Source organism: Microbacterium sp. 1.5R (assembly GCF_001889265.1).
Lineage (GTDB): Bacteria > Actinomycetota > Actinomycetes > Actinomycetales > Microbacteriaceae > Microbacterium.
On record NZ_CP018151.1, the window covers coordinates 3288867 to 3344580 of the forward strand.

Sequence of the window (55714 nt, forward strand, 5' to 3'; positions counted from 1 at the left end):
ACGACGAGTCGGTGCCGGCGACGATTCCGGTCGCCGCCTGGTTCTCGAGCTCGGCGACGCGGTCGGATGCGGCGTCGAGCGCCTTCTTCTCGGGGCCGGTCTCGAGTGCATCCTGGTCGGCCTGCGCCTGGGTGATGTTCGTCGAGGCGACCTCGCGCGCGATGTCGTTGTGGAAGATCTGCAGCACGAGCGGCTCGGCGACGACGAAGCCGATGATCGCGGCCATGATCACACGTGGGATCGCGAGGCCGATGAGCTTCCAGACGTTGCGGGTCGACGTCATGGTCGAGGTGAGGAAGCGATCGAGGTTGAAGATGATGAGCGCCCAGACGACCGCCAGCGGCACGGCCAGCCAGATCGCGGCCTGCACGCCCGTGGTCAGTGCGAACAGCATGGAGATCGCCGAGACCAGTGCGGTTCCGGCCAGCACGAAGAACATCTGCACGAAGCGCGAGGTCTCACCGGGGACGCGGTCGAGGATCTCGCCCTCGGCTCCGCCGAGGATGGCGAGCTTGCGCAGACGCGACCCCGGCACGCGCGGTGCGCGCTCGCGCGGCTGACGCCGGGGCTTGGGCTCACGCACGGGACGGGCGGATGCCGCGGCATCCTGCTCCTGCTCCGGCGCATCGGGCACCTCGGGTGCCTGCTGCGGTTCCGGCAGATCGGCGCCCGTGGGCTCGTACGCGCGCAGGAAGTCGAGGTCGTCCGTGTCAGCGTTCGGGTCGCTGTCGAGGATGATCCGACCCTGCGAATCGAACCGTCCTGGGCGGTGAGCGGAATAGGGCATTCCGACAATCTACGAAATGTCGCCTGTGGAAAACGTGCACGAACCCTGTGTTTCCGCCTCCGCGGGCCTCGTCAGGGTCAGCGCGGCAGCATGCGGACGAGCGCATCGGCGCTCGCGGCGAGCGCGTCCTTGAGCGAGAAATGTCCGGCGGCGCACAGCGTTCCGAGTCCGTGCACGAGGCCCCACACTCCGGTGACGCTCTGCGCGTCGAGGCCCGCCGCCACGGACGCCTCCGACAGCAGCTGCTCGAGCTCATCGATCAGGGGGGCCATGGTCTCGCTCGGCTCACCGGGGATGCACACCGTGGGGTCGTAGATCACGTCGAAGCCGTGCGGATGCTCGACCGCGTAGCGGATGTACGCGGCACCGCCTTCGATCACGGCGGATGCGGAGTCCGGCGCCTCCTCGATCCCGCCGCGCACCGCGGCCACCAGGTCGGCCATGCTGCGCTCGGCGAGGACCTTGAGCAGACCGCGCCGGTCGGAGAAGTGGTGGTACGGGGCGTTATGGCTCACGTCGGCGGCGCGGGCGACCTCGCGCAGGCTGATCTCCCCCGCGGGCTTCTCGGCGAGCAGCTGCATCGCCGCCGCCTCGAGGGCGTGGGCGAGGTCACCGTGGTGATAGCCGGATCGGGAACTTGACACAAGCAACATTGTTGCCTATCTTGACAGTGTCCACCACTGCTTGACACTGTCAACATAGGAGCGCACATGTCATCCGCACTGATCATCGACGGCCACCCCGATGCCGGATCCCTCACCGCAGAACTGGCCCGACGCTATGCCGCAGCGCATGGCGACGCCCGTGTCCTCGCTCTGCGCGATCTCGACTTCGATCCGTCGCTGCGCTTCGGCTACCGCCGGCGCATGCAGCTCGAGCCCGACCTGATCGACGCGAAGCGCGCACTGGCCGAAGCGCGGACGGTCGTGGTGTTCACGCCGCTCTGGTGGGGGTCGGTGCCGGCGTTGCTGAAGGGCTTCTTCGATCGGGCCCTGCTGCCGCAGCAGGAGTACCGGTACTCGAAGCTCGGGATGCCCGAAGGCCTGTTGACGGCTGCGAACGGACGCCTGTTCCTGCTGGCGGACACCCCGTGGTTCCTCACGCCCTTCACCGGGCTCCCGGCGCAGACGCACGTCGCCCGCGGGACGATGAGGTTCTGCGGCATCCGCTCGGTGCGCACCACGCGGATGCTGGGCGTCAAGGACGCGAGCCCCGCGCGCATCGAGTCGTGGCTGTCGCGCGCCGAGACTCTCGGTCGCCGCGACGGCCTTCGCGATCGCGCCAACGGCCCTCAGGCCATGGCGGCGGAGGCAGCCTCGTCTTCGGTCGTCGCGACGAGCTGACCGCAGGCACCGTCGATCTCCTTGCCGCGAGTGTCGCGGAGGGTCGTCGGGATGCCTGCGTCGTTGAGGCGGCGCACGAACTCGTTCTGCACCGAGGGCTCGGACGACGTCCAGATCGAGCCGGGCGTCGGGTTCAGCGGGATCGGGTTGACGTGCACCCAGCCGCGGCCGCGCTCGTTGAGCTTGTCGGCGAGCAGGTCGGCGCGCCAGGCGTGGTCGTTCATGTCCTTGATCAGCGCGTACTCGATCGAGACACGGCGGCCGGTCTTGGCGTAGTAGTCGTAGGCGGCGTCGAGCGCCTCGTCGACCTTCCAGCGCGAGTTCACCGGGATGAGCTCGTCGCGCAGGTGGTCATCCGGTGCGTGCAGCGACAGCGCGAAGGTGACGGGGATGCCCTCGTCGGCGAGCTTCTTGATGGCCGGCACGAGTCCGACCGTCGACACCGTGATGCCGCGAGCGCTCATGCCCAGGCCGTCGGGCTGGGGCGCGACCATCGATCGCACAGCATCCATCACGCGCTTGTAGTTGGCGAGCGGCTCACCCATGCCCATGAAGACGATGTTCGACACGCGCTCCATCGAGTGGTCATCGGCCTTCTTGCCGCCGAGACCGCCCTCGGCGATCAGGCGGTTGGCGCGGACGATCTGCTCGATGATCTCGGCGGTCGACATGTTGCGGGTGAGGCCCGCCTGGCCGGTGGCGCAGAACGGGCAGTTCATGCCGCACCCGGCCTGCGACGAGACGCACAGGGTGATGCGGCCCGGGTAGCGCATGAGCACCGACTCGACCAGCGCGCCGTCGTGCAGACGCCAGAGGAACTTGATCGTGTCGCCGCGGTCGGTCTCCAGGCGGCGCACCTCGGTGAGCAGCGGCGGCAGCATGCCGGCGACGAGCTGCTCCCGGGTGTCGGCCGGAAGATCCGTCATCTCCGCGGCATCCGACGTGTAGTGCCGGAAGTAGTGGGTCGAGAGCTGCTTCGCGCGGAAGCCGGGCAGGCCGAGCTCCTTGACCTTCTCGACGCGCTCGGCGGGCGTGAGGTCGGCGAGATGCACCGGCGGCTTGCCGCGCTTCGGGCTTGCGAACTGCAGCAGCGGCCGCCCCTCGGCATCCTTCTGCTGCGTCCATCCCTCGGTCGCAGGACGCACCTGCGGGGTGCCGGTCGAGCGGACTGCCCCCGAACGGGACGACGCGGGTGCCGTGGCGGGGCGCGTCTCGCGCGTGCGGGGAGTCTCGGTCATACCTCCAGGGTACGCGGTGCCGGGTGGGAAGCGCCTGGGGCGCCGGCCCCGGCGTCCCTAGACTGACCCCATGGACATCATCATCGCTGTCGGCGCGGTCATCGCAGCTGTCGTCGTGGGCGTGGTGATCATCGGCGCCGCCCTGCGCTCGATGCGCCCGAAGGCACCGGAGCCGCACGTGTTCACCCCGTCGCCGACGATGGCCCGATCCGTGGCGACCGCTTCGACGTCGACCGCCTCGGCATCGCAGCTGACACCCGCGGCGATCGCCGAGATCGACCGGCTCGTCGCGGCCGGGCAGAAGATCCACGCGATCAAGCTCTACCGGCAGCACACGGGCGTGCGCCTGCAGGAGGCCAAGGACCGGATCGACCACTGGTCCGTCAGCACCACGGCACCGCACCTCGCGGCCGTCTCGAACGCCTCGGCCGCCCACTCGTCGATCACGGCGACGCCGTCGTCGGTGCGGGGCGCGCTGCCGGCATCCGTCGCCTCCGAGGTCGACCGGCTCATCGCCGCCGAGCAGAAGATCCAGGCGATCAAGCTGGTCAGGGAGCACACCGGGCTCGGCCTCAAGCAGGCGAAGGACGTCGTCGAGGCCTGGCCACACCCGCGCCACTTGTAGTTACAGGCTGCGGTCGGGGAGAATGGAGCCGATCCCCCATCGAAGGAGTCTTCGCCATGCCCGACCGCCTCTCCCGCGCCCGTTCCGCCGGCGTCCTCGCCGTCTTGCGCGCACCCTCGCCCGAGCTCGCACTCGAGGCGTCCGAGGCGATCATCCGCGGTGGCGTGACCGGCATCGAGGTCACCTTCTCGACCCCCGACGCCCCCTCGGTGATCCGCGAACTCATCGCGCGCCACGGCGACGCGGCCTACATCGGCGCGGGCACAGTGACGACTGCCGAGCAGGCCGCCCTCGCCGCCGATGCCGGTGCGGAGTTCCTCGTCAGCCCCGGAACCCTGCCCGCTCTGACCCGAGCGATGCTCGAGACCGGCCGCGTCGTCATGACAGGCGCCATGACCCCGACCGAGGTCATGGGCGCGCTCGAGCTCGGCGTCGACGTGGTCAAGATCTTCCCCGCGTCCCTCGGCGGGCCCTCGTACCTCGGCGCGCTGCGCGGACCGTTCCCGGATGCTCCGCTGATGCCGACGGGAGGCGTCAGCCCCGACAACCTCGCCGACTGGTTCCGCGCCGGAGCCGTGGCGGTCGGAGCGGGCGGCGACCTCGCGAACGGCGCCTCGCTCGCTGCATCCGACTGGGCCGACATCGAACAGCGCTCGGCCCGCTTCGCCGCGGCGCTCGCTGCGACCCGCAGCTGAGTCGGCCGATGACCCGGTGATCGAACTCGCACCCCTCGCCTGGGCGGCGCTCGGCCTCGCCGCCGTCACGATCGGCATCTCGAAGACCGCGCTCCCCGGCGGCAGCATCCTGGCCATCGCACTGTTCGCGACCGTGCTCCCCGCGCGCACGTCGACCGCCGCGATGCTCCTGCTGCTCATCGTCGGCGACGTGTTCGCGTTGATCACCTATCGCCGCCACGCGCACTGGCCGACGCTGCTGCGCCTCGCGCCCGCCGTACTCGCAGGGCTGCTGGCCGGCTTCGCGTTCCTCGCGCTCGCGGGCGACGGCATCGTGCGTCGGGCGATCGGCGTGATCCTGCTGGCGATGATCGCAGTCACCCTGTGGCGGCGATGGCGGCAGGACCGGGCGGATGCCGCGTCGCCCGCACCGGGAGGCATCGTACTCTCGGGCGTCTACGGCACTCTCGGTGGCTTCACGACCATGGTCGCCAATGCGGGCGGACCCGTGATGTCGATGTACTTCCTCGCCACCCGCACGCCCGTGCAGGTGTTCCTCGGCACCTCGGCCTGGTTCTTCGCGATCATCAACCTCGTGAAGATCCCGTTCCTCGCGGGCCTCGGCCTCTTCGAGGGCCACGTGCTGCTCATGGATGCCGTGCTCGCGCCGCTCGTGGTGCTCGGCGCTCTGGGCGGCATCCGCCTCGCGAAGCGCATGAACCAGGTGCTGTTCGACCGCATCGTGATCGTGCTGACGATCGCCGGCGCCGTCTACCTGCTGTTCTGAGCGCCTGCTCCCCGCAGCAGAACCGCCTCAGTCGAGGAAGATGTCGGGGAACAGCCGGTCGTCGGGAGTGCCGGGGACGGCGGCGTAATGCGAGAAGTCGGTCACGCCGTCGGCCTCGAGCACGTCCTCGACGATCAGGGTCTGACCCGTGTACTCGGCCGCGGGCTTGAGCAGCACCGCATAGGCGGCGTCGGCGTAGATGTCGGGCGTGCGGCTCGCCGCCATGACCTTGTCGCCGCCGAGCAGGTTCTGCACCGCGGCGGTGGCGATGGTGGTGCGCGGCCACAGGGTGTTGGCGGCGATGCCGTCGCGGGCGAACTCCGCGGCAAGGCCGAGCGTGACCATCGTCATGCCGAACTTCGCGAGCGTGTATCCGGTGTGCGCACCGAGCCACTTCGGCGTGGGGTTCAGGGGCGGCGACAGCGACAGGATGTGGGGGTTCTCGGCGTCCTTGAGGATCGGCACCGCCGCGCGCGAGAGCATGAACGTGCCGCGGACGTTCACGTCCTGCATCAGGTCATACTTCTTCGCGCCGAGGTCGAGCGAGCGCGAGAGGTCGATGACGCTGGCGTTGTTGATGACGATGTCGATGCCGCCGAACTCGCCCTGCGTCTTGAGCACGGCCTCGGTGATGTCGTCGTCGTCGCGCACGTCCCCGACGATCGGCAGCGCCTGACCGCCCGCCGCCCTGATCTGGTCGGCGGCCGTGTGCACCGTTCCCTCGAGCTTCGGATGCGGGGTGTCGGTCTTCGCCAGCATCGCGATGTTCGCGCCGTCAGCCGCGGCACGCAGTGCGATCGCGAGTCCGATGCCGCGGCTGCCGCCGGACATCAGGATGGTCTTGCCTGCCAGTGACATGGATTCTCCTTGGAGCGTCGGGGCTTCGGGACTTCGGGGTTCGGGCTTACTTCGGTGCCATGCGGATCGCGCCGTCGAGGCGGATCGTCTCGCCGTTGAGGTAGCCGTTCTCGACGATCTGCTGCACGAGAGAGGCGTACTCGTCGGGGCGTCCGAGACGCGAGGGGAACGGCACCTGCTGGCCCAGCGAGTCCTGCGCCGCCTGCGGCAGGCCCATCAGCATCGGGGTCTCCATGATGCCGGGAGCGATCGTGCAGACGCGGATGCCGTAACGAGCGAGCTCGCGAGCGACGGGAAGCGTCATGGCGTGCACGCCGCCCTTCGAGGCCGAGTATGCCGGCTGGCCGATCTGCCCGTCGAAAGCGGCCACGCTCGCGGTGTTCACGATGACGCCACGGTCGCCGGTGTCGGTCGCGTCGTTCTTCGCGATCACGGCGGAGGCCTGGGACAGGACATTGAAGGTGCCGACGAGGTTGATGCGGACGACGCGCTCGAAGTCGGCGAGCACGGCCGGGTTGCCCTCGCGGTCGAGCACCTTCGCCGGCGGGGCGATGCCGGCGCAGTTGACGACGATCCGCAGCGGAGCGGCGGCCTGCGCTGCGGCCACGGCGGCAGCGGCATCCTCGGCGCTCGTGACGTCTCCGCCCGAGAACACCCCGCCGAGGTCTCTGGCGATCTCGGCCCCGGCCGACGAGGGCAGGTCGAGGATGGTGACGACGGCGCCGGCGGCGGCGAGCGTTCGCGCGGTGGCGAGGCCCAGACCGGACGCACCGCCGGTGATGAGAGCACTCGAGCCCTGGATCTGCATGCGGTTCTCCTTCGAAACGTGTGCGACTCAGTGTCAGTTTAGCTGATTCCGAGTTTCAGGCGACACATCGCCAGAGGCCTCGCGACGGTGTCGACCCCGAGCCTACGCCGCGCACGTCGAAGGGGCGGGGCCATGACGGCCCCGCCCCTTCGGAATGACTCGCGAGATCAGACCTGGATCTGCGCGGCGATGCCCTTCAGCTTGTGGCGTGCGAGCGCGAGGTTCGCCGACGCACTGTTGAGCACGAGGTAGATGAAGAGCCCGCTCGCACCGGTCGTGTTGAGCACGTTGATCAGGTGATACTGCGAGCTCAGGGTGATGAGGATGTCGTCGATCTCATCCGTGATGCCGAGGTCGCGCATCGTCGCCAGCTTGGCGCGCACGACGTTCGAGTTGCCCGCGGCGGCGATCCCCAGGTCGAATGAGGGGTTGCCGCCCTGGGCGAGTGCCATTCCGCTGCCGTAGTCGACGATCGCGGCGCCGGTGGCGCCCTCGATGGCCAGCAGCTGCTGCAGGGCGTCGTCAAGTGAACTCATGTTGTACTGCTCCTCTATGGTGATGCGTGTGCGCTCGACGCCGGCGTCAGGTGCCTGTGCGGATGCCGGGGCGTCGCCGCTCCAGATCCACTCGACGAACTGGTCGAGATCCCGTTCGCCGGATTCCTGCGACGAGATCGCCGGAGCCTTCGGCAGCCCGACCGCGGTAGCGTGAGCGGCATCGGAATCGGCACCGGGTGCGACCTCGGAAGCCGCGGATGCGGACGAGGAGGCATCGGCATCGCTGCCCTGCCGCCGCCACCACTGTGACCGGGACGAAACGCGCACGAAGACCTCTGATGTGTCGAGTGGGATGGATGATGCGGCCGCCGACGGCGACCGCGACTGAGACTAACCGCGTCCCGCCGCCCGGAGTCGGAAAAATACACGCATACCGATATACGTTCGAACATGAGATGAGCGCCCCATGAGCATCCCCTCCACGACGACGGAGATCCCGCCGATCGTGCGGTCACTGGCCGCGGGCGCCACGCTCACGCCGGTATGGCTGAACGGCATCGGCGGGCTCACCTTTCGCACCGACGACGGGCGCTACATCAAGTGGGGCCCGCATGACGCCGAGGCGAACATGCGGGACGAAGCGGAGCGGATGCGGTGGGCGCGGCGTTGGATCGCGGTTCCCGAGGTGATCGATCAGGGTGAGGACGCCACGCACGAGTGGCTCGTCACGGCTGCGCTCCCGGGCCGCAGCGCTGTGGCCCCCCGATGGATCGACGACCCCGAGACCGCCGTTCGCGCGGTCGGAACCGCACTGCGCGCGATGCACGACTCGCTGCCCGTCGAGCAGTGCCCCTGGACCTGGAGCCCCGCATGGAGGATCGCGAACGCGGTCGAGCGCGGCGTCACGGTGCCGGCCGACCTGCACGAGCCGCCTCGGCTCGAGTACTACCGCCGACTCTGGAACGAGACCTGAGACTCGACTCAGTCGGTCGGCGAGGCGTCCTCGTGCACGGCCACTCGGATCTCCGAGATCCGGCGACGATCGACGGCCGTCACGCGGATCGTCGCACCGGGCACCTCGACCGAATCACCGACCACCGCGAGGCGGCCGAGCATCTCGGTGACGAAGCCCGCGACCGTGTCCGATGCGCCACGGGGAAGCGCGATCCCGGTGATCTCGGCGAAGTCCTGCAGGTTGAGGCGGCCGTCGAGTGCGCCGCCGGCGTCCGGCATCCGGTCTTCCGTGTCGTATTCGTCGAAGATCTCGCCCACGACCTCTTCGACGAGGTCCTCGAGCGTCACGATGCCGTCGGTGCCGCCGTACTCGTCGACCACGACGGCGATCTGGTGACCGGCCGCCCGCATGCGGGTCAGGGTGGGAAGCACGCCCGCGGTCGAGGGCACGTACTCGACGGGACGCATGAGTCCGAGCACCGCGCGCGTCGCGTCGTCGGCGGCGGCCTCGAAGAGGTCGCGCACGTGCACGAAGCCCACGATGTCGTCGAGCGAGGCGTCGATCACCGGGTACCGCGAGAACGGCAGCTCGCGCACGTCCGCGATGGCCTCGGCGAGCGTCGCGGCGCCGTCGAGCGCGACGACCTCGGGACGGGGCCGCATGACCTCGCTCACCTGACGTCCGCGCAGCGACAGCACGTCGTCGAGGATGCGTCGCTCGTCGTCGGGGAGGCTCTGATGCGTCGCGACGATGTCGCGCAGCTCCTCCTCGCTGAGCTCGTCCGCCGCCTTGTGCGGGTCGCCGCCCAGCAGACGCACGACCGCATTCGTCGACACCGACAGCAGCCAGATGACCGGCCTCATGACCACGGCGAAGCCGTCGAGCACCGGCGCGACGGCATACGCGAACTGGGCGTTGCGCTGGATGGCGAGCCGCTTGGGCACGAGCTCGCCGAGCACGAGCGACAGGTAGGCGATCACGAGCGTCAGCAGCACGGTCGAGAGGGTGAGAGCCAGCGGAGCGGCGACCCCGAGGTTCTCGAGCAGAGGCGCGACCGACGGGGCGATCGAGGTCGCACCGTAGGCGGCCGAGGCGAAGCCGGCGACCGTCACGCCGATCTGCACCGCCGAGAGGAAGGTGTTCGGGTTGCGAGCGAGGCTCGCGACCTTCTCGCCTCGTCTGCCACGAGCAGCGATCGCATTGATCTGACTCTCACGCAACGTGACGAGGGCCATCTCCGTCGCGGCGAACACGCCGCCGACGAGGACGAACACGAACACCAGAGCGATGTTCACCGCGAGGTCGCCCATCAGCGGGCCACCTCACGAGGTGCGGGGGTGCCCGAGGTCATTCGGGCGCCGGGTCTGTCGGGGTCTGCGGACGCGTCGGAGCGGCGCGACTGGTTCACGAGTGTTCCTTCTGGGTGTCGGTGGTGAGCGGTGCAGAGCTGGACGGATCAGGAGTGTCGAGCGCGTCGCGCTTGTCGTCGCGTCGCGTCTTCATGAGGCTCGCGACGGTGGCGACGGCGATCGTCGCGCCGATGAAGACGAGCGAGAACCAGATCGGGATCTCAGGCGCCCACAGCATCGGCTCTCCGCCGTTGATGAACGGAAGCTCGTTGACGTGCATCGCGTGCAGCACGAGCTTGACGCCGATGAACGCGAGGATGACCGCGAGGCCCTGCGCGAGGTACACGAGGCGCTGCAGCAGGCCGCCGATGAGGAAGTACAGCTGGCGCAGGCCCATGAGGGCGAAGGCGTTGGCCGTGAAGACGATGTAGGCCTCTTCGGTCAGACCGTAGATGGCGGGGATCGAGTCGACCGCGAAGATCAGGTCGACGAAGCCGATCGCGATGATCACGAGGAACATCGGCGTGAAGAATCGCTTGCCGTCGCGCTGCACGGTCAGGCGGTCGCCGTTGTACTCGTCGCTCACCGGCAGGATACGGCGCACGAAGCGCATGAATCGGCCGTTAGCCGGGTTGTGGTCGCCCTGTGCGAACGCCTGGCGGTAGGCCAGGAACAGCAGCAGCGCACCGAAGAGGTAGAAGATCCAGGAGAAGTTCTCGATCAGCGTGGCGCCGAGCGCGATGAATCCACCGCGCATGATGAGCGCGATGACGATGCCGATCATCAGCACCTTCTGCTGATAGATGCGCGGCACGGCGAAGCCGGTCATCACGATGAGGAACACGAAGAGGTTGTCGATCGACAGCGCCTTCTCGGTCAGGTACCCGGCGAAGTACTCACCGCCGTACGTCCAGCCCGACACGGTGCCGATGCCGACGCCGAACAGCAGGGCCAGACCGATGTAGAACGCCGACCAGCGGGCGGACTCGCCGATGGTGGGCTCATGGGGCTTTCGCACGTGGGCGAAGAACTCGTACACGAAGAAGGCGATCGTGACGGCGATCGTGATGATCCACACGAGGGGGGTGATGTTCAAGGAGGTCTCCAGAAGACGAGGCGTGACGAGGTCGACGCCAAGGTCTTCTCCATCCTCGAGAACGAGGACCGGGGACCCGGGATGCAGGGACATCCGTAATGACGAGCCGCCCGTGGTGGAGTACTCCCCTTGGGTTCACTCGATGCTAGCGAATACATCGGCATTCCAGCTATGAGAAAGCTGAGTGGATGCTTCCGGTTCCGGTGGTTCGGGCGGCGATGTCAGGTCGTGGGCTCGTCAGGCGGTCGGGCCGAGGATGAAGTTCCACGCACCCGTGAGCACCGCCGCCGCGATCGCCACCGCCGGGATCACCGCCGCGACGATGACCAGCGCCGTGTCGCGTCGGTCCCACCTCGACTCCCGCGCCCACGAACGCGGTGCCGCACCGCCGAAGCCGCGAGCCTCCATGGCCGTCGCCAGCGACGATCCACGACGGATCGCCAGCACGAACAGCGCGAACGCCATGCCGAGCGCACGACGGACCCGCCCCTCGTCGGCCACCCCGCGCGCACGCCGCGCGAGAGAGAGCGCCCGCCAGTCGTCGACGAGCAGGCCCAGCATCCGCATCCCCGCGAGCGCGCCGACGACGAATCGCGCCGGCAGCCTCACCCGCTGCGCCAGGTCGTCGGCGAGGTCGGTGGGGTCGACCGTGATGAAGAGCACCACCGCGGGGAGTCCGATCGCGAGCACGCGCACGGCGGTCGCCGCAGCGAGCGCGAGCGACCCGTCGCTGATGCGCACGACGAGCCACTCGACATGCACGGTGCCGCTGGTCGCGCCGTAGAGAGCGATCGTGACCGCACTGAGCGGCGCCGCGATCCACAGCACCGCGGTGCGGGTCCAGAACTCCTTCGCGCGCAGGCCTGCGAGCACGAGCAGAGGGATCTCGAGCAGCAGGGCGACGGATGCCGACACCACGTCGATCGTCAGCACGAGGGGGAGGGCGATGAGAAGCGCCGCGATGAGTTTCGCGAGGGCCGAGCGCGGGGCGATCGGACCGGATCGTTCGACGCGGGCGGTCAGCGGATCGATCATCGTCCCACCTCGATGCGCCGAGCGTGCAGAGCCTCGAGCACGGTCTCGTCATGACTGATCGCCACGATCGCCGTGCCCTCGTCGCGCAGACGTGCGATCAGGCCGACGAGTTCGGCCCAGGTCGTCGCATCCTGCCCGAAGGTGGGCTCGTCGAGCACCAGCATCCGGGGCCGCGTGGCGAGGGCGGCGGCGACCGTGAGCCGCCGCTTCTCTCCGCCCGACAGGGTGTAGGGATTGGCTGCGGCGAGCGAGGTGAGCCGCAGTCTTTCGAGCAGGTCGTCGACTCGGGAGGCGATCTCGGCGTCCGGCAGCTTCAGCGCCCGCGGTCCGACCGACAGCTCGTCGCGCACGGTCTTGGCGAGCAGCTGGTGCTCGGGCGTCTGCATGACCGACGCGATGCGCGTGAGCAGGGCGCGCGACGACCAGTGAATGGGATCCGGCTTCTCTCCGGCGGCGAGGGGCGGCAGAGCGGCGACCCGACCCTCTTCGGCCGGGATCAATCCCGCGAGCGTGAGCCCGAGCGTCGATTTGCCTGCGCCGTTCGCACCGGTGACCCCGAGCACCTCTCCGGCACGCACATCGACGTCGAACGGACCGGCGACGGCGAGCCCGCGCCTGCGAGACACAGTGAGACCGCGGGCCTCCAGCAGCGTCGCTCCCGGCCGCTGCGCCGGTGCGGGCGGGACGGCGGGCGGGTGCCCGGGAACCCAGACGCCGGATGCCGCGAGCTCCGCGCCCCGAGCGCCGAGGACCGCGTCCGGGCTGCCGTCGGCGAGCACGACCGTTCCATCCGGCTCGGCGCCGAGCACGATCACCCGGGTCACGAGCGGCAGCCAGATGTCGATGCGATGCTCGATGACCACGAGGGTCGCACTCGTCGCATCGAGGGCGGCGGCCACGGCATCCCGTACGTCCCGCACCCCCTCGGGGTCGAGGTTCGCCGTCGGTTCGTCGAGCAGGATGGCACCCGGTCGCATCGCGAGCACGCCGGCGAGGGCGAGGCGCTGCTTCTGACCGCCCGACAGCGCGGCCGTGGATCGATCGAGGGCGACGTCGAGCTCTACGGCGTCCAGCGCCGCGCGCACCCGCTGCCAGATCTCGTCTCGGGGTACGCCGAGGTTCTCGCAGCCGAAGGCGACGTCGTCGCCGACCCTCGCGAGGATCGTCTGCGTATCGGGATCCTGCAGGACCATCCCGACCCGACCCCGGGCGTCGGTGGGCGGCACACCGTCGACGAGCAGCGCACCGTGCGTCTCGCCCTCATCCGCACCGCCGAGCACTCCACCGAACCCCTGGAGCAGCGTCGACTTGCCCGAGCCGGAGGCGCCGAGCAGCAGCACCCGCTCCCCCGGCTCGATGCGCAGGTCGACGTCGCGCACCGCCCAGCGCCGTCGCGTCGCGTACCGCCACCCCCAGCCACGGGCTTCGAGGGTGGCGGGCGTCGTGAGCGAGCTCACACCCGTGCGGTGACCTCGCGGCCGGCGGCGAACCGGCTGAGGGCGCCCGTTGCGGCGAGTCCGCGTGCGATCAGCCACGCCCCGAGTCCGGCGATGACCGCACCCGAGATGGTGGTCGAGACGATGTAGACGCTCGTGAAGAGCGTGTCGGCGCCGGCGTACCAGAGGATGCGGTCGTTGATGCCGCAGGCGAGACCCGCACCGGCACCAGCCAGCATCGCGACAGGCAGCCGCCAGACGCCGTACAGGAAGATCAGGAACACCAGCTCTGCGCCGAGACCCTGTACGAGGCCCGAGACGATCGTGAGCGGGCCCCACGCGTTGCCGACGAGTGCTGAGATGATCGCGGCGACCAGCTCGGTGTACAGAGCGGCACCGGGCTTGCGGATGATCAGGCCGCCGAGCACTCCGGCGATCAGCCAGGGGCCGGCGAGCAGGCCCTGAACACCGGGGAGCAGCGGCGTCAGGATGCTGCTCGGCACCTCGTAGCCGACGTTCCAGAGCAGGAAGATCATCGCGCACGCGACGGCGATGACACTCGCCACGACGATGTCGACGACCCGCCAGCGCCAGAGCTGCGGTCGACCGAGGCCCGTCGACGACTGCGTGGCCGAAGCCGATCCCGTGGTGGATCCGGACGTGGATGTACTCATCTGTGACTCCTCCCTGCGCTGGCATGACCCAGATCAGGTTCGACGGTCGAAGCGCGATTCGCTCCCTCTCAGCCCGGCTCGCCGGACTCCCGTGGTTGTACCCACGATCTTACCCAGAGGCGACACCCCGCGCCCTCTCCCGATGCAGCGACACGGATCCCCGCACGAGTTCGGTACCGTGAGGAGGTGACCGCTCCCGATTCCGCCGAGGCCACCGCCTCCGCCGTTCCTGCGGATGACGACGTGTCTGCGATCTTCACTCCTGAGGCGACTCCCCCCGCGCAGTGGGCGGAGGAAGACAGCGGCGGCACTCCCCTGACGTGGGTCGACCCGGTCGACGTGGCCCAGCACCCGGCGACCGACGCGCTCGATGACGCGCCGGCCGTGGAGAGCGGCGGTGCGCTGCTGACCGGAGCGCACCTGCGCCCGGCGATCGCCCGGCCCGGCGTGCTGGTGCCGCTCGGCGTCCTCGTCGGCTTGCTCGGCACCTACGCCGGATCGGCCATGCTGTGGCCGTTGCACGAGGTCGCGCCGACGGTTCAGGCCGTCGAACTCGCCCCCGTCGCGGCGCCCGCTGCCGCGATCACCTTCCCTGCCCAGGGAAGCGCTGCCGTGGGGATCGGCGGCATCGGCACGACGTCGTCGTCGCTCGACGCTGCGGCGATCGCAAGCGTCACCAAGGTCGTCTCGAGCTTGATGGTGCTCGAGCGGATGCCCCTCGCCGTGGGCGAGCAGGGCCCCGAGTTCTCGTTCACGCGGGCCGACAACCTGGCCTACTGGGACTACCGCCGCTCCGACCAGTCCGCGCTCGACGTGCCCGTGGGGGGCACTCTCACCGAGTTCCAGCTCCTCCAGGGAACGCTGCTCGGATCGGCCAACAACTACATCGACCGGCTCTCCGCGGAGATCTGGGGTTCCCCGTCGTCGTTCACCGCCGCAGCAGCTGTGTGGCTGCGCGACCGTGGTCTCGACGACATCACGATCATCACTCCGTCGGGCTTCGACGACCGCAACCGGGCCACACCCGAGTCGCTCGTCGCGTTGGCCGAGATCGCGATGCAGAACCCCGTCTTCGCCGGCATCGTCGGAACTCCGTCGGTCGATCTTCCGGGTGCGGGCACGGTGGTGAACACGAACGGGATGCTGGCGGACCCCGGCGTCGTCGGCGTCAAGACCGGCACGCTCGGCGACAGCTGGAACCTGTTGACCGCGAAGGTCGTCACCGTCGACGACACGACTGTGCATCTGTACGCGTCGGTTCTCGGTCAGGCCGACGACGCGCAGCGCCTCACGGAGACCCGTTCGCTGTTCACGCAGGTCGAGACGGCGCTGGAGCAGCAGACTCCCGCCGTCGCCGAGGGCACGGTCGTCGGCACCGTCACCACGGCGTGGGGCGCGAGCACCGATGTCGTCACGGATGCGGATGCCGATGTGGTTCTGTGGAACGGCGCCGTCGCCGAGGCCTCGACGGACTTCTCACTCGGCGACAACCGCGAAGCGGGCGACGAGGTCGGCACGATGACGAGCGTCGGGCCGTTGAACACGGTGACGACGTCGCTGTCGCTCGCCGACGATGTCGATGGCCCGAGCCCGTGGTGGCGGCTGACCCACCCCCTCGAACTCCTCGGCATCACGGCCGACCAGCGCTGACGCGTCGTCCCTCCAGCGAAAGCCCGATGGATGCAGAACGCCTCGCCGCCCGGGATTCGGGAGGCGAGGCGTTCTGTCACTTCAGGGGCTCTGTCGCTTCAGGCGCTCTGGCGCTTCAGGCGCTCTGTCGCTTCAGGCGCGTGAGGAGCCTCCGGCATCCGGCCGTTCGACCACTGCCTGCGCGGCCGCTGCCTCGGCGGCGGGAGTCTGCGCCCCCACCGAGACCCCGACCTGTGCCGACGCAGCCGCGTCTTCGGCGTCGCCGCTCATGACGACCGGAGTCGAGCCGGTGAGCGCGTCCTCTGCGTCGATGTCGGTCGCCGCCTGTTCGAACTGCGACTGGTAGAGGCGCCAGTAGGCGCCCTGCGCGGCGATGAGCTCGTCGTGCGTGCCCTTCTCGACGATGTCTCCGTGCTCCATCACGAGGATGAGGTCGGCATCGCGGATGGTCGACAGGCGGTGCGCGATCACAAACGACGTGCGTCCCTGTCGAAGCGCCGCCATCGCGTGCTGCAGCAGCAGCTCGGTGCGGGTGTCGACCGCCGACGTGGCCTCATCGAGGATCAGGATCGACGGCTGGGCCACGAACGCTCGCGCGATCGTGATCAGCTGTCGCTCGCCCGCCGAGACGTTCGACGCGTCTTCGTCGAGCACGGTGTCGTAGCCCTCGGGGAGGGCATGCACGAAGCGATCCACATAGGTCGCCTTCGCCGCTTCGAGAACCTCGTCGTCGGTCGCGGTCGAGCGTCCGTACCGGATGTTCTCGCGGATGCTCCCGGCGAACAGCCACGGGTCCTGCAGGACCATGCCGGTGCGAGAGCGCAGCTGGTCACGCGTGACCTCGGAGATGTCCTGACCGTCGAGCAGGATGCGCCCGCCGTTCAGTTCGTAGAACCGCATGATGAGGTTGACGAGAGTGGTCTTGCCCGCTCCCGTCGGGCCGACGATCGCGACCGTCTGACCGGGCTCGACCCGGAACGAGAGGTCGGTGATCAGCGGACGGTCGGGAGTGTACGAGAACGCGACGTTCTCGAACTCCACGACGCCCTTGCCGTCGGCGAGCTTCGGAGCATCCGCGTCGTCCGCTTCCTGCTCTTCGGTGTCGAGGAGCTCGAACACCCGCTCGGCCGATGCCGTGCCGGACTGCACGACGGCCGCCATTCCACCGAGCTCGGACAGCGGCTGCGTGAACTGCTGCGAGTACTGGATGAACGCCTGCACGTCTCCGAGACGCAGCTGCCCGTTGGCGACCATGAGACCGCCGAGCACCGCGATGCCCACGTAGGTGAGGCTGCCGACGAAGGTCATCGCCGGCATGATGATGCCGGAGAGGAACTGCGCCTTGAAGCTGGCCTGGAACAGCTCCTCGTTCTCGCCCTGGAACTTCTCCAGCGCGTCCTGCTCGCGACCGAAGACCTTGACCAGCGCGTGACCGGAGAAGGCCTCTTCGACGCGAGCGTTCAGACGCCCGACCTTGCGCCACTGGGTGCTGAACGCCTTCTGCGAGCGAGGACCGATGACGCCGAAGATCACACCCATGAGCGGGAGCGCCACGAGCGCGACGAGAGCGAGCTGCCAGGAGATCGAGAACATCAGGACCAGCACGCCCACGACCGTGAGTACGGCCGTGATCGCGCCGGACAGCGACTGCTGCATGGTCTGGGTGATGTTGTCGATGTCGTTGGTCACGCGCGAGATCAGATCACCGCGCTGCACCTTGTCGAAGTACGACAGGGGCAGACGGTTGATCTTCGCCTCGACCTGCTCGCGCAGACGCCACATGGTGCGGACCATGATGACGTTGATGACGTAACCCTGGATCCAACTGAGGAAGGCGGCGGTGACATAGATCGCCAGCACGGCGATGATGATCCACCGCAGCGCGTCGAAGTCGACACCGTCACCGACACGGAAGGCGCCGAGGGCCTCGACCTGGTTGGCGAAGTCGTCCTGCCCTCCCTGGCGGAGTGCCGCGACGACATCCTCCTGCGGAGTGCCGGCGGGGAACCCGGGGAAGTCCCCGTTCGCCTGCGCGAGCTGCACGGAGATGAAGCCCTTGTAGATGAGGTTCGTGGCCTCACCGAGCACCTTCGGCGCCGCGACCGTGAGCACGACGCCGACGGCGCCGGCGATCGACACCAGGATGAACCAGACGGCCGACGGCTTGAGCAGCCCGATCATCCGGCTGAAGCTCTTGCCGAAGTTGTCGGCCTTTCCGGGAGCGACGCTGTCCCAGCCGCCGCCGTCCTGGCGCGCCTTCTCGGCGAGCTCGGCCTCGTACTTCTCTTCGTCTGTCAGCTCCGGCTCGACCGCAGTGGTCGTGTCCGCCGCCTTGGCCGCGCGACCGCGGCGGGTCCGGGGAGCGTCCTGCTCGCTCATGCGTCCACCCCCAGCTGCGATTCGACGATCTCTCGGTAGGTCGTGCTGGTCTCGAGAAGCTCCTCGTGCGTGCCGACGCCGACCATGGTGCCCCCTTCGAGGACGACGATGCGGTCCGCATCGGTGATGGATGAGACGCGCTGTGCGACCACGATCTTGGTCACGTGCGGCAGTTCACGCCACAGCGCCTGCCTCAGTCGGGCGTCGGTGGTGAGGTCGAGCGCGGAGAACGAGTCGTCGAAGACCAGGATCTGCGGCTGACGGACGATCGCGCGGGCGATCGCCAGGCGCTGACGCTGACCGCCCGAGACGTTGGTGCCGCCCTGGGTGATCCTCGAGTCGAGCCCCTGGGGCATCTCCTCGACGAAGTCGCGTCCCTGAGCGATCTCCAGCGCATGCCAGAGCTCTTCGTCGGTCGCGTCCTCGCGGCCGTACCGGAGGTTCGAGGCCACCGTTCCGGTGAAGAGGAACGGACGCTGCGGAACGAGGCCGATGGTCGCCCACAGCGACTCGACGTCGGCATCGCGCACATCGGCGCCGCCGACGAAGACGGCTCCGCCGGAGACGTCGAAGAGTCGTGGGATCAACGACACGAGGGTCGTCTTGCCGGCACCGGTCGATCCGACGATCGCCACCGTCTCGCCGGGCTCGGCCGCGAAGCTGATGCCCTTGAGAACGGGAGAGTCGGCGCCCGGGTAGGTGAACTCGACGCCGTCGAAGGCGACCGAACCGGGTGTCGGGAAGTCGGTCACGCCGTCGGCCGGCCGCACCATGCTCGACTGCGTCTCGAGCACCTCGCCGATGCGCTCGGCCGACACTGCCGCGCGCGGGATCATGATCGCCATGAAGCTGGCCATGATGACGCCGCCCATGATCTGGCCGATGTACTGCATGAAGGCGAAGATCGTGCCGACCTGCACCGTGCCACTGTTGACCTCGATGCCGCCGAACCACACGACCGCCACGATCGTGACGTTGAGGATGAGCATGAACAGCGGGAACAGCAGGACGAACAGCGAGCCGACCTTGCGGCCGACCACCATGATGTCGGTGTTGGCACCGCGGAAGCGCTCTTCTTCGATGCCCTCTCGGACGAAGGCACGGACCACGCGCACGCCGGTGAGCTGCTCGCGCAGCACGCGGTTCACGGTGTCGAGCTTTCCCTGATAGCTGCGGAACAGCGGAACCATGCGGCTGACGACGAGACCGGCGACGATCAGCAGCAGCGGGACGGACACGGCGATGAGCCAGCTCAGGCCGATGTTCGTCTGCACGGCGAAGATGATGCCGCCGATCGCGAGCAGCGGCGCGGTGACGAGCATCGTCGCGCCCATCATCGCGAGCATCTGCACCTGCTGCACGTCGTTCGTGTTGCGCGTGATGAGCGAGCCGGCGCCGAACTGCGACACCTCTCGCTCGGAGAATCCGCTGACCTTGGCGAAGACGTCGGCACGGATGTCGCGCCCCGCACCCATCGACGCGCGAGCCGCGAAGTAGGTCGCGATGACCGACGCGATGATCTGGCCGAGCGAGACGGCGAGCATGAAGAGCCCGGTGCGCCAGATGTAGGCGGTGTCGGACTGGGCCACGCCCTTGTTGATGATGTCTTCGTTCAGGCGCGGGAGGTAGAGGGTGGCCAGAGCGCTGGCGAATTGGAACACCAGCACGGCGACGAGCAGCCACTTATAGCGGGCGAGATAACGGAGGAGGATTTTTCCCAGCACAGGCGGACTTTCTAGGAAGGATGAATCGGCGGATCTCCCGACGGGCGGACGCAGGCCGACGATCGCGCACATGCAAGGGTGGCACGAACTCCGGACATTCGTATCCCCCTGTGGGCGGACCTTCGCTCACAGCGAACCATTTCGGGCGCGGCCAGCGGTTTATGCACCGCGGCGAACAACCGCGGATATATCGAAATGCTCTAGAAGAGGGGGTCTTCGGGCGTGAAGTGTCGAGCGTCGCCGCCGGGGTCTGCAGACAGTTCGGAGATCGTCGCCGGGTTCCACTTCGGATTGCGGTCCTTGTCGATCAGCTGCGCCCGGATCCCCTCCACGAGGTCGGGATGCCGCAGGACGAACCACATGACGCGGCGGTACTCACCCTCCAGGGCGGCACGCAGGTTCGGCAGCGCACGTGCTTCCCGCACGGCGTCGAGCGTGACGGCCAGCCCGGTGGGCGCCAGGCTCTCGAGCAGATCCGCGGTCGCCGCGGCATCCGGGGCCTCGTCCGCGCGCAGCCGCGACACGATCTCCGCGACCGTGTCGGCGGAGAACGCGTGGTCGATCCATCCCCGAGAGGCCGGAAGCGTCGACGGATCGGGAGTCTCGTCGAACAGCAGCACGATCTCGGCCGGTCCTGTCGGATCGGCACGATACGCGAGCGCCTCGCGCAGCGCGTCGAGGCGATCGGAGGGCACGAAATGGTCGGCGAAGCCGAGCAGCACGGCGTCCGCTCCGTTCATCGACGCCCCCGTGAGCCCGAAGTACTCGCCGAACCGCCCAGGGGCGCGTGACAGCAGCCACGTGCCGCCCACGTCGGGCGTGAAGCCGATCCGCGTCTCCGGCATCGCGAGCTTCGATCGCTCGGTCACGATGCGGATGGCCGCGTGGCCCGACAGTCCGACGCCTCCGCCCATCGTGATGCCGTCGGCGACGGTGACCACGGGCTTCGAGTACTCGGCGATCATCGCGTTCAGCGCGTACTCTGCGCGGAAGAACTCCGCCGTCTCATCGGATCGCCCCTCCACGATCTGCGCGTGCAGTCCCCGCACATCGCCGCCGGCGCACATGCCTCGGTCGCCTTCGCCGTCGATCAGCACGATCTGCACATCGGTGTCGTACCGCCACCGCTCCAGCGTGCGCGTGATCTCCTGCACCATGCCGAAGTCGAGCGCGTTGATCGCTTCCGGTCGGTTCAGGGTCAGCCTGCCGAGGGCTCCCTCGGTACGGACGAGGACCCGGGAAGCGGCGCTGGATTCGGTCACGATTGCCAGGCTACCCGGTGGATTGAGCCTTGCATCCGGCCGTGTCTGTACGGTAAATGCACGATCCGGCGGCTTTTCCGGCAGGATAGACAGAACTGCCCACTGCAACGAGAGGTCGCAGATGCCCGACGGACAGGTGCTCGAGTTCACGCACGTCACGAAGCGGTTCAACGACGTGACGGCGGTGTCCGACTTCTCCGCGCGGGTCGAGCCCGGCGTCGTGACCGCTTTCCTCGGCCCGAACGGCGCCGGAAAGACCACCACGCTGCGCATCCTCCTCGGTCAGGTGCGCGCCACGAGCGGCACCGCCACGATCGGCGGAGTCGCACATCCTGAACTGCGTCACCCGCTGCGCACCATCGGCTCCGTCCTCGAGGAGACCGCCTACCGCCCGCGGCGTTCGGCAGCCCGCCAGCTGACCATCGCGGCCAAGGCCAACGGCATCCCGCTCTCGCGTGTCGACGAGGTCCTCTCTCTGGTCGGGCTCGAGCGCGAAGCGGAAGGACGCATCGGCAGCTTCTCGCTCGGGATGCGGCAGCGGCTGAGCGTCGCGCACGCGCTGCTGGGCGACCCTGGCGCGCTCGTCTTCGACGAGCCGGCGAACGGGCTCGACCCCGAGGGCATCCGGTGGATCCGACTCCTCCTGCGCCGCCTCGCCGATGAGGGCCGCACGGTTCTCGTCTCCTCACACGTGCTGAGCGAGATCGAGCAGGTCGCAGACCACGTGCTCGTGCTCTCGAAGGGCCAGCTGGTCCTCTCGAGCGGCATCGAGAAGCTGGCCGACCCATCCGCCGGATCCGTGGTCGTCGACGCCGAAGATCGCGCGGCCTTGAAGGCGGCGCTCTCGGCCGCCGGCCTCGAGGTCGAGGTGCTCCGCTCGGGTCTCACGGTCCGCGGCAGCAATGCCGGCGCCGTCGGCGCCATCGCCGCATCGGCCGGCATCGCTCTGGCGACCCTGGTGCAGCGCGGCCCGACGCTCGAAGACGTCTTCATCGAGCTCGTGCGCGGCGGGAGACTCGCCCCGCAGGCCATCACGGCTGCACCGGTCATCGAGTCGGAGACGCCGGTCGCGGAGGCGACAGCGCCGCTCGCGGCGGTCCCTGCTGCGTCCGACGCTCAGGACGTGTCCGGTCCGAGTGCCCCCGATTCTGCTGCGTCCGACGCCGTTGCGTCCGATGCCGACGCGTCCGAAGCCGACTCGTCCGAAGCCGACTCGTCCGATTCCGACTCGTCCGATTCCGACGCCGAACGCGCGGAGGCCGATGCGGCCGACGTCGAGGCTGACGCCGCCGCGGATGCAGCGGATGCGGCTCGCGACATCGAGTACGCCGCGGCGGAGCTCGGCTACGCAGCGGACGCCTCGGATGCGAACGACGCCGAGGATGCGGCTGATGTCGCCTCCGATGCCGCGCATGCGGGCGGTGACGAGGTCTCCGGCGACGACGACTCGACGGGGGAATCGACCGAGCACGAGACCCCGGCCGAGGATCACCCTCAGCCCTCCTTCGACGACATCCTCTTCGGCACGACCCCTGTCGATGCTCCCACCGATCCCGATGTGCCCTCGGCGGCCGAGAGCGGCGCGGAGGAGCACTCCGGCGTCGAGTTCTTCGGCGAGGCGCACGACTCCGAAGACGCGTCGGAGTCGTCGGATGACGTCGCCGCGCCGTCTGACGATGACCCCCGATCCGCGGCCGTCACCTCGATGCTCGCTGCAGCAGCGCGCGCGTACTACGAGGACGAGCCGAAGGACTATCCGCTCGGAGACGCCGACCCATCAGCCGACGCGCAGGCGACGACGGATGCTGAAGGCGAGCACCACGAGGGCGAGCACCACGACGGCGATCACCACGACGGTGAGCACCACGACGGTGAGCACCACGAGCACCACGAGCACCACGAGCACCACGAAGGTGAGCACCACGAGCACCACGAAGGTGAGCACCACGAAGGCGAGCACGACCGCTCCTGAGGTCGCTCCCCCATTGCGAACGCCCTCCGCGCCATAAGGCTGCGGAGGGCGTTTCCCGTTCCGTGACGGTCAGGCGGGACGCGGGCGGATCACCGGTCGGCGGCTGCCCTTCGAGACCGGCGTGGGTGACGTCGCCACGATCTCCTCGACGTCCGCCGGCTCATCCGACACATCGAGTCGGAGCGCTTGGGTCAGGGCGAGGCCGTGCCTCGTCGTGAGGATCAGACGCCGGTACTGCGCATCCCCGGAGAGATCGATGACCACGCTGGGACGACGTTTGCGGATGAGGACGAAGTCGACGCTGCCTGCGGCCTTCCACGTGCCTGCGGCGAGCACTCCGGGGATGTGCGTCCCCGGGTTCGGCACGCCACGCAACCAGGTCCACGCATCATCGATGAGCTGGACCTTGGTGATGGTGTCGCGCACGAGCCGCACGTTGTCCCGGTGGAAGCTCGCCGCACGCTCGATCGGCGAGAGCACGATCTCGAGTTGCGTCTGGTCCAGCAGCAACGTCACCATGCGTCCAGTCTGCCAGCGGCACCCTTCCAGATGTCTGTGTCTTGTTCACAGGAAGGCAACGATCCGTTGTCGGTTCCCACGATTCCACCCCTTTTCCATTCCGGTGTTCCGCTCGACTTTCGAACAAATCTACTAGATTCGGGACATGACATTCGCCACCGACCCCGGCCTCGAGCAGCGTGCAGAGCTTCTCGACTCCTGGGTCGAGAAGCGGCGGCAGATTGTCCGGCTGAAGGACGAACAGCCGGTCGCATCGCTCAGGGCAGCATCGAGTATGCCTTCACGGGTGCGGCATTCCTCGAGCGGGGCCACCCGCGCGTCCTGGAGGCCTTCCGCGAGGGAGCCGTCACGGCGGACGGCGGCTGGGGTCAGCTCCGCTCAGGCAGTCGCGGCGGCATCAGCTGCGGCGCGCGCAGCCACGGGCAGAGCTGCCTCGATGCGCTGCAGCTCTTCCTCACCGTGAGCGGCGGTGAGGAACCACGCCTCGAACACGCTCGGAGGGAGCGCCACGCCCTGCTCGCGCATCGCATGGAAGAACGGGGCGTACCGGAACGACTGCTGCGCCTGAGCCTCGGTGTAGTCGCGAGGTGCAGATCCGCGGAAGGAGGCGCTGAAGAGGTTGCCGGCATGGGCGACGGCGTGGGTCGCACCGGCCTCCGTGAGCGCCTCATCCAGGGCGCGGGAGACTCGCGCTGCGGCCGCGTCGACGGTCGCGTACACCTCCGGCGTGGCGAGGCGCAGCGTCGCGAGACCCGCGGCGACCGACAGCGGGTTACCCGACAGCGTGCCCGCCTGGTAGACGGGTCCCAGAGGAGCGAGAAGGTCCATGATCTCCGCACGACCTCCGAGCGCAGCCAGCGGCATCCCTCCGCCGACGACCTTGCCGAAGGTGATGATGTCGGGCAGATAGTCCTCGCCGGCGGCCGCCTGGAGCCCCCAGAAGCCCGCCGGGTGCACGCGGAAGCCCGTCAGCACCTCGTCGAGGATCAGCAGGGCGCCATGCGCGTGAGCGGTCTCGGCGAGCAGGCGGTTGAACCCCGGCAGCGGCGGAACGACACCCATGTTCGCCGCTGCGGCCTCGACGATCACCGCTGCGATGCGCGGGCCGTGCTCGGCGAACACAGCTGCGAGAGCGTCGGGATCGTTGTAGTCGATCACCAGCGTCTGAGCCGCGATAGGCGCAGGCACACCTGCGGAACCCGGAAGCGCGAGCGTCGCGACACCGGAGCCCGCCGCAGCGAGCAGACCGTCGGAGTGCCCGTGATAGTGCCCGGCGAACTTCACCAGCAGGTCGCGTCCGGTGGCGCCGCGGGCGAGCCGGATCGCCGTCATCGTCGCTTCGGTTCCGGTCGACACGAGCCGCACCCGCTCCACCGGCCGAACCTCCCCGAACCGCACGCGGTCGGCGATCAACTGAGCGAGCTCGACTTCGCCCTCCGTGGGAGCGCCGAACGAAAGGCCTCGGGTGGCCGCTTCCTGCACGGCGGCGACGACCTCCGGGTGCGCGTGGCCGAGCAACGCCGGCCCCCAGGATGCCACGAGGTCGACGTAGCGGTTGCCTGCGGCATCCGTGACCGTCGCGCCGCTCGCCGAGGCGAGGAAGCGCGGCGTGCCGCCGACCGAGCCGTACGCGCGCACCGGCGAGTTCACCCCTCCGGGGATCACCGTGCGGGCAGCGGAGAACAGGTCGTCATTGCGGTCGGTCACAGCACACTCCTCAACGATGCGCGGACCTCTCCCGGCATCCCATCCAGGCTAATGCGCCGACCTGAGGGCGGGACTCAGATCGACGGGGCTCTCAGCGAAGGCGTGCGCGACTCAGCCGCGCAGCCAGCGGGCGGCCTCGGTCGCCCAGTAGGTCAGGACGACGTCAGCACCCGCACGGCGGATCGAGAGCAGCGACTCGAGGACCGATGCACGACGATCGATCCAGCCGTTCGCAGCGGCCGCCTCGATCATCGCGTACTCACCGGAGACCTGATATGCCCACACAGGAATGTGGACGGTGTCGCGCACCTCCCGCAGCACATCGAGGAACGCCATCGCCGGCTTCACCATGACGATGTCGGCGCCTTCCTCCTCGTCGACGACGGCCTCGCGCACACCCTCGCGACGATTGCCCGGGTCGAGCTGATAGGTACGACGGTCGCCCGTGAGCTGCGAGTCGACGGCTTCACGGAACGGGCCGTAGAACGCGCTCGCGTACTTGGCGGCATACGCGAGCAGCAGCACGTCGGTGTAGCCGTCCGAGTCGAGCGCCTCGCGGATGACCGCGACCTGGCCGTCCATCATCCCCGACAGACCGAGCAGCTGCGAGCCGGCGCGCGCCTGCGAGAGCGCCATGGAGGCGTACCGCTCGAGGGTCGCATCGTTGTCGACCGACCCGTCAGCTGCGAGAACGCCGCAGTGACCGTGATCGGTGAACTCGTCGAGGCAGAGATCCGTCTGCACCACGAGTGCATCGCCCACCTCGGCGGCCAGCGCCTCGGTCGCGACATTGAGGATCCCCTGGGGGTCGTCGGCGCCCGAGCCCTGAGCGTCGCGCACGGCGGGCACGCCGAACAGCATCACACCGCCGACACCCGCCTCGGCAGCCTCGGTCGCGGCGGCCCGCAGAGAGTCGAGCGAATGCTGCGCTACCCCCGGCATCGATCCGATGGGCGCGGCCGCGGTGAGTCCCTCGCGAACGAACAGTGGAAGCACCAGCTGACGGGGCTCGATCGAGGTCTCGCGCACCAGTCCACGGACTGCAGCAGACTGGCGGAGGCGGCGCAGTCGTACGTCGGGGAAGCTCACGGTGCCAACTCGTCCGCCGCGTGCGGGAGGGTGTAGCTCGACACCGCGTCGATCAGCGCGTCCACAGTCTGACGGTCGGCGACGACGGTGATCGGCAGACCTGCCCGATCGGCATCCTTCGCGGTGCGCGGACCGATGGCCGCCAGCAGCGTGTCGTCCGGGATCAGCGGGAACTGCTCGCGCACCTGTTCGGCGACCGAACCGCTCGTGATCAGGATCGCGTTGATCCGTCCGTTCTCGACATCACGCTTGATGCGCTCCGTGACCGGGACGCCGACCGTGCGATATGCCACAACGCTGTCGACATCGTGACCGGCCTCCTGCAGGAGGACGCTGAGCACGGGCTTCGCGATCTCGCTGCGCAGCGCCAGGATGCGACGAGGCTCGGTCTCGAGGGCGATGAGCTGCTCGGCCATGCCCGCTGCCGAATTGTCTTCGTCCGGCACCATCGCGACTTCGTAGCCGACCGCCTGCAGGGCGGCGGCGGTCGTCTCGCCGACGGCCGCGATCTTCGTGCGGCGCGGGACGATCGCGCGGTGCGCGAACATCACGTCGACGGTCGTCGCACTCGTCACCGTCAGCCAGTCGTACTCTCCATCCGCGAGCCGGGTGAGAGCGACGTCGAGGGCTGCCTGGTCGGTGGTGGCGGCGAAATTGATCAGCGGTGCCACGACGGGCACCGCGCCACGGGAGCGCAGACTGGCGGCGACACCGTCGCCCCACGGCCCTCCGCGGGGTACGAGGATGCGCCAGCCGTCCAGCGGTCGGTCCTGCTTCGAATTGGTCATGATGAGGAATGCTCTCGGGAGACGAGGTCGGCCGCCCCTTGCTCGAGCAGCCGATGGGCGACAGACAACCCGATCTCGCGTGCTGCGTGCATCGGGTCTGCACCACCGGCAGCATCCGCTCCATTGCCGCTGCCGTTCCGACGAATATACTCCCCGTTCACGGCTTCGGTGACGTCGAGGCCGATACGGCGCCCACCGTCGGTGGCGTAGACGACTGTCCTGATGCGGATCTCGTCGCCCTCGACGACCGCATGTGCGGCCATCGGCGCCTGGCATCCGGCATCCAGCCCCTCGAGAACGGCACGCTCGACGGTCACCGCCAGACGCGTGTCGAAGTCGTCGAGCTCGGCGAGCGCGGCGAGCAGCTCTGCGGGGGCATCCGTGCGCGTCTCCACGGCGAGCGATCCCTGCCCCGGCGCTGTCGGCCATTCGGAGAGGCCCAGCTCTTCGCGGCGCAGCGGGGAGTCCGTGCCGAGGCGCGACAGACCGGCCGCAGCCAGGATCACCGCATCCAGTTCGCCGGACGCTACTCGCTGCAGACGAGAATCGACGTTGCCGCGGATGTCCACGACCTCCGCGTGCGGAGCCCTCCGGTGCACCTGCGCGATGCGCCGGGGGGATCCCGTGCCCACCTTGCTGCCGGAACGGAGCTGGTGCAGCGGTGTGCCGCCGCGAGTGATCGCGACGTCGCGCGCGTCCTCACGCACCGGGGTCGCTGCGATGACGAGACCGTCGGGGATCGCGGTGGGAAGGTCTTTGAGCGAATGCACGAGGAAGTCGCACTCGCCGGCGAGCAGTGCCTCTCGCAGACGCGTCGCGAAGATGCCCTGACCGCCGATCTCCGACAGCGACGCACGATTCGTGTCGCCCTCGCTGGTGATCGGCACGAGCTCGACGGGGCGCCCCGAGATCTTCTCGAGCGCGGCGGCGACGTGCCCCGACTGCGCCTGAGCGAGCGCGCTGCGGCGGGTGCCCAATCGAATCGGGGAGGGGGTCTGACTCTGAGTGTTCATCGTCGACCTACTGCAGCACGTCCGCGATCTCGTCGAACCGGAGGCGTCGACCCGTGTAGAACGGGACCTCCTCCTTCACGTACAGGCGCGCGTCGGTGTAGCGCAGGTCGCGCATGAGATCGACCAGCTCGGTGACCTCGTCGGCTTCGAGCGGCAGGATCCATTCGTAGTCGCCCAGGGCGAATGCGGCGACTGTGTTCGCGATGACCCCGGTGAATGCCGCTCCCTTGCGTCCGTGATCGGCGAGCATCTTCCGGCGCTCCTCTTCGGGCGCGAGATACCACTCCGGCGTGCGGACGAACGGGTACAGGCACAGCCAGTCCTTCGGCTCCACGCCGCGAAGGAATCCCGGGACGTGAGCCCGGTTGAACTCGGCATCGCGGTGCACGCCCATGACGTTCCAGACCGGCAGCAGGGTACGCAGCAACTCGGTGCGGCGGAGGCGGCGGAGAGCCTTCTGCAGGTCTTCGGCCGTGTCGCCGTGCAGCCACACGAGCAGATCGGCGTCCGCCTTCAGGCCCGAGACGTCGTAGAAGCCACGGACCGTGACGCCGGAGTCCTCGATGTACGAGACGATCGTCTCGAGCTCCGTGGAGTCGGACTCGGTGACCGCCACATCGGGGTTTCGTCGCCAGACTGCCCAGAGGGTGAAGCCGGACGGGTTCTCTTCGCGCGCATCGGACATGGATCCAGTCTGCCCCCTTTGTGAAGCACTCGCGAACGCGAGTCAGGATGCGAGGATTTCGGCCTGCGGTCAGCGTGAGAGCGCGCGGGCGATCGCCCAGACGGCACCGCCGACGATCACCGCGACGCCCACGGCTCCCGCGATCGCGGCAGCGGGGTTGCGGTCGGCGAAGACCCGCGCCTTCGCCGCGGCGCGCTTGGACGCTGTGTCGATGCGCCGGGGGAAGTTGCCCTTGACCTCGATCGCCGCGAGAGCGGCCTTCAGCTCCGCCCGAGCCGACTGGACCGGGTCGACGATGCCCGCCGGAACCGCCGTCTTGGGCAGAGGCCTCGTGATCTCAGAGTTCGTCATTGCCGGCTTCCTTCACGAGTCTGATGTCTTCGCCCACCGCTTGCGCGGGGTTCTTACGAGCGAGCACCTTGCGGAACTTCAGGATGCCGAGCAGTGCGAACAGCAGCACGGCGAGGATCAGGATGCCGAGCACCGCAAGGGCGGACAGCCAGACCGGCCACCACGACGACAGCCCGGCGATCGCGAACACCAGGATCACCGGCACGGCCCAGAACAGGAAGAAGAGAGCGACGAGGAACCAGACGGAGCCGATCCCCGCGTCCTTCGCCGTCTTCGAGATCCAGGTCTTGGCCGCGTTGATCTCGGCTTTGACGAGGCTGCTGATGAGCTCGGGAAGATCGCCGATCAGGGACAGCAGGCTGTCCTCGGCGCGATCGCGGTATCCGCGGGGCATGTCAGCTGCCAGACTTCGCGGCGGTGGAGCCGGGCGTTGCCGGCTTCTTGGCCGCGGGCTTCTTCGCGTCGTCCTTCTTCGCGGCGTCCTTGACCTCTTCGACGGCGTCCTCGGTGGCGTCGACGATGTCGTCAGCGGCCTTGCGCCCCGCAGCCACGGCGGAGTCGAGTCGCTGCCCAGCGGTCTTGTCGCCACCGCCGGCAGACTTGACGACCTTCTGCACGCCGGTCCAGATCGCACCGGGCACTGCCGCCGCCTTGTCGCCGACGTAGCCCTTGACCTTGTCGACCTGCTCCTGCACCGGGTCGAGGTTCCAGACCTTCAGCCACTGCGTCTTGATCTGCTCGTACCTCTCGCGGCCCGCGCGGGTTCCGAGCACGTATCCCACGCCGATTCCTACGACGAGTCCGATCTTCCCCTTCATGGGGTCTCCTCACGTTGTTCCGGTGTGAACGCCTGGGGCGAACCGACGACTCGGAGCCGCCTGCAGGTGTCCAGCGTAGCCCCGTATGCCGATTTCGGCATCTGTCACGCAGAGGGTTGACAGCGGAGCGACTTTCGGGTTCGTGCGACGGCGTCAGTCCCAGAGCAGCGCCCGACGAAGCCGGTCCGCCTCTTCGCGCGCGTCGGGGATCACCTGGGCGAGACCCGTGCCGGCCAGCCACGCGCCGACGGCGGCGAGCCCGTGCACGCCCTGCACAGCCGACCTCGCGGCCTCTCGGCGCGCACCGGAGCCGATGATCGATGCAGGCTGCGACTGCACGTACCTCGCGCGGTGGGACGCCACGAGGTCGCCCGCCGCGAGCGGCACGCCGAGGAGAGCGGATGCTTCGCCCAGCGCCAGTCGAGCCGCGGCGTCGTCGTCGAGCGCGGTGGTGGCGGCGGGTTCGCCCTGGGCTCCGAACGAGACCCGCACGACGTGCCGGGGGCCGGCCGCGGCGCGCACCCAGTCCCACTTCGCACTGGAGTGGGTGAGCGCCTTCGCTGTGTGGCTGCCGGGGACGGTCAGCACGCCGGTGCCCCGTGGAGCGCCCGCCAGTGCCGACGGCTCCAGCAGCAGTGTGACGATCTCGATCTCCGGAGCATCCGCCGGCGCGGTCTCCGCCAGTGCGGGCACGCTCTTCTCGAGAAGTCGCCTCGCGGCGGCCTCGGAGGTCGCGACCACCACGCCATCTGCGGCGAACTCGATCTCCTCCGCGTGAGCGTCGCCGAGAACGGCGTCTGCCACGGGAGCGACGTCGGCGTGAGCCTTCACCATCCACGCCTCGGCGGTGCGCGTCAGCTGCGTCACCTGCGCGCCGGTGTGCACGACGCCACCGAGCTTCTCGATATCCGCGACCAGCGCCTCGATCAGCACCGTCATACCGCCGTCGAGCCCTTCCACGGCCGCGCCGGGCGCGAGCGCGGCACCCTCGCGACTCGCGGCTCCGCGCGCCTTCGCAGCTCTGTCCGCGCTCTCCTGCCGCATCGTCTGCACCGCCCCCGAGAGCGATCCGACGCGGGTGAGGGCTGCGTTGAGTCCGGGGGCCGCGATGTCGACGTCGACGTCGTCAGGCGAGGCTGAGTACACACCGGTCGTGACCGGGGCGACGAGACGATCGCGCACCCTGGCCCCCATGCGCGACGACACCAGTCTGCCGAGGCTCTGACTGTGGCCGATCGTCAGCGGCGGGCGAACGCGATCCAGGTACGCACGCCATGCGCCCGACCACCCGATGATGCGGCGGACGTCCTCCTGGAACGGATTGCCGGGGATTCCGAGGATCCCGCCGACGGGCAGCGGTGCCGCGCCGATGCCGGGGATGCCAGCGAGCCAGGCGCTCCCTGCCGCGGGCGCGACGATACGGTCGGCGAGGCCGAGCTCCTCGATCAGAGCGCGCACACGGCCGCCCCTCGTCGCGTAGCTCTCCGCGCCGGCATCCACCACCACTCCGTCGAGCTCAGCGCGACGGATGGCGCCGCCGACGGCATCCGTCGCCTCGAGCAGGGTGACGCGCATGCCGACCTTGACGCACTCCCGGGCAGCGATCAGGCCGCCGATGCCCCCGCCGATGACGACGATGTGCCTCTCCGCCGCCCTCGCGGCGAGGTCGGCCGGTTCGGCGCGGGGCGTCTCACTGTTCGCTGGCTTCGACGTCATGCGTCAATCCTTCCATCCGCCGGGGAAACGGCTTCCAGCATTCGGCCGGACAAACCCGTCACGCCTCGGTCTGCACCGCGGATTCCCGCCCGGTGCCGCGCTTGCGCACCTCACGGAGCACGATCTGCTCGGGGCACACGGTCGACAGGAAGTCGCCTACGGAGAGGGCCAGCCGCTCGCCGACGAGGGAGTACAGGATGCGATTGGCATCACGACGCTCGCTCACGAGACCCGCCTGACGGAGAACGCCGAGGTGCCGCGAGATCGTCGGCCCGCTCGACGAGAACCGCGAGGCTATCTCACCCGCTGCGAGCTCGCCCTCTTTCAGATCCTGCAGGATCTGGCGCCTCGTCGGGTGCGCCAGAGCCGCGAAGACGTCCGACGCACTATCTGTCATGGGTGCAATCTAGCACTGACGCTATATTGCACCCTCGTGAAGCTCGGCCGCGAAGCGCTCTGAGACTTTCAGATCGAGTGGACCAGCTCGACGATACGGGTGAGCTGATCGGGGTCCGCCTCGGGCGGCACGCCGTGCCCGAGGTTGACGATGTGTCCCCTGGCGGCACGCCCGCGCTCGACGACGTCGCGCACATGCGCCTCGAGCACCGGCCACGGAGCGGACAGCAGTGCCGGATCGATGTTGCCCTGCACCGAGACGTCGGGGCCGAGGATCGCGGCGGCCTCGTCGAGCGGCATCCGCCAGTCGACACCGACGCCGTCGGCGATGCCGTCCAGGCGCATGTCGGCGAGGAAGGGCCCGGTGCCCACGCCGAAGTGGATGCTCGGCACGCCGATGGCATCGAGGGCGACACGCGAATGCGGTGCCACGTACGCGCGATAGTCGGCGGTGCTCAGCGACCCGGCCCAGGAGTCGAACAACTGCACGACGGATGCTCCGGCATCCCGCTGGATCTCGAGGAACCGGCGTGAGACCTGCGCGAGCCAGCCCGCGAGGCGGTTCCACGACTCCGGATCGGCGTGCATCATGGCCCGCGCCCGCAGGTGCTCCTTCGACGGGCCGCCTTCGACGAGGTACGCGGCGAGAGTGAAGGGAGCACCCGCGAATCCGATCAGGGGGGTGTCGCCGAGCTCGGCCGTGACGATGCCGACGGCCTCGGCGATCGCGGTGCCGTCGAGCGACAGCGGGTCGATCGCTGTGATGCGATCGACATCGGCGGCAGACCGCACGGGGTCGGCGAACACGGGGCCGCGTCCGGGCTCGATCTCGACGTCCACCCCGGCGAGACGCAGCGGGATGACGATGTCACTGAAGAACACGGCGGCGTCCACGCCGTGACGACGCACGGGCTGCAGCGTGATCTCGGCCGCGAGATCGGGAGTCAGGCAGGCGTCCAGCATGCGCGTGCCGACGCGCAGCTCGCGGTACTCGGGCAGCGACCTGCCGGCCTGGCGCATGAACCACACGGGAGCATGTTCGGGGCGGGGGCCGGTGAGGGCGCGCAGCAGCGGAGCGTCGGAGAGGACCATGCGACCATCCTCCCATCCGCCGCCGGGCCGACCTGCATGAAGCCTCAGGTAGAATCGTCATGTGCTGCTGGTTGTCACGGCGAGTCACAAGACCGCCTCCTTCGAATTGCTCGAACGCCTGAGCCGCACCCCCGATGACGTCGCCTCCACGGTCGTGGACATGGCGTCCTGCGTGCAGGGTGCGGTCGTTCTTGCTACCTGCAACCGCTTCGAGGCCTACGTCGAGATGGACGAGCCCGTCACGGCAGCGGGTGCGATCGGTGTCGAGGCGGTGCTCGAGGCTGTCGAAGCATCGACCGGCATCCGCGCGTCCGAACTCGACGGCGCCTACGAGGTGCACTCCGGTCGTCGAGTGGCGGAGCACCTCTTCTCCGTCGCATCGGGACTCGAATCCGTCGTCTCCGGCGAAGGCGAGATCGCCGGTCAGGTGCGTCGCGCCCTCAAGTCCGCGCGCAAGGAGGGCACCACCTCGCCCGAGCTCGAGCGGCTTTTCCAGCGCGCGAGCCAGGCGCAGCGCAAGGTCAAGAACGTCACAGCCCTCGGCCGGGCCGGCCGCTCGCTCGTGCGCCTCGCCCTCGAACTCGCTGACAGCCGCATCGCCGACTGGTCGACGGAGCGCGTGCTGCTCGTCGGCACCGGTGCCTACGCAGCCGTCACCCTCGCGACACTGCGCGAACGGGGAGCCGTCAACATCTCGGTGTACTCACCCTCGGGCCGAGCCGAGAAGTTCGCCGCAAAGCACGGCATCCGCCCGGTCGCCGCAGAGGACTACGCGCGCGTCGCCTCGCGATCTAGCCTGCTGATCACCTGCACGACGGCGACCGCTCCGGTGCTGACACCTGAGCACCTGCAGGCGCCGACCGGCATCGCACCCGAGGGATGCCCCGTCGCGTCGCACAGCCAGATGGTCGTCGACCTGGGCATGCCGCGCAACGTCGACCCCGCTGTCGCAGCGCTCGAAGGCGTCGCGCTGCTCGACCTCGAGACCATCAGCCTGCACGCACCGCTCGAAGAGCTGCAGGCGACGGATGCCGCACGCACCGTGGTGCGCGAAGCAGCTGACACGTTCCACGTCGTCGGCAGCCGACAGAGCGTCACGCCGTCGGTCGTCGCCCTGCGGTCGCATATGTTCGCGCTGCTCGAGGCCGAGATCGGCCGCGCTCGCGCACGCGGCGATGAGGACGGCAGAGTCGAGCAGGCCCTTCGCCACCTGACCGGCGTGCTGCTGCACGTGCCGACCACCCGCGCCCACGAGCTGGCCGCTGCCGGCCGCGCGGACGATTTCGCAACTGCAGTCTCGACGCTGTACGGCATCGAGCCGGTCGAGTCCGCGATGTCGTCCGATACCGACGGCGCCGCGACCGCCTGAGCAGCGCTCCTTCTGCACAGGAGCCCTCTGCGGTGGTCTTTCCACAGCACTCGGGAGAAGCACGGCGGTCGCCCCGGCGGCCACTTCGATGCTTCATATCGTCGAACCCCTGACAGCGTCGATCACGCGGCGCAGACTGGGGGGATGCTCGTGGATCCGAACCTGATCGGCATCATCGTCGCCCTCTTCGGCGTCACCGCCACCGTGCTCGGCGGCGTCTCTCGGATGCTTGCAAAGCAGGCCAAAGGGCTCGAAGTACGGTTCGACAGGATCGACGATCGATTCGACAGGGTCGATGAACGGTTCGCGAGGGTCGAAGGCGACATGGCCGAACTCCGCACCGAACTCAAGGGCGAGATCGCCGAACTCCGCACCGAACTCAAAGGCGACATCGCCGAACTCCGGTCGGAACTGAAGCAGGACATCTACGACGTCAAGACAGAGCTCAAGGCCGATATCGCCGATGTCCGAGTCTCGGTCGCGCGTCTCGAGGGCCCCCTTCCCAAGCTCCAGCGCATCTGACTCGGGCATCGGAGCGAGTCGGTGCCAGACTGGATGCATGGCCCTTCACATCACCGGAGACACCGCCGCAGACGCGCTGCTCACCGACAATCCGCTGGCCCTGCTGGTCGGGATGCTGCTCGATCAGCAGGTTCCGATGGAGACGGCCTTCGCCGGTCCCCTGAAGATCGAGCAGCGCACAGGGGCGTCCGACGCCACAACGATCGCGGCCATGGACCCGGACGAGTTCCTCGAGGCGTTCAAGACGACGCCCGCCGTGCACCGGTTCCCGGGTTCGATGGCGGCACGCGTGCAGACCCTGTGCCAAGAGATCGTCGATCAGTGGGACGGAGACGCCTCGGCGATCTGGACCGACGGTGATCCGTCGGGCACCGAGGTCCTGAAGCGGCTCAAGGCCCTTCCCGGCTTCGGCGAACAGAAGGCGAAGATCTTCCTTGCTCTGCTCGGCAAGCAGTACGGCTTCACCGGCGCGGGATGGCGGGAGGCCGCCGGCGACTACGGCACCGAGGGTTCGTACCGCAGCGTCGCCGACATCGTCTCGCCCGAATCGCTCACCAGAGTACGAGAGCACAAGAAGGCCATGAAAGCTGCGGCGAAGGCGAACGCATGAAACCCACGGGCGATGACGTCGCAGGTCTCATCGCCCGCTCCACTCCGGCGGTCCGCCGCCGGGATGCCGAGACGCTGACCGCGATCATGCAGGAGATCACGGGCCGCGACCCTCAGACCTGGGGCACGATCATCGGATTCGGAAGTTGCCACTACCGGTACCCGACCGGCACCGAGGGCGACAGCGGCCTGCTCGGCTTCGCCCCGCGCAAAGCGGCGACCACCATCTATCTGTTCGACGGCGTCGATGCTCACTCGGGCGCGCTCGAGAACCTCGGCCCGCACAGCACCGGCGTCGGATGCCTCTACATCAAGGACCTGGAACAGATCGACCTCGACGTGCTCCGCGGCGTCCTCGAGCGCTCGCTCGCCTGGGTAGAGGCGGGCGGCACCGATCAGGTGCAGCTGACCGTCACCGGCTGACGCGAGAGGCCCGCCGTCCTCTCGGACAGCGGGCCTCTCGTTCCGGTGGTCCGCGCGTCAGGCGCCCTTGAGACGCTCGGCCAGGTACTCGTGCAGATCGTCGATCGAGACGCGCTCCTGCGCCATCGTGTCGCGGTCGCGCACGGTGACCGCACGGTCGTCGAGCGAGTCGAAGTCGATCGTGACGCAGAACGGTGTGCCGATCTCGTCCTGACGGCGGTAGCGACGGCCGATCGCGCCCGCGTCGTCGAAGTCGACGGCCCACGAGCTGCGCAGCGTGTCAGCGACCTCGCGCGCCAGCGGCGACAGGCGCTCGTTGCGGCTCAGCGGCAACACGGCGGCTTTGACAGGGGCGAGACGCGGGTCGAGCTTGAGCACGGTGCGCACATCGGTGCCGCCCTTGGCGTTCGGCACCTCTTCTTCGCGATACGCGTCCACGAGGAACGCCATCATGGCGCGAGTGAGGCCGAACGAGGGCTCGATCACGTAGGGCGTGTAACGGTCGCCGGTGGCCTGGTCGAAGTAGGTCAGGCTCTGGCCCGAGGCTTCGCTGTGGCTTGACAGGTCGTAATCGGTGCGGTTCGCGACGCCCATGAGCTCACCCCACTCCTTGCCCGTGAAACCGAAGCGGTACTCGACGTCGATGGTGCCGGCCGAATAGTGCGCGCGGTCATCTTCGGGAACGTCGAACTGGCGCATGTTCTCGGGGTCGATGCCCAGATCGATGAACCAGTTCCAGCACGCCTCGACCCAGTGGTCGAACCACTCCTGAGCCTCTGCGGGCGGCGTGAAGAACTCGATCTCCATCTGCTCGAACTCACGGGTGCGGAAGATGAAGTTTCCGGGCGTGATCTCGTTGCGGAACGCCTTGCCGACCTGGCCGATGCCGAACGGCGGCTTCTTGCGGCTGGCGGTGAGCACGTTCGAGAAGTTCACGAAGATGCCCTGAGCCGTCTCGGGGCGCAGGAAGTGCAGCCCGGACTCGTCGTCGACGACTCCCAGGTAGGTCTTGACGAGACCCGAGAACGACTTGGGCTCGGTGTACTGTCCCTTCGTGCCGCAGTTCGGGCACGGCACATCGGCGAGGCCGTTCTCCGCCTTGCGGCCCTTGCGCGCCTCGAAGTCCTCGATCAGGTTGTCGGCACGGAAGCGCTTGTGGCAGCTGAGGCACTCGACCAGCGGATCGGTGAAGGTCGCGACGTGACCGGACGCCTCCCACACGCGCTTGGGCAGGATGATGCTCGAGTCGAGGCCGACCATATCGCCGCGGCCGCGCACGAACGTCTGCCACCACTGGCGGCGGATGTTCTCCTTGAGCTCGGTGCCGAGGGGCCCGTAATCCCACGCGGACCGCGAACCGCCGTAGATCTCACCCGCCTGGAAGACGAACCCGCGGTGGCGGGCAAGGGCGATGACCTTGTCTAGACGGGACTGTTCGGCCACGGTGGCTCCAATGGTCGGCGGTGGGAAAGCCCGTGATCACGGGCACCTCAATCTTATCCGCGACCGCTTCGCGTCAGGACCCCGGCGAGGCCAGGTGTGCGGCGCTCAGGCCGTGAAGAGGTAGCCCTTCTCGACATCGAACCCCGAGAGAGCGAGGCCGCTGCCCAGCAGCCCCTCCATCTGCGCGCGCAGCCGCGTACGCCACTCATGCGCCGCCTCCGGATCCTCGATGCGCATGGTCTCGATGTCCGAGGGGATCTCCAGCGTCTCGACGATCGCGTCGGATGCCGGTGGCTTGGCGATGTCGGCGAGAGCCCACTCGACGTCGAGTCGGTCGCTCTCGTCCCCGGCATCCCCGCCGCCGAAGATGCCGTAGCGGTTGACGGAGTATCCGGTGACACGTGCGCCGAGAACGGTGAGGAAGAAGTGCGCGTTGCGGGCGACGAGCGGATCGAACGTCCAGGTGATGCGGCCGACATCGCGCGAGAACGCCCACTGACGCTGGTGCTCCTTGAGCTCGCGCCCCCACCCGCGTCCGCGGTAGTCGGGCAGCAGTGCCGTGATGTGCGAGTGCATCGCCCGGCGTCCAGGTGCGCCGAAGAACGCGATCGACGCGCCCACCATCCGCTCTTCGCCGCTCTCGGCGTCGAAGAGGCCGACGACGTAGTTGCCGGATTGCTGCAGGGCGCGCAGCGTGCCGGCGTCGATCACGCGCTCGGGGCCCCGGATGGAGTCGAGCAGGCCCTGCGCGTCGATGATGAGTTCAACGGTGTCCAGATCACGGATGGTTCGCACGCCCCCAGTCTGCCCCTCCGGTCGCCGTTTTCGGAATCGAGCGACGCGAACGGTCTGGGAACCATGCCGCGAGCGGGCGTACCGTGGAGGGATGTCAACCAGCGATACGACCGCCGAGAAGTCCGACACCAGGTTCTTCGGGCAGCCCTGGGCGCTCGTCCACATCTTCGGAGTCGAGATGTGGGAGCGCTTCAGCTTCTACGGCATGCAGGGAATCCTGCTGATCTACCTGTACTTCTCGGTCAGCGAGGGCGGCCTCGGACTCTCGCAGGCCGTCGCCGGCGGCATCGTCGGCGCCTATGGAGGGTCGGTCTACCTCTCGACCATCCTCGGCGCGTGGATCGCCGACCGGATGCTGGGGTCGGAGCGAGTGCTGTTCATCAGTGCGATCGTGATCGTCGGCGGGCACGTCGCCCTGGCCCTGCTTCCCGGGTTCATCGGAGTCGGCGTCGGGCTCGTGCTCGTCGCCCTCGGATCCGGTGGCCTCAAGGCGAACGCCACGTCGGTCGTCGGAACCCTCTACAGCGCCGACGACACCCGCCGGGATGCCGGATTCTCGCTGTTCTACCTCGGCATCAACCTCGGGGCCTTCCTGGGTCCGATCCTCACCGGCATCCTGCAGTCGTCGCTCGGATTCCACTATGGCTTCGGCCTCGCCGCGATCGGGATGACGCTGGGGCTGGTGCAGTACTCCTTCGGCCGCAAGGCGCTGCCGGACGAGGCGCGCCGCGTGCCGAACCCGCTCCCCCGGTCGCGCTATCCGCTGGTCGCGATCGTCGCGGTCGCAGCCGTCGCGCTCATCGCGGTGCTGGTGCTCATCGGCGTGATCCAGGCCGACAACCTGGCGGACATCGTCATCATCGGAACCATCATCGCGACGGTCGCGTACTTCGCCGTCATCCTCAGCAGTCGGCGGATCGACGGCACCGAGCGCTCCCGCGTGTGGGGATTCCTGCCGCTCTTCATCACGAGCGTCGCGTTCTGGTCGCTGTACCAGCAGCAGTTCACCGTGCTCACGGTCTATTCCGACGAGCGCCTCGACCGCAACATCTTCGGATTCGAGATGCCCGTCTCGTGGGTCCAGTCGATCAACCCCGTGTTCATCATCATCCTGTCCGGCGTCTTCGCGGCGATCTGGACGCGCCTCGGCCCGCGCCAGCCCTCCACCCCGGTGAAGTTCGCACTGGGAGCGATCATCATGGGTGCGGCGTTCCTGCTGTTCCTGCCGTTCGCAGGCGGCGGCGCCAACTCCACGCCCCTGCTCGCGATCGTCGGCATCCTCTTCGTGTTCACCGTGGCCGAGCTGCTCATCTCTCCCGTGGGGCTGTCGGTCACGACGAAGCTCGCGCCGAAGGTGTTCCACACCCAGATGGTGGCGCTGTTCTTCCTGTCGATCGCACTCGGCACCGCGATCTCGGGCTGGCTCGTGCAGTTCTACGACCCGAAGAACGAGGTGCCGTACTTCTCGATCCTCGGCGCGATAGCGATCGTGGTCGGCCTCGGTCTGCTGTTCGCCGTCAAGCCGGTGCTGCGACTGATGAAGGGCGTGAGCTGACGATCGCATCGTTCTCGCGCCTCCGGTGTCGCAGACGCCGATAGCCTGAAGCGATGGGAGAGAACGAAGATCGCGCGCGCAGAAGACTCTCCCGAACACCACCCAAGTGGGCCATCGTCGCCGTCCTGGCCTTCGCGGGCCTCTGCTCGTCGTTCATGTTCACGCTCGTCGTGCCCCTGCAGGCCGAGCTGCCGCGCCTGCTGAACGCGTCTCGCGAGGACACCACCTGGGTCGTCACGATCACGCTGCTCGTCGCCGCCGTCGCCACTCCGATCTCGGGCCGGCTCGGCGACATGTACGGCAAGCGCCGAGTGGTGATCGTGCTGCTCGGGCTGCTCATTCTCGGCTCCCTGATCGCCGCACTGTCGGGCTCGATCATCGGAGTCATCATCGGTCGAGCGCTCCAAGGCGCGGTGACGGGTGTGGTGCCGCTCGGCATCGCGATCATGCGCGACGTGCTGCCTCCCGAACGCCTGGGCACGGCCGTCGCCCTGATGAGCGCGACCATGGGCGTCGGAGGCGCGATCGGGATGCCGGTCGCCGCGCTGCTGGCCGTGAACGCGGACTGGCACTGGCTGTTCTGGCTCGCCGCGGCTCTCGGCGTCGTGGGTCTCGCGCTGGTGCTGCTCGTGATCCCCGAGGATGTGCTGCGGTTCCCGGGACGCCTCGATGTGCTCGGCGCCATCGGACTCGCGATCGGACTCACCGGCATCCTGCTGTTCGTGTCTCGCGGTGCCGAGTGGGGCTGGACGGCACCGCTGACCCTCACCTGCATCATCGGCGGCGTGGGCGTACTGCTCGTCTGGGGCTGGTACCAGCTGCGGACGAACGATCCGCTCCTCGATCTGCGGGTCGCCGCGCGCCCCGCCGTGCTCTTCACCAACATCGCCGCGATCGGGATGGGCTTCGCGCTGTTCGCGTCGAACGTGACGTTCCCGCAGCTGCTCGAGGGCCCCGCGGCCTCGGGTGCGGGCTTCGGGCTCGACATGGTCTCGGCGTCGCTGATCATCATGCCCGCCGGCCTCGTGATGATGGTGATCTCACCCCTGTCGGGATGGCTCGAGCGCACCGTCGGACCTCGTCCGCTGTTCACCGTCGGCGCGGGAGCCATCGTGCTCGCGTACGTCTTCGTGCTCGTGTGGTCGAGCGAGGTGTGGCACATCCTGGTGGGCAACCTGCTGATCGGCGTCGGCATCGGCTTCACATTCGCCGCCATGCCGATGATCATCATGCGGTCGGTGCCCGCGAACGAGACCGGCGCCTCGAACGGACTCAACGCCCTCTTCCGCTCGGTCGGCACGTCGAGCGCGTCTGCCGTGATGGGCGGCGTGCTGGCCGCGATGAGCATCGACGTCGGCGGGGTATCCGTGCCGACGAGGGCGGCGTTCGACGTGTGCTTCTGGCTCGCGATCGCCGCCGGAATCGTCGCTCTCGTCCTGTCGCTGTTCATCCCCCGCCAGCGCTCGTCCGAGCAGCACCCCTCGCTGCCGGGCTGACCGCGCACGCACACCGCGCACGCCGGCGCCCGCAGTCCACGAACGGTCGGGTCAGAACGCCCGCGGATCGGGATCCGTCGGCGATGGCGTCCGCAGCCGATCAGGGGCGGGCCAGGAGAGCACGTACTGATGCGTGGCGGGACGAGTGATGTCGCCGAAGTCGTCGACCTTCACCACGATGCGCCCCGATCTCCCCTCGCCATCGGGCGTGACCTCGACGATGCGCACGCGCAGGGGGCGCTCGGCCTCGCCCTCGAGCATCCACGGGTCGGCGAGCCACGCGATCCCGTGGTACTCCAGGGCCGCCTCGGCGTCGAGCCACTCCGTCGGCCCGGACACCGCGCGCCCGAGCACATCGATCGCGACCCAGGCCTCGCCTTCCGGATGGATCCAACCGAGCAGTTCTCCGTCATCACGACGATGCGGGTTCCAGTCTGTACGGGGCATTGCTCGATGCTAACCGCGGCCGACGTCGCGTCGGGCGTGGAATGCGATCAGTGGGTGTACTCCATGAGCTCGACCCCGAGGACGCGGAAGGCGTCGTGCGCGCGGAGTCGGTGCGTGATCGACAGATCGTCGAAGCAGACGATCAGGGAGTAGGCCACACCCGCGCGCGGCCCGGCGAGCACTCCCGCTTCGGCACGCACGCCGCGGTCGCGGCCGGTCTTGTTGATGAACAGCAGGCCGTGCGCGTCGTGGTCGTGTGCGAACGGGTCGAGGCCGGTCGCGGATGCCACCAGGCTCAGATCCTGATTGAGGCTCAGCCACTCGGACACCTGAGCGCTCACCGACGCCCCCACCACCTGGGAATTCACGAGCGCCGAGAAGAGACCCGCGAACTCGCGTGCAGAGCCCACGGCGACGTGCGGGGCATCATCGGGGCCTCGCTCGTCACGGAATCGGTCGAGAACGGCGGTGCGGCGCAGTCCGAGAGCCTCGATGCGCTCGCGCACCCGGTCGTGGCCGACCCGCTGCAGCAGAGCGTTGACCGCGATGGGGTCGCCGGCCGTGGCCGCGAGCACGGCGAGGTCTTCGAGTGGGAGGGCGGGCGCGTGCAGGTGGCGCCAGAGCCCCGACGTCGACACCGGATCGACGGCGGTGCGCTCGACGATCTCGAGCGGATCGAGCGTGCCCGCCTCGAACGCGGCCGCCACCTCGATCAGCAGGGGCACGACACCGAGTCCGGCGACCGGCATGGTCACATGGTCGTCGCCCGCGAGGACGTGCGTGTGGTTGTCGAGATCGACGACATGCACCGATACCTGGGCCCCGGCATCCGCCAGCTGTTCGAGCGCCCGCAAGGTCGAGGTGAACGACCTGCGCCCTGCGGCAGCACGGCGCGGCAAGCGTCGGCTGGTCCGCTGAGAGCGGCGCAGCGAGGCCAGCGGCGGGCCGTCGGCAGGCTCGGAAGCACCCACGCGTGATCCTTAACAGGGGGGTTGGATTGGCGGGATGCTGCGGTGTCCATCCGCCGCAGCACGGATATCGTAACCCCGCCAGGTGAGGATGCCCTACATACTCCGGTATACGGTCATCAGAACGTCATCCGGCAGACAGCAGGGCACCCCGACCCGGCGCGACCGCCGAGGCCGGAGCGCTCACCAGATGGTCACGCGCGAGTCCTGCGGCAGCCACAGCGCGTCGGTCTCGGTCACGTCGAACGCCTCGTAGAACGCATCGATGTTGCGGACGATCTGGTTGCACCGGAACTCGTTCGGAGAGTGCGGATCGATCGTGAGCAGGCGCAGCGTCTCGGCGTCGCGGCTCTTCTGCTGCCAGACCTGCGCCCACGACAGCAGGAGGCGCTGCACGCCGGTGTAGCCGTCGATGACCGGCGCCTCGGCGCCGTCGAGTGCGATCTCGTACGCCTTGAGCGCGATGCCGAGACCGCCCAGGTCGCCGATGTTCTCACCGATCGTCAGCGCTCCGTTGACGTGGTGCTCGGCGGCGAGGCCTTCAGGCACGAGTTCGTCGTACTGCGCGATGAGGGCCTTGGTGCGCTGCTCGAACGCGGAGCGATCGGCATCCGTCCACCAGTCCTCGAGCTTGCCGTCACCGTCGTAACGGCTGCCCTGGTCGTCGAATCCGTGACCGATCTCGTGACCGATGACCGCGCCGATGCCGCCGTAGTTGGCGGCCGCGTCGCGCGACGCGTCGAAGAACGGGTACTGCAGGATCGCCGCCGGGAACACGATCTCGTTCATCGAGGGGTTGTAGTAGGCGTTGACCATCTGCGGCGGCATGTGCCATTCGTCACGGTCGATCGGCTTGCCGACCTTCGCGACGTTGCGGTCGTGCTCGAAGATCGCCGCACGGCGCACGTTGCCGAACAGGTCGGCGCGGTCGATCTCGAGGCTCGAGTAGTCGCGCCACACGGCAGGGTGCCCGATCTTCGGCGTGAAGGAGTCGAGCTTGGCGAGTGCTCGTTCGCGGGTCTCGGCCGTCATCCATTCGAGGTCGGTGATGCTCTGCCGGTAGGCCTCGATGAGGTTGCCGACGAGCTCATCCATCGCGGCCTTCGCCGTCGGCGGGTAGTGCCGCTCGACGTAGACCTTGCCGATCGCCTCGCTCAGCGCGCTCTCGGTCACCGAGACACCGCGCTTCCAGCGCTCGCGGATCGAGGGGACGCCGGTGAGCTCGGTGCCGTAGAACGAGAAGTTCTCCTGCACGAAGTCGTCGGTCAGATACGGAGCCGCGGCATGCACGACCTGGGCGCGCAGCCAGGCCTTCCACTCGTCGAGACGCTCGGCGGTCAGCAGCGACCCGAGGCCTTCGAGAAAGCTCGGCTGCGAGACCACGACCTCGGCGAACGCCTCGGGGCGACCGGGAGCGACGGCATCGCGCCACGGATCGAGGTCGACACCGGCGAGCTCCTGGATCTCGGCCCAGGTCTTCAGGTTGTACGTGGCGACGGCATCGCGGCTGCGCACGTTGTCCCAGTGGTGCCCGGCGAGCTCGGTCTCAAGGGCGATCGAGCGGTCGGCGGTGCCCGCGGCATCCGCGACTCCGGCGAGCGCGAGCAGTCGCTCGAGGTGCGCGCGGTACGCCGCCCGGGTCTCGGCGAAGGTGTCGAGCCGGAAGTAGCTCTCGTCCGGCAGCGACAGGCCCGACTGCACGACCACCGGGAGGTAGCGCTCCGGGTTGCCCGGGTCGCCGTCGACGTAGAACCCGATCAGGTGCGCCCGGCCGTCGCGATCGTAGGCGCCGACCGTGCGCAGGAACGCGGGGATGCCGTCGATCGCGTCGATCTCGGCGAGCGTCTCGGCGAGGGGCGTCGCCCCGGCGGCGGCGATGCGCTCGGTGTCCATGAAGCTGGCGAACAGGTCGCCGATCTTGCGGGCGAGAGTGCCGGGCTCGGCATCCTGCGACTCCTCGATGATCGCCCTGACGTCCTTCTCCGCCTGCTCGGCCAGCAGATGGAAGGACCCCCACCGCGCCTTGTCGCCGGGGATCTCGGTGCGGGAGAGCCAGGCGCCGTTGACATGGCGGTAGAGGTCGTCCTGCGGGCGGATGTCGGAGCTGAACTCGGAGGTCTCAAGGCCAGAGGGGAGCACGTCGGTCATGCCGACCAGCCTATGCGTCGCTCCGACATTCGGGGGGATGGGTCACGCCCTGCGCCGGAGGCCGAACCGTCGTCGCCGGGGCCGCTCCGGCGTCTCCGCAGCACGCGCCGCGAAGCGCGCCGCGCGTCGCTCGGCCCACGCCGCCACCTCGGCGTCGATGTCGCGTGGACTCGTCACGACAGGCGGACCGCCCTGCAGCTGGCGTCGGGCCTCGAGCACCCGACCGTTGAAGTCCTCGAGCACCGACCGCACGTCGGCCTCGCGACCGAGCAGGTCGAGCTGGTCGTCGAGCTCGCGATCCTCGGTGCGCAACAGGATCGCCGGCGGACCGAGACCCGTCAGGTTCTCCTGCTCGATCTTGCGTCGGATCCACCAGTCGGGGTCGTGGTGCGTTCCGAGTCCCTCGAGGGGCTTGCCCGCACCGGGGAGATCGTCGAAATCGCCCCGGCGGATCGCGACCTGGATCGCCGTCTCGATGAAGGCGGCTCGATCCGTCGCTGCGGCGATGCCCGGCTCTGCACCGGACTCGCTGTCGTCCTCGCCGTCCCCCCGGCTTCGCTGCCGCGCACGGTACCGCGCCGCGGCCTCCCGTGGATCCGTCATGATGCACCTCCGTCGCATCCTGGTCCTTCCAGGGTACGACCGCACCGGATCCGGAGGGCGGAGCGGGCGTGCTGCACCGCCTGCTGTCCGCGCCAGCCCATAGGCTCGGAGGATGACCGAGCGCACTCTCAACCGCGAGATCCTGCGCCTCGCCGTCCCCGCGCTCGGCGCCCTGATCGCAGAACCGGCGTTCCTCATCGTCGACGCGGCGCTGGTCGGACATCTCGGCACGACGCCGCTCGCGGGCCTGGGCATCGCGGGTGCGGTGCTGCAGACGATCGTCGGACTCATGGTCTTCCTCGCCTACTCGACGACCCCGGCGGTGGCCCGACTGTTCGGCGCCGGCAGACCGGGCGAGGCCGTCTCGGTCGGGATCAACGGCATGTGGCTCGCCCTCGCGATCGGGGCCGTGCTCGCCGCCGCAGGCGCGGCATCCTCCCCCTGGCTGGTCTCGCTGTTCGGCGCGAGCGACGCCGTGGCCGCCGATGCCAACGCCTATCTCGTCGTCTCGATGTGGGGGCTCCCGGCCATGCTCATCGTGTTCGCCGCGACCGGGCTGCTGCGCGGGATGCAGGACACCATGACTCCCCTGTGGATCGCCGGCCTCGGGTTCGGGGCCAACGCGCTGCTCAACGTGGTGTTCATCTACGGGCTGGGCTGGGGCATCGCCGGCTCGGCGGCCGGCACGGTCGTCGCCCAGTGGGGCATGGTCGGCGCATACGTCCTCGTGATCCGGCGGCTCGCGGCGAGGCATGACGCATCGTTGAAAGCCCGACGGGACGGCATGGGCAGCACAGCGCGCTCGGGCGGCTGGCTGTTCCTGCGCACCGTGAGCCTGCGCGTCGCTCTGCTCGCGACGGTCGCCGTCGCCACCGGCATCGGCACCGAGGAGCTCGCCGGATGGCAGATCGTCTTCACGATCTTCTCGGCGGCGGCATTCGCGCTCGACGCGCTGGCGATCGCCGCACAGGCGCTGATCGGCAAAGAGCTCGGTGCCGGCGACGAGCGACAGGTGCATCGGGTGCTGAAACGCACCGTGGCCTGGGGCGCGTGGTTCGGCGTCGTGGTCGGGGCTGTCATCGCTGCACTCTCCGGAGTCCTCGGGGTCGTGTTCACCGGCGACGCCGAGATCGCGGCGCTCGTGCAGCCGGCGCTGCTGATCCTCGCGCTCGCGCAGCCGATCGCCGGGGTGGTGTTCGTGCTCGACGGAGTGCTGATGGGGGCGAACGACGCGCGCTACCTCGCGATCGCCGGCGGGATCAATCTCGTGCCGTTCCTGCCGGCACTCTGGATCATCGCCGCGAGCGGAGTCGATGCGTCAGCGGGCCTCATCTGGCTCGCCATCGCCTTCTTCGGCATCTACCTGCTCGCTCGGCTGGGCACTCTCGGCTGGCGCGTGCGCTCGGGTCGCTGGGTCACCGCCGGCGTCTAGCACTGCACGATCGCCGCGAATCCGGACGTCTACACGTATCCCGGAATCTCGGGAACTGAGGATGCCGCGAGGGATCAGGCGTTCTCGAGCTCGGCGATCACGATCTTCTTCATGTGCATGAGCGCCTGAATCTGCTCTGGCCTCTGCTGGAGCAGATCCAGACCGGCCGGCACGACCTGCCAGCTCACTCCGAACCTGTCCTTGCACCAGCCGCAGGCCTCCGAGTCCGGCACGGCCGAGAGGGCTTGCCAGTAGTGGTCGATCTCGGCCTGATCCTCGCACCCGATCACGAAGGAGATCGACTCGTTGAACGCGAACTCGGGGCCTCCGTCGAGGCAGCCGAACGGCGAGCCGTTCAGGGTGAAGTCGCCGTTGAGGACCTTGCCGCTCATGCCCTCGAAATGTCGATCGAGCGATTCGTCGGGGTACAGGACCACCTGGTCGATCGACGAGTTCGGGAACACCGAGACGTAGTACTCCATCGCCTCCTGCGCCCGCCCGTCGAACCAGAGAAACGGGCGGATGGAACTGATCGCTGCCATGTCGACCTCCTCAGATCGGCACTCACGCTACGCCCGAGCAGGCATCGTGTCGAGAGGGTCCGACGCCGCCGTCAGCCCGCATGCCTCCGGCACCACTCGTACATGATCACCGCGGCGGCCGCGCTCGCGTTGATCGACCGGGTCGAGCCGTACTGCGTGATCTCGATGTGGGCGGATGCCGCGGCGAGCGCGGCATCCGAGAGGCCCGGGCCCTCCTGACCGAACAGCAGCACGCAGCTCTGCGGCAGATCCGCGCGGTCGACGGGCACTGCGCCCTCGACGTTGTCGACGGCGATGATCGGCAGGCCTTCGGCGGTCGCCCAGGCGGTGAAGGCCTCGACGTCCTCATGGTGCACGACGTGCTGATAGCGGTCGGTGACCATGGCGCCCCGCTTGTTCCACCGGCGCCGGCCGATGATGTGCACGGTGTCGGCGAGGAACGCGTTGGCGCTGCGCACGATCGAGCCGATGTTCATGTCGTGCTGCCAGTTCTCGATGGCCACGTGGAACGGATGCCGCTTGGTGTCGAGGTCGGCGACGATCGCGTCCATCCGCCAGTAGCGGTAGCGATCGATCACGTTACGCGTGTCTCCGACGGCCAGCAGCTCGGGGTCGTACTGCTCCCCCGCGGGCCACTCGACCTCGCCGCCGGGCCAGGGTCCGACCCCGTATCCGGGCTGGGCCGACGATCCGCCTGTCTCCGCTGCATCCGCGGGCGCCTGCTCATCCATCCAGCCAGGCTATCCGGCGCATCCGCAACAGCGATTTAGGTACACCGAAATATCCGCTACGATTTCGGCATGCCGAAAAATGCTGTCGTCGAGAAGGGGCCGACGCCCACCCGCGCCACCGCGCCCCGCAGCCTCTGGCTCCTCGGACCCGCGCTGGTCGCCGGTGTCGCGTATCTCGATCCGGGCAACGTCGCGAGCAACATGACCGCCGGCGCGCAGTACGGGTACCTGCTGGTCTGGGTCGTGGTGGCGGGCAACGTGATGGCCTGGCTGATCCAGTACCTGTCGGCGAAGCTCGGCGTCGTCACGGGGCAGAGCCTCCCCGAGGTTCTGGGTGCGCGACTCACGAGGCCGTGGGCCCGTCGGGCCTACTGGCTGCAGGCCGAGCTCGTCGCGATGGCGACAGATCTGGCCGAGGTCATCGGCGGCGCGGTCGCCCTCTACCTTCTGTTCGACATCCCGCTGCTGCTCGGAGGGATCATCACCGGCGCCGTGTCGATGGTCCTGCTGACGGTGCAGAGCCGCCGCGGCGCTCGGCCCTTCGAGTTCGTGATCATCGGGCTCATGGTGATCATCGCGGTCGGCTTCGTCGCCGGGCTCTTCATCGCACCGCCGGATGCCGCGAGCATCGTCGGTGGCCTGGTGCCCCGTTTCGAGGGCACCGGATCGGTGCTCCTCGCCGCCTCCATCCTCGGCGCGACGATCATGCCGCACGCGATCTACGCGCACTCCTCGCTCACTCGCGATCGGTTCGGTGCCGCCGCGGCGCACGGGCCGACGGAGACTGCGCGAACCGAGACCTCGCGCATCCGTCGCCTGCTCACGGCGACCCGCTGGGACGTCTCGATCGCGATGGTGATCGCGGGCACCGTCAACCTCGGCATCCTGCTGCTCGCGGCCGCCAACCTGGCCGGTGTCGAGGGGACGGATTCGCTCGAAGGCGCCCATGCCGCGCTCGCCGCGGGACTCGGGCCTGTCGTCGCGACCTTCTTCGCGGTCGGGCTGCTGGCCTCCGGTCTCGCCTCGACATCCGTCGGGGCATACGCGGGAGCGGAGATCATGCACGGCCTGTTGCACGTGCGCATCCCGCTTCTCGCGCGTCGACTCGTGACCCTGATCCCCGCGCTGGTGATCCTCGGCATCGGCTTCGATCCCACGCTGGCGCTGGTGCTCAGCCAGGTCGTCCTCTCATTCGGCATCCCGTTCGCGCTGATCCCCCTCGTCGCGCTCACCGCGCAGCGTCGCACGCTCGGCGTCTGGGCGAATCGCACCTGGACGACGGCGGCGGGCATCGTGGCATCCGTTCTGCTCATCGCGCTCAATGGCGCCCTGCTCTGGTTGGTGCTGACGGGCGCCTGAGCGACCGGCCTCGCGCGCGCAGCACGACCCTTGCGCGCAGAACCGCCCCGAGCCGGCACGGGAAGAGTCGACTCGGGGCGGCGTCCTGTCACCGCGCCGTCAGCGAGAGCGGAGAGTCTCGGTCCACTGCGAGGTCGCGCCGTCGGCGATGCGCCATCCGGGCTCGGGGACGGCGACGACGGTCACCTCTCCCGTCACCTTCACCTTGCCGCCCCGCGCCTCGACCTTCTCGCCGTTGACGTAGTAGCTGATGCCTGTCACGTTCTTCGGCACCTTCACCTCGTCGCGGGAGGTGCCCGGCTTGTCGGTGAAGGTCGGAGCCTTCGGAGTCGTCGGCGCGGTCAGCACCGGCACCTGCGACCAGTCGATGTCGCTCGCCAGGTAGTACGAGGTGTACGCGGGCTGGTTGTAGGTGGTCTGCTGACGCGCGGTCTCGGCCCGGTACTGCACGTCGTGCATCAGGGTCGTGAGCTTGTGCGCCGTCGGCTCGGTCGTCGTGAAGAACCGCAGCGCGCTCGAGTCCGCGGTGCGCACGAGCAGCTCCTCACGCCAGTCCCCCAGCACATCGGCGACGAGCGACGGGTTGCCTTTCGTGCCGTTGTTCGTGAGCGTTCCGGTCGCGGTGACCAGCGTCCCGCGGGTCCAGTCGTCGATGGTCGGCGTCTGGGCGCCGCTGCCGTTCACGAGCTGCGTCGTCAGGTCGCCCGCCCAGCGGATCGACATGTTGGTGCCTGGCGTCTCCGGCTGCAGCACCTCGCCGGTCGCGCTCAGGAGTCCGCTGCCCTCGGTGCCGCCTGGCATGCTCGACCACACCTCGATACCCGGCACGTCGGGACGCACGTCGCCGATCATGGCGCGACCGGTGTCGCGACCCGAGTACGCCCCGAACAGGGACTCTCCGGTCGCGGCATCACGCATCACCGACCCGTACGGTGCGCTCGTCGCACCCTCGTGGGCCGTCCAGATCTCGAGGCCGGGGCGGCTGGGGTCGATATCGGTCACGTGCATGGCGTCGCCATGGCCCAGGCGCACGGTCGCCCCGGGATCGGCGCTGCCCTCGGGGAGCACGTCGAACGAGCTGTACAGCAGGCTGCCGTCGTCGTCGATCGTCGCCGATCCGTAGACGAGCTCCTGCTTTCCGTCGGCATCCACGTCGGCGAAGCTCAGCGAGTGATCGCCCTGCGTCGTGATCGTGCCGAACTCGGGGTCGATGCCGTCACGGCCGTGCGGGGAGTCGTTGAACGGGTTCGTCATCGGCACGTGGCCGCTGTCGACGTCCCACCGCTCCGTGAGGCGCTTGCCGTCCCAGTCGAAGGCCGTGACGGTCGTGCGCGTGTAGTACCCGCGAGCGAAGACGGCCGACGGATGCTGCCCGTCGAGGTATCCGACGCCGGCGAGGAAGCGGTCGACGCGGTTCGCCGGCTCGATGCGCGACATCGCGTAGTCACCCCACAGCAGTCCGTCGTCTCCTCGCTCGGTCGGATACGGGATGGTCTGCAGCTCCTTGCCGGTCGCGCTGTCGAAGACCGTGAGGTATTCGGGTCCGTCGACGATGAAGCCCTCGAACTCCCGCAGCAGGTTGCGCGCGCTGCGGCTCGGCGCGTACACGTCGATGAAGGTGGTCGCCAGTTCCTGCGCGGCCTCCGGCGAGAGCGGGTAGTCGTGCGTCACGGGCATGCCCCACGCCTCTTCGAGAGTGGCCGGCCACTGGCCCGACACGACCTCCTCGCGGTCACTCCACCCGAGGAACATCTCGACCAGACGCTGCTCGTAGTCCGCGGCACTCAGGCGGTAGTCGTCGTCGTTCGAGTACCCGGCCTTGCGGTCGTCCTTGGGGAGAGTGATGTACGACTCGCTCGCGACCGAGCCGTCGTCGGCATACTGCACCGACTTCGTGCCGGGCGCCGTCTTCAGCATGGTCTCGGACCGGCCGTCGCCGTCGAAGTCGTAGACGAGGAACTGCGTGTAGTGCGCTCCGGCGCGGATGTTCACGCCGAGGTCCAGGCGATTCAGCAGCGTTCCGTCGAGCTCGTAGGTGTCGAGATAGACCGGCCCGGTGTAGCCGCGCTGCGAGACGTCCTTCGAGTTCGAGGGGTCCCACTTCACGACGTACTCGTACTGCCCGTCGCCGTCGACGTCGCCGACGGAGACATCGTTCGCCGAGTAGGTGTAGGCCTCGCCCTTCGGCGTCACCCCGTCGGCCGGCTTCTGCAGGGACAGGTCGTGGTGACCGTCGGCCCAGGCGGTGACGGATGCCGACGCGGATGCCGTCAGCTCGATGCCGCTCACGATGGGGACGACGGAGTACTCCGAGGTGGCGGAGCCGCCGGCATCCGCGTAGTTCGTGCTGTCGGTGACCGTGGCGACCTTCGCCCCGTCGCGATAGACGGCGAAGTCGGGGCCGGCGAGGCCGGTCTCGGTCGCGCCCGTCGTCTCGGTCGCAAGGAGTCGCCAGCTGAGGAAGACGCCCTCGGCGGTCGAGACGGCGACGAGTCCGCGGTCGAGCGACTCGAGTTGCGGTGCCGGGGTGCCGTGATCGTGGCGACCCGCGGCCGGGGCTGCGGGTGACGCCGCTGCCGCGCTCTGCGCACCACCCGCGACGAGGCAGCCGGCGGCGGCCACCGCCACGACGGCGCGGAATGATCGGTGTCGGATGTTCATCATCGAAATCCATCTCTGGGCCTGCAGCCCGCTCGGATAGCGTTTTCCCGTGCCCGGTCGAAGCTACCGCCGCGCTCCTCTCGCGTCAAGGAATCGGGCCCGATTGACACGATTCACAGCGTCCGCGGCGCCCTCGCCAGGCGATTAGGCTCGAAGGATGTCTGCCGAACCCGCGCGCCGCACCGTCCGCATCCTCACGTGGACCGGCATCGCGACCGGCGTGATCGGAGGCCTCCTCGTCGCCTTCCCGACCGTGCTTCCGTTCGGCGGCCCGTGGGTGCAGCTGGCGCTGGGCATCGCGACGCTGGTACTGGCCTTCCGCGCCCGCAAGATCGGCATCGCCGAGATCGAGGGGTTCGACGGACGCCTCTCGCTCTTCGCCGCTCTGCTGGGCTTCCTCATCGTGTTCTTCGCCGGCCAGGTCGCCTTCGGCATCCTCGTCGACGTCGCGAACCCCTGATCTAGGCTGGACGAGTGGCATCCCCCGCAGCAGACGACTACCTGAAGACCGTCTACGCGCACACCGAGTGGCAGGACGCGCCGATCACCCCGTCGGTGCTCGCGGCGAAGCTCGGCATCGCTCCGTCCTCGGTGACCGAGATGGTCAAGAAGCTCGCCGCCGCGGGCCTCGTCTCGCACGTGCCCTACGGCGCCGTTCGGCTGACCGATGCCGGCACGCAGCGCGCCCTGGCCATGGTGCGACGCCACCGCCTGATCGAGACCTGGCTGGTGCAGGAGTTCGGCTACGGCTGGGACGAGGTGCACGACGAGGCCGAAGTGCTCGAGCACACGATCAGCGACCGCCTTCTCGAGGGGATCGACGCACGCCTCGGCCGGCCACGATTCGACCCGCACGGCGACGCGATCCCGGATGCCGCGGGCGTCGTCGAACGCGAGCCCTTCATCCTTCTCGCCGACGCGCCGGTGGGTCACGTCGGCCGCGTGCTGCGCGTCGACGACCGCGACCCCGAGCTGCTGCGCGCCCTCGAGGCGGCTGGCGTCGCCGTCGCGGCGAGCATCACGACCACGGACCAGGGCATCGAGCTCGACGGCGTCGAGACGACGCTTCCTGACGGCGCCGCAGAGGTGGTCTGGCTCAGCGCCTGACAGCCTCGCCACAACCTGACACCTGCCCGTAATCGCCGCCCCATAAGCTGTGCTCATGGCACACCGCGACAACATCGAATGCTGGCTGACCGACATGGACGGCGTGCTCGTGCATGAGAACGACGCCATTCCCGGCGCGTCCGAGCTGCTCGCCGGGTGGGAGCAGAACGACATCCCGTACCTCGTGCTGACGAACAACTCGATCTTCACGGCACGAGACCTGTCGGCCCGCCTCCGCGCCAGCGGACTCGTCGTGCCCGAGGAGCGGATCTGGACCTCGGCGCTGGCCACCGCGGACTTCCTCGCGCAGCAGCTGCCGGGCGGTTCAGCTTTCGTGATCGGCGAGGCGGGCATCCTCACGGCCCTGCACGAGGCCGGGTTCATCATGACCGAGACGAATCCCGACTTCGTGGTCGTCGGCGAGACTCGCAACTACTCGTTCGAGGCGATCACCAAGGCGATCCGACTCATCATCAAGGGCGCGCGCTTCATCGTGACGAACCCCGATGCGACGGGCCCCTCGGCCGACGGAGTCATGCCGGCGACCGGCGCGATCGCGGCGCTCATCACCAAGGCGACGGGCAAGGAGCCGTATGTCGTCGGCAAGCCGAATCCGATGATGTTCCGCTCGGCGCTCAACAAGATCGGCGCGCACTCGAAGAAGACCGGCATGATCGGCGACCGGATGGACACCGACATCATCGCCGGCATCGAGGCGGGGCTGCACACCGTGCTCGTGATGACCGGCATCAGCGACGAGGCCGAGGTCGAGAAGTATCCGTTCCGGCCCGACGAGATCGTCGACTCGGTCGCCGACCTGCTGCCCACCGTCACCGAGTCGATTCCGACACTCGACGAGGACTGACGTGGGCGCGCTCGACGAAGGAGAGCGGGTCGTCGCAGCGGATGCGTCCGCGTGGCGCGCCTGGCTCGAGGAGCATCATGAGCGCATCGCGGGAGTCTGGCTGCTGAGCGTTCGCGGCAACCGGGCCGGAGGTGTCGGATACGACGATGCCGTGCGTCAGGCTCTGTGCTTCGGATGGATCGACGGTCCGGTGCGCACCTTCGACGACCAGACGGTGGGCCAGTGGTTCTCACCCCGACGACGCGGCAGCGGATGGGCAGCGACGAACAAGGCGAGACTGATCGACCTCGAGGCCGCCGGACAGCTCGCACCGGCCGGCATCCGCGTGCTCGAGTCCGCGAAGGCGGACGGGTCGTGGACCTTGCTCGACGGCCCGGAAGCCGGGATCGAGCCGCCCGATCTGACGGAGGCGCTGGATGCCCTGCCCGCCGCGCGGGCCCACTGGGACGCCTTTCCGAAGTCGGTCAAGAAGTTCGGCCTGACGCACATCGCGATGGCGAAGCGTGCCGAGACGCGGTCCGCTCGGATCGCCAAGATCGTGGCGGATGCCGCGGAGGGGAAACGCCCATGAACCAGTCCGACCTGCTGTTCCTGGTGATCTTCCTGACCCTCCTCAGCACGCTGACCGTGTGGGTGGTGCAGTTCTTCCGCTCACGACGTCGTGGAGGCGGCGGGGGCGATGGGCGCGCCGGCTGGTGGGAAGGCCCCTGGGACGACGACGACCGCAAGCGCTGAGCGCCCCGATCCCTCGATCAGCGCAGCGTCAGGCTGCGCACCCTATCCACGGGCTCCGGCATCCGCAGCGGACCCGCACCGGGTGTGATGGTGCCGAGGATTCGGGCTTCCCGCGCTCCGGTGCCGCCGGGCGTCACGGCCGCGACGCCATGCAACGTGCACCATCCGATCAGCGCGAACAGGATCGCCTCCTTGCTGTCGACCGGGGCGCCGAGCTCGTCGGCGAGCACCACCTCGATGTCGGGGAGCGCCTCACGCAGCCCCTGCATGATGAGCGGGTTGTGGCACCCGCCACCCGAGACAGCCAGGAAGCGGATGCCGGCGGTGCGGATGTCGTGTGCGACGGTGCGGACCGTGAGCTCGGTGAGCGTGCGGATCAGGTCGGCCGGCGCGATGCCGGGTCGCATGCGGTCGACGTGCGCACGCACATAGTCGAGGTGAAAATGCTCCTTGCCCGTGCTCTTGGGCGCGGGCAGGGCGTAGTACGGGTCGGCGAGCAGCTCGGCGAGCAGCACGTCGTCGACGGTGCCGGTGCGAGCGATCGCGGCATCCGCGTCGTAGCCTCGGTCGTTCAGCCCCTC

Annotated in this window: 56 protein-coding genes and 1 riboswitch (2 of these 57 only partly in view); of the genes, 20 read left to right on the top strand and 36 right to left on the bottom strand. The window is 68.9% G+C overall.

Annotated elements, in window-relative coordinates; all coding sequences use genetic code 11:
- Together BMW26_RS15710 and BMW26_RS15715 are read right to left on the bottom strand one after the other, a co-directional pair.
- Positions 1-787, bottom strand: partial view of a DUF4407 domain-containing protein gene (locus BMW26_RS15710; RefSeq protein WP_072591996.1) — the beginning only. 842 nt of this gene lie to the left of the window's left edge; the window shows 787 of its 1629 coding nt (coding positions 1-787); it begins with the start codon at positions 785-787; its stop codon lies off the left edge, out of view.
- Between the two features lie 77 nt (positions 788-864).
- A complete protein-coding gene (locus BMW26_RS15715; RefSeq protein ID WP_056280495.1) occupies positions 865-1431 on the bottom strand; it encodes a TetR/AcrR family transcriptional regulator in 567 nt (188 codons plus the stop codon).
- A 66-nt stretch (positions 1432-1497) separates the two neighbouring features.
- Here BMW26_RS15715 and BMW26_RS15720 point away from each other — a divergent pair, with 66 nt between their 5' ends.
- Complete coding sequence (locus BMW26_RS15720; RefSeq protein ID WP_072591997.1) at positions 1498-2130, top strand: NAD(P)H-dependent oxidoreductase; 633 nt, start codon at positions 1498-1500, stop codon at positions 2128-2130.
- Here BMW26_RS15720 and rlmN read toward each other — a convergent pair.
- Complete coding sequence (rlmN, locus tag BMW26_RS15725; protein WP_171821948.1) at positions 2079-3368, bottom strand: 23S rRNA (adenine(2503)-C(2))-methyltransferase RlmN; 1290 nt, start codon at positions 3366-3368, stop codon at positions 2079-2081. The two genes, BMW26_RS15720 and rlmN, sit on opposite strands and share 52 nt — an antisense overlap.
- Positions 3369-3438: 70 nt before the next feature.
- On the opposite strand from rlmN, the gene BMW26_RS17955 reads away from it, so the two are divergent.
- The 3 genes from BMW26_RS17955 to BMW26_RS15740 are packed head-to-tail and all read left to right on the top strand — an operon-like array spanning position 3439 to position 5454.
- Entirely contained in the window at positions 3439-3993 is a 555-nt protein-coding gene (locus BMW26_RS17955; RefSeq protein WP_072591998.1) for a ribosomal protein L7/L12, read from the top strand.
- Between the two features lie 56 nt (positions 3994-4049).
- Positions 4050-4688 (top strand): bifunctional 4-hydroxy-2-oxoglutarate aldolase/2-dehydro-3-deoxy-phosphogluconate aldolase, encoded by a 639-nt coding sequence (locus BMW26_RS15735; RefSeq protein ID WP_056280489.1) that lies wholly within the window; start codon positions 4050-4052, stop codon positions 4686-4688.
- A 16-nt stretch (positions 4689-4704) separates the two neighbouring features.
- Positions 4705-5454: a sulfite exporter TauE/SafE family protein gene (locus tag BMW26_RS15740; RefSeq protein ID WP_053097979.1), complete on the top strand. Its 750-nt coding sequence runs from the start codon at positions 4705-4707 to the stop codon at positions 5452-5454.
- A 27-nt stretch (positions 5455-5481) separates the two neighbouring features.
- Here the strand turns inward: BMW26_RS15740 and BMW26_RS15745 are convergent, their stop codons facing one another.
- The 3 genes from BMW26_RS15745 to BMW26_RS17960 all read right to left on the bottom strand — a co-directional run bounded on the left by BMW26_RS15745 (position 5482) and on the right by BMW26_RS17960 (position 7944).
- Entirely contained in the window at positions 5482-6312 is an 831-nt protein-coding gene (locus tag BMW26_RS15745; RefSeq protein WP_053097980.1) for an SDR family oxidoreductase, read from the bottom strand.
- Between the two features lie 46 nt (positions 6313-6358).
- The gene (locus BMW26_RS15750) at positions 6359-7120 is read right to left on the bottom strand and encodes an SDR family NAD(P)-dependent oxidoreductase (RefSeq protein ID WP_072591999.1); all 762 of its coding nucleotides are present in this window, start codon (positions 7118-7120) and stop codon (positions 6359-6361) included.
- A 167-nt stretch (positions 7121-7287) separates the two neighbouring features.
- Positions 7288-7944 (bottom strand): hypothetical protein, encoded by a 657-nt coding sequence (locus BMW26_RS17960; protein WP_232224487.1) that lies wholly within the window; start codon positions 7942-7944, stop codon positions 7288-7290.
- A 139-nt stretch (positions 7945-8083) separates the two neighbouring features.
- On the opposite strand from BMW26_RS17960, the gene BMW26_RS15760 reads away from it, so the two are divergent.
- Entirely contained in the window at positions 8084-8590 is a 507-nt protein-coding gene (locus BMW26_RS15760) for a phosphotransferase (RefSeq protein WP_083569398.1), read from the top strand.
- 8 nt (positions 8591-8598) lie between these two features.
- On the opposite strand, the gene BMW26_RS15765 is transcribed toward BMW26_RS15760, so the two are convergent.
- The 5 genes from BMW26_RS15765 to BMW26_RS17965 form a co-directional block, all read right to left on the bottom strand.
- Complete coding sequence (locus tag BMW26_RS15765; RefSeq protein WP_056280479.1) at positions 8599-9882, bottom strand: hemolysin family protein; 1284 nt, start codon at positions 9880-9882, stop codon at positions 8599-8601.
- Between the two features lie 94 nt (positions 9883-9976).
- Positions 9977-11017 (bottom strand): TerC family protein, encoded by a 1041-nt coding sequence (locus BMW26_RS15770; RefSeq protein WP_053099269.1) that lies wholly within the window; start codon positions 11015-11017, stop codon positions 9977-9979.
- A 237-nt stretch (positions 11018-11254) separates the two neighbouring features.
- Positions 11255-12052: an energy-coupling factor transporter transmembrane component T family protein gene (locus BMW26_RS15775; RefSeq protein WP_072592000.1), complete on the bottom strand. Its 798-nt coding sequence runs from the start codon at positions 12050-12052 to the stop codon at positions 11255-11257.
- A complete protein-coding gene (locus BMW26_RS17810; protein WP_232224488.1) occupies positions 12049-13509 on the bottom strand; it encodes an ABC transporter ATP-binding protein in 1461 nt (486 codons plus the stop codon). The genes BMW26_RS15775 and BMW26_RS17810 overlap by 4 nt, the downstream gene beginning before the upstream one ends.
- Positions 13506-14162, bottom strand: a complete 657-nt coding sequence (locus BMW26_RS17965; RefSeq protein ID WP_053097984.1) for an ECF transporter S component — start codon at positions 14160-14162, stop codon at positions 13506-13508. Before BMW26_RS17965 ends, BMW26_RS17810 begins: the two co-directional genes overlap by 4 nt.
- Positions 14156-14265: riboswitch (TPP riboswitch) on the bottom strand. (Overlaps the previous gene by 7 nt.)
- Before the next feature lie 83 nt (positions 14266-14348).
- Between BMW26_RS17965 and BMW26_RS15790 the strand changes: the two genes are divergently transcribed.
- A complete protein-coding gene (locus BMW26_RS15790; RefSeq protein WP_083569399.1) occupies positions 14349-15812 on the top strand; it encodes a D-alanyl-D-alanine carboxypeptidase family protein in 1464 nt (487 codons plus the stop codon).
- 132 nt (positions 15813-15944) lie between these two features.
- On the opposite strand, the gene BMW26_RS15795 is transcribed toward BMW26_RS15790, so the two are convergent.
- The 3 genes from BMW26_RS15795 to BMW26_RS15805 all read right to left on the bottom strand — a co-directional run bounded on the left by BMW26_RS15795 (position 15945) and on the right by BMW26_RS15805 (position 21177).
- A complete protein-coding gene (locus tag BMW26_RS15795; RefSeq protein WP_072592001.1) occupies positions 15945-18191 on the bottom strand; it encodes an ABC transporter ATP-binding protein in 2247 nt (748 codons plus the stop codon).
- Complete coding sequence (locus BMW26_RS15800; protein WP_056280467.1) at positions 18188-19915, bottom strand: ABC transporter ATP-binding protein; 1728 nt, start codon at positions 19913-19915, stop codon at positions 18188-18190. The genes BMW26_RS15795 and BMW26_RS15800 overlap by 4 nt, the downstream gene beginning before the upstream one ends.
- A gap of 200 nt (positions 19916-20115) precedes the next feature.
- Entirely contained in the window at positions 20116-21177 is a 1062-nt protein-coding gene (locus BMW26_RS15805; protein WP_072592002.1) for an enoyl-CoA hydratase/isomerase family protein, read from the bottom strand.
- Positions 21178-21298: 121 nt separating this feature from the next.
- On the opposite strand from BMW26_RS15805, the gene BMW26_RS17815 reads away from it, so the two are divergent.
- A complete protein-coding gene (locus tag BMW26_RS17815) occupies positions 21299-23149 on the top strand; it encodes an ATP-binding cassette domain-containing protein (RefSeq protein ID WP_072592003.1) in 1851 nt (616 codons plus the stop codon).
- 69 nt (positions 23150-23218) lie between these two features.
- Here the strand turns inward: BMW26_RS17815 and BMW26_RS15815 are convergent, their stop codons facing one another.
- The 12 genes from BMW26_RS15815 to hemE all read right to left on the bottom strand — a co-directional run bounded on the left by BMW26_RS15815 (position 23219) and on the right by hemE (position 33323).
- Complete coding sequence (locus BMW26_RS15815) at positions 23219-23668, bottom strand: hypothetical protein (RefSeq protein WP_053097989.1); 450 nt, start codon at positions 23666-23668, stop codon at positions 23219-23221.
- Between the two features lie 378 nt (positions 23669-24046).
- Positions 24047-25375 carry a glutamate-1-semialdehyde 2,1-aminomutase gene (hemL, locus tag BMW26_RS15820; protein ID WP_072592004.1) on the bottom strand — a complete coding sequence of 443 codons (1329 nt, stop codon included), beginning with the start codon at positions 25373-25375 and terminating at the stop codon, positions 24047-24049.
- A 111-nt stretch (positions 25376-25486) separates the two neighbouring features.
- The gene (hemB, locus tag BMW26_RS15825; protein ID WP_072592005.1) at positions 25487-26464 is read right to left on the bottom strand and encodes a porphobilinogen synthase; all 978 of its coding nucleotides are present in this window, start codon (positions 26462-26464) and stop codon (positions 25487-25489) included.
- Positions 26461-27252, bottom strand: coding sequence for a uroporphyrinogen-III synthase (locus BMW26_RS15830; protein ID WP_053097992.1), 792 nt, complete (start codon positions 27250-27252; stop codon positions 26461-26463). Before BMW26_RS15830 ends, hemB begins: the two co-directional genes overlap by 4 nt.
- A complete protein-coding gene (hemC, locus tag BMW26_RS15835) occupies positions 27249-28265 on the bottom strand; it encodes a hydroxymethylbilane synthase (protein WP_053097993.1) in 1017 nt (338 codons plus the stop codon). The genes BMW26_RS15830 and hemC overlap by 4 nt, the downstream gene beginning before the upstream one ends.
- A 7-nt stretch (positions 28266-28272) precedes the next feature.
- Positions 28273-28950 carry a hydrogen peroxide-dependent heme synthase gene (hemQ, locus tag BMW26_RS15840; protein ID WP_053097994.1) on the bottom strand — a complete coding sequence of 226 codons (678 nt, stop codon included), beginning with the start codon at positions 28948-28950 and terminating at the stop codon, positions 28273-28275.
- Between the two features lie 69 nt (positions 28951-29019).
- Positions 29020-29301: a hypothetical protein gene (locus BMW26_RS15845; RefSeq protein WP_072592006.1), complete on the bottom strand. Its 282-nt coding sequence runs from the start codon at positions 29299-29301 to the stop codon at positions 29020-29022.
- Positions 29288-29695 carry a phage holin family protein gene (locus BMW26_RS15850; RefSeq protein WP_053097996.1) on the bottom strand — a complete coding sequence of 136 codons (408 nt, stop codon included), beginning with the start codon at positions 29693-29695 and terminating at the stop codon, positions 29288-29290. Before BMW26_RS15850 ends, BMW26_RS15845 begins: the two co-directional genes overlap by 14 nt.
- Before the next feature lies 1 nt (position 29696).
- Positions 29697-30119: a hypothetical protein gene (locus tag BMW26_RS15855; RefSeq protein ID WP_072592007.1), complete on the bottom strand. Its 423-nt coding sequence runs from the start codon at positions 30117-30119 to the stop codon at positions 29697-29699.
- A 153-nt stretch (positions 30120-30272) separates the two neighbouring features.
- Positions 30273-31835 carry a protoporphyrinogen/coproporphyrinogen oxidase gene (locus BMW26_RS15860; RefSeq protein WP_072592008.1) on the bottom strand — a complete coding sequence of 521 codons (1563 nt, stop codon included), beginning with the start codon at positions 31833-31835 and terminating at the stop codon, positions 30273-30275.
- Positions 31836-31893: 58 nt separating this feature from the next.
- Positions 31894-32232 carry a metalloregulator ArsR/SmtB family transcription factor gene (locus tag BMW26_RS15865; protein WP_053097999.1) on the bottom strand — a complete coding sequence of 113 codons (339 nt, stop codon included), beginning with the start codon at positions 32230-32232 and terminating at the stop codon, positions 31894-31896.
- A gap of 68 nt (positions 32233-32300) precedes the next feature.
- Positions 32301-33323, bottom strand: coding sequence for a uroporphyrinogen decarboxylase (gene hemE / locus BMW26_RS15870; protein ID WP_053098000.1), 1023 nt, complete (start codon positions 33321-33323; stop codon positions 32301-32303).
- A gap of 61 nt (positions 33324-33384) precedes the next feature.
- Between hemE and BMW26_RS15875 the strand changes: the two genes are divergently transcribed.
- From BMW26_RS15875 to BMW26_RS15890, 4 genes are all read left to right on the top strand, one after another.
- Entirely contained in the window at positions 33385-34692 is a 1308-nt protein-coding gene (locus tag BMW26_RS15875; protein WP_072592009.1) for a glutamyl-tRNA reductase, read from the top strand.
- 144 nt (positions 34693-34836) lie between these two features.
- The gene (locus BMW26_RS15880; RefSeq protein WP_072592010.1) at positions 34837-35214 is read left to right on the top strand and encodes a hypothetical protein; all 378 of its coding nucleotides are present in this window, start codon (positions 34837-34839) and stop codon (positions 35212-35214) included.
- A gap of 37 nt (positions 35215-35251) precedes the next feature.
- Positions 35252-35824: an HhH-GPD-type base excision DNA repair protein gene (locus tag BMW26_RS15885; protein ID WP_056280445.1), complete on the top strand. Its 573-nt coding sequence runs from the start codon at positions 35252-35254 to the stop codon at positions 35822-35824.
- The gene (locus tag BMW26_RS15890) at positions 35821-36246 is read left to right on the top strand and encodes a DUF1801 domain-containing protein (protein WP_072592011.1); all 426 of its coding nucleotides are present in this window, start codon (positions 35821-35823) and stop codon (positions 36244-36246) included. The genes BMW26_RS15885 and BMW26_RS15890 overlap by 4 nt, the downstream gene beginning before the upstream one ends.
- Before the next feature lie 57 nt (positions 36247-36303).
- On the opposite strand, the gene BMW26_RS15895 is transcribed toward BMW26_RS15890, so the two are convergent.
- Both BMW26_RS15895 and BMW26_RS15900 read right to left on the bottom strand, forming a co-directional pair.
- A complete protein-coding gene (locus BMW26_RS15895) occupies positions 36304-37689 on the bottom strand; it encodes a glycine--tRNA ligase (protein ID WP_053098005.1) in 1386 nt (461 codons plus the stop codon).
- Positions 37690-37794: 105 nt separating this feature from the next.
- Positions 37795-38484, bottom strand: a complete 690-nt coding sequence (locus tag BMW26_RS15900; RefSeq protein ID WP_053098006.1) for a GNAT family N-acetyltransferase — start codon at positions 38482-38484, stop codon at positions 37795-37797.
- 91 nt (positions 38485-38575) lie between these two features.
- On the opposite strand from BMW26_RS15900, the gene BMW26_RS15905 reads away from it, so the two are divergent.
- On the top strand, positions 38576-40039 hold the full coding sequence (locus BMW26_RS15905; RefSeq protein ID WP_056280435.1) for a peptide MFS transporter: 1464 nt from the start codon (positions 38576-38578) through the stop codon (positions 40037-40039).
- 53 nt (positions 40040-40092) lie between these two features.
- Positions 40093-41535: an MFS transporter gene (locus BMW26_RS15910; protein WP_072592012.1), complete on the top strand. Its 1443-nt coding sequence runs from the start codon at positions 40093-40095 to the stop codon at positions 41533-41535.
- Between the two features lie 51 nt (positions 41536-41586).
- Here the strand turns inward: BMW26_RS15910 and BMW26_RS15915 are convergent, their stop codons facing one another.
- The 4 genes from BMW26_RS15915 to BMW26_RS15930 form a co-directional block, all read right to left on the bottom strand.
- Entirely contained in the window at positions 41587-41982 is a 396-nt protein-coding gene (locus BMW26_RS15915; RefSeq protein WP_072592013.1) for a hypothetical protein, read from the bottom strand.
- 47 nt (positions 41983-42029) lie between these two features.
- Positions 42030-42953 (bottom strand): serine hydrolase, encoded by a 924-nt coding sequence (locus BMW26_RS15920; RefSeq protein ID WP_072592014.1) that lies wholly within the window; start codon positions 42951-42953, stop codon positions 42030-42032.
- 180 nt (positions 42954-43133) lie between these two features.
- Positions 43134-45098: a M13 family metallopeptidase gene (locus tag BMW26_RS15925; protein WP_072592015.1), complete on the bottom strand. Its 1965-nt coding sequence runs from the start codon at positions 45096-45098 to the stop codon at positions 43134-43136.
- Between the two features lie 42 nt (positions 45099-45140).
- The gene (locus BMW26_RS15930) at positions 45141-45701 is read right to left on the bottom strand and encodes a J-domain-containing protein (RefSeq protein WP_072592016.1); all 561 of its coding nucleotides are present in this window, start codon (positions 45699-45701) and stop codon (positions 45141-45143) included.
- Positions 45702-45813: 112 nt separating this feature from the next.
- Here BMW26_RS15930 and BMW26_RS15935 point away from each other — a divergent pair, with 112 nt between their 5' ends.
- A complete protein-coding gene (locus tag BMW26_RS15935; RefSeq protein WP_072592017.1) occupies positions 45814-47133 on the top strand; it encodes an MATE family efflux transporter in 1320 nt (439 codons plus the stop codon).
- A gap of 74 nt (positions 47134-47207) precedes the next feature.
- On the opposite strand, the gene BMW26_RS15940 is transcribed toward BMW26_RS15935, so the two are convergent.
- Positions 47208-47675, bottom strand: a complete 468-nt coding sequence (locus tag BMW26_RS15940) for a VOC family protein (protein ID WP_053098014.1) — start codon at positions 47673-47675, stop codon at positions 47208-47210.
- A gap of 71 nt (positions 47676-47746) precedes the next feature.
- Entirely contained in the window at positions 47747-48406 is a 660-nt protein-coding gene (locus BMW26_RS15945; protein WP_056280412.1) for a TrmH family RNA methyltransferase, read from the bottom strand.
- A gap of 69 nt (positions 48407-48475) precedes the next feature.
- Between BMW26_RS15945 and BMW26_RS15950 the strand changes: the two genes are divergently transcribed.
- Positions 48476-49765 (top strand): Nramp family divalent metal transporter, encoded by a 1290-nt coding sequence (locus BMW26_RS15950; RefSeq protein WP_072592018.1) that lies wholly within the window; start codon positions 48476-48478, stop codon positions 49763-49765.
- 99 nt (positions 49766-49864) lie between these two features.
- Here BMW26_RS15950 and BMW26_RS15955 read toward each other — a convergent pair whose 3' ends face one another.
- The gene (locus BMW26_RS15955; RefSeq protein ID WP_072592386.1) at positions 49865-52426 is read right to left on the bottom strand and encodes a rhamnogalacturonan lyase; all 2562 of its coding nucleotides are present in this window, start codon (positions 52424-52426) and stop codon (positions 49865-49867) included.
- Between the two features lie 157 nt (positions 52427-52583).
- Here BMW26_RS15955 and BMW26_RS15960 point away from each other — a divergent pair, with 157 nt between their 5' ends.
- From BMW26_RS15960 to BMW26_RS17820, 5 genes are read left to right on the top strand one after another with little or no spacing between them, the layout of a single operon-like run.
- Positions 52584-52886: a hypothetical protein gene (locus BMW26_RS15960; RefSeq protein ID WP_053098017.1), complete on the top strand. Its 303-nt coding sequence runs from the start codon at positions 52584-52586 to the stop codon at positions 52884-52886.
- 14 nt (positions 52887-52900) lie between these two features.
- Entirely contained in the window at positions 52901-53533 is a 633-nt protein-coding gene (locus tag BMW26_RS15965) for a metal-dependent transcriptional regulator (protein ID WP_056280404.1), read from the top strand.
- Between the two features lie 55 nt (positions 53534-53588).
- Positions 53589-54398, top strand: coding sequence for an HAD-IIA family hydrolase (locus BMW26_RS15970; protein ID WP_053098019.1), 810 nt, complete (start codon positions 53589-53591; stop codon positions 54396-54398).
- A 1-nt stretch (position 54399) separates the two neighbouring features.
- Positions 54400-54969 (top strand): YdeI/OmpD-associated family protein, encoded by a 570-nt coding sequence (locus tag BMW26_RS15975; RefSeq protein WP_072592019.1) that lies wholly within the window; start codon positions 54400-54402, stop codon positions 54967-54969.
- Positions 54966-55133: a hypothetical protein gene (locus tag BMW26_RS17820; protein WP_198032347.1), complete on the top strand. Its 168-nt coding sequence runs from the start codon at positions 54966-54968 to the stop codon at positions 55131-55133. The genes BMW26_RS15975 and BMW26_RS17820 overlap by 4 nt, the downstream gene beginning before the upstream one ends.
- A 17-nt stretch (positions 55134-55150) precedes the next feature.
- Here BMW26_RS17820 and BMW26_RS15980 read toward each other — a convergent pair whose 3' ends face one another.
- Positions 55151-55714 carry the 3' end of an anhydro-N-acetylmuramic acid kinase gene (locus BMW26_RS15980; protein WP_072592020.1) on the bottom strand. The gene runs 594 nt beyond the window's last position, so only the last 564 of its 1158 coding nucleotides appear in the window; the start codon falls outside the window, past its right edge; it ends in the stop codon at positions 55151-55153.

What these genes read in the sequence shown, in the direction of transcription:
- BMW26_RS15720 (WP_072591997.1), top strand. Translation starts at nt 1,498, where the DNA reads ATGTCATCCGCACTGATCATCGACGGCCACCCCGATGCCGGATCCCTC.
- rlmN (WP_171821948.1), bottom strand. Translation starts at nt 3,368, where the DNA reads ATGACCGAGACTCCCCGCACGCGCGAGACGCGCCCCGCCACGGCACCC.
- BMW26_RS17955 (WP_072591998.1), top strand. Translation starts at nt 3,439, where the DNA reads ATGGACATCATCATCGCTGTCGGCGCGGTCATCGCAGCTGTCGTCGTG.
- BMW26_RS15735 (WP_056280489.1), top strand. Translation starts at nt 4,050, where the DNA reads ATGCCCGACCGCCTCTCCCGCGCCCGTTCCGCCGGCGTCCTCGCCGTC.
- BMW26_RS15745 (WP_053097980.1), bottom strand. Translation starts at nt 6,312, where the DNA reads ATGTCACTGGCAGGCAAGACCATCCTGATGTCCGGCGGCAGCCGCGGC.
- BMW26_RS15750 (WP_072591999.1), bottom strand. Translation starts at nt 7,120, where the DNA reads ATGCAGATCCAGGGCTCGAGTGCTCTCATCACCGGCGGTGCGTCCGGT.
- BMW26_RS15760 (WP_083569398.1), top strand. Translation starts at nt 8,084, where the DNA reads ATGAGCATCCCCTCCACGACGACGGAGATCCCGCCGATCGTGCGGTCA.
- BMW26_RS15765 (WP_056280479.1), bottom strand. Translation starts at nt 9,882, where the DNA reads ATGGGCGACCTCGCGGTGAACATCGCTCTGGTGTTCGTGTTCGTCCTC.
- BMW26_RS15775 (WP_072592000.1), bottom strand. Translation starts at nt 12,052, where the DNA reads ATGATCGATCCGCTGACCGCCCGCGTCGAACGATCCGGTCCGATCGCC.
- BMW26_RS17965 (WP_053097984.1), bottom strand. Translation starts at nt 14,162, where the DNA reads ATGAGTACATCCACGTCCGGATCCACCACGGGATCGGCTTCGGCCACG.
- BMW26_RS15795 (WP_072592001.1), bottom strand. Translation starts at nt 18,191, where the DNA reads ATGAGCGAGCAGGACGCTCCCCGGACCCGCCGCGGTCGCGCGGCCAAG.
- BMW26_RS17815 (WP_072592003.1), top strand. Translation starts at nt 21,299, where the DNA reads ATGCCCGACGGACAGGTGCTCGAGTTCACGCACGTCACGAAGCGGTTC.
- BMW26_RS15815 (WP_053097989.1), bottom strand. Translation starts at nt 23,668, where the DNA reads ATGGTGACGTTGCTGCTGGACCAGACGCAACTCGAGATCGTGCTCTCG.
- BMW26_RS15830 (WP_053097992.1), bottom strand. Translation starts at nt 27,252, where the DNA reads ATGACCAATTCGAAGCAGGACCGACCGCTGGACGGCTGGCGCATCCTC.
- hemC (WP_053097993.1), bottom strand. Translation starts at nt 28,265, where the DNA reads ATGAACACTCAGAGTCAGACCCCCTCCCCGATTCGATTGGGCACCCGC.
- hemQ (WP_053097994.1), bottom strand. Translation starts at nt 28,950, where the DNA reads ATGTCCGATGCGCGCGAAGAGAACCCGTCCGGCTTCACCCTCTGGGCA.
- BMW26_RS15845 (WP_072592006.1), bottom strand. Translation starts at nt 29,301, where the DNA reads ATGACGAACTCTGAGATCACGAGGCCTCTGCCCAAGACGGCGGTTCCG.
- BMW26_RS15850 (WP_053097996.1), bottom strand. Translation starts at nt 29,695, where the DNA reads ATGCCCCGCGGATACCGCGATCGCGCCGAGGACAGCCTGCTGTCCCTG.
- BMW26_RS15855 (WP_072592007.1), bottom strand. Translation starts at nt 30,119, where the DNA reads ATGAAGGGGAAGATCGGACTCGTCGTAGGAATCGGCGTGGGATACGTG.
- BMW26_RS15860 (WP_072592008.1), bottom strand. Translation starts at nt 31,835, where the DNA reads ATGACGTCGAAGCCAGCGAACAGTGAGACGCCCCGCGCCGAACCGGCC.
- BMW26_RS15865 (WP_053097999.1), bottom strand. Translation starts at nt 32,232, where the DNA reads ATGACAGATAGTGCGTCGGACGTCTTCGCGGCTCTGGCGCACCCGACG.
- hemE (WP_053098000.1), bottom strand. Translation starts at nt 33,323, where the DNA reads ATGGTCCTCTCCGACGCTCCGCTGCTGCGCGCCCTCACCGGCCCCCGC.
- BMW26_RS15880 (WP_072592010.1), top strand. Translation starts at nt 34,837, where the DNA reads ATGCTCGTGGATCCGAACCTGATCGGCATCATCGTCGCCCTCTTCGGC.
- BMW26_RS15885 (WP_056280445.1), top strand. Translation starts at nt 35,252, where the DNA reads ATGGCCCTTCACATCACCGGAGACACCGCCGCAGACGCGCTGCTCACC.
- BMW26_RS15890 (WP_072592011.1), top strand. Translation starts at nt 35,821, where the DNA reads ATGAAACCCACGGGCGATGACGTCGCAGGTCTCATCGCCCGCTCCACT.
- BMW26_RS15905 (WP_056280435.1), top strand. Translation starts at nt 38,576, where the DNA reads ATGTCAACCAGCGATACGACCGCCGAGAAGTCCGACACCAGGTTCTTC.
- BMW26_RS15910 (WP_072592012.1), top strand. Translation starts at nt 40,093, where the DNA reads ATGGGAGAGAACGAAGATCGCGCGCGCAGAAGACTCTCCCGAACACCA.
- BMW26_RS15915 (WP_072592013.1), bottom strand. Translation starts at nt 41,982, where the DNA reads ATGCCCCGTACAGACTGGAACCCGCATCGTCGTGATGACGGAGAACTG.
- BMW26_RS15925 (WP_072592015.1), bottom strand. Translation starts at nt 45,098, where the DNA reads ATGACCGACGTGCTCCCCTCTGGCCTTGAGACCTCCGAGTTCAGCTCC.
- BMW26_RS15930 (WP_072592016.1), bottom strand. Translation starts at nt 45,701, where the DNA reads ATGACGGATCCACGGGAGGCCGCGGCGCGGTACCGTGCGCGGCAGCGA.
- BMW26_RS15935 (WP_072592017.1), top strand. Translation starts at nt 45,814, where the DNA reads ATGACCGAGCGCACTCTCAACCGCGAGATCCTGCGCCTCGCCGTCCCC.
- BMW26_RS15940 (WP_053098014.1), bottom strand. Translation starts at nt 47,675, where the DNA reads ATGGCAGCGATCAGTTCCATCCGCCCGTTTCTCTGGTTCGACGGGCGG.
- BMW26_RS15945 (WP_056280412.1), bottom strand. Translation starts at nt 48,406, where the DNA reads ATGGATGAGCAGGCGCCCGCGGATGCAGCGGAGACAGGCGGATCGTCG.
- BMW26_RS15950 (WP_072592018.1), top strand. Translation starts at nt 48,476, where the DNA reads ATGCCGAAAAATGCTGTCGTCGAGAAGGGGCCGACGCCCACCCGCGCC.
- BMW26_RS15955 (WP_072592386.1), bottom strand. Translation starts at nt 52,426, where the DNA reads ATGAACATCCGACACCGATCATTCCGCGCCGTCGTGGCGGTGGCCGCC.
- BMW26_RS15960 (WP_053098017.1), top strand. Translation starts at nt 52,584, where the DNA reads ATGTCTGCCGAACCCGCGCGCCGCACCGTCCGCATCCTCACGTGGACC.
- BMW26_RS15970 (WP_053098019.1), top strand. Translation starts at nt 53,589, where the DNA reads ATGGCACACCGCGACAACATCGAATGCTGGCTGACCGACATGGACGGC.
- BMW26_RS17820 (WP_198032347.1), top strand. Translation starts at nt 54,966, where the DNA reads ATGAACCAGTCCGACCTGCTGTTCCTGGTGATCTTCCTGACCCTCCTC.